This is a genomic window from Granulicella aggregans (genome assembly GCF_025685565.1).
GTDB classification, from domain to species: Bacteria; Acidobacteriota; Terriglobia; order Terriglobales; family Acidobacteriaceae; genus Edaphobacter; species Edaphobacter aggregans_B.
In genome coordinates, this window is sequence record NZ_JAGSYE010000002.1 from 1,325,991 (window position 1) to 1,382,563 (window position 56,573).

The following is a 56,573-nucleotide window of genomic DNA, read 5'->3' on the forward strand; positions in this document are numbered from 1 at the left end:
TGCCAGGGATGGGACTGACGTCGATGGTGCTGGCGAACTTCGCGCGGCGCAGGATATTCAACTACCGCCTGATGATCACGACGACGCTTCTGATTGGCTTCCTCGGCATTCTAGTCTGGGGACACCACATGTTTGTGGCGGGCTTGAATCCGTTTGCGGGAACGGCGTTCTCGATCTCGACGATGGCGATCGCGGTGCCCTCCTCGGCGAAAGTGCTTAGCTGGCTGGCGACGGTGTGGAGATCGCGACCGGAGTACCGGACAGCGCTGCTCTTCGCATTGGGTTTCGTGTCGCTCTTCGTGACGGGAGGGCTGACAGGCCCGATCCTCGCGCAGCCGATCCTCGATCAATATCTGCACAACACCTTCTTCGTGGTGGCGCACTTTCATCTCATCATGGCGATGGCCGGGGTGTTCGGGCTTTTCTCGGCGACCTACTACTGGTTTCCGCAGATCACAGCGACGGCGACGCGACCGGGGCGGCTGATGTCCGAGCGCTTGGGACAGGTACACTTCTGGGCGACGATCCTCGGGGCCTACGCTACGTTTCTTCCGATGCACATTACCGGGCTCGAAGGCGAGCCGAGGCACTACGCGCAGTTGACCGGGATTCCCGGACAGGCGGGACATCTGCTGGCGAAGACGCTGCCGATGCAGTCACTCATCACCTGGGCGGCAGTGTTTCTGGCGGTAGCGCAGCTTCCCTTCCTCATGAATCTGGTTTGGAGCTTTAGAAGTGGCAAGCTAGCAGGGGAGAATCCGTGGGCCGCGACGACGATGGAGTGGAAGCCAGGGCTCTTCCTGGCGGACGAAACTTCATCAGAGGAAATAATCTCGGCGTACCGGGAACCGTGCGACTACCGCGACGGGAATAATGCAGCGACTTTTCATCCCCAGTGGGTATCTGAGTCTGTAGCGGAGTAATCTCTTCTCAACGCGCTTCCATCGGAGCTTCTGACCATGCCTGGAACCCTTACCCCGATCGAGACAGAACGACGGCCCGAGCGGCGGCCGCAGCGTCGCACGGACGAACCGGACCACGGGGACCATGGCAACGGGCGGCGGCCACCTCCCGATAAGCGGACCGGCGGGGGCGGCGACAATGACGGCTGGAACGAACGTCCGCAGGGCAGCCGAGGGCCGAGGGAGAAGCTGAAGCGATATCGGCTCGGCGTCTTCTTTGCGCTGGCTGGCGATCTGATGTTCTTCGTCGCGATCGTCAGCGCCTTCTTCGTCTCGCAGGCGAGCGGACGATTCGATGCGTATAACAACTTCATCAACCCGTGGCTGCCGACGGCGATTCCGCCCGTACTTTGGCTGAACACCGGCGTGCTGATCATCAGCTCCGTTACGGCGGAGATCGCCCGGCGGAAGATGTTTCACCAGTTCGACGTGATGGAAGAGTGGTTCGGGCTGGGCAAGCCGACCTCCCGGCGAGCGATGCCGTGGCTGGCGGCGACAGCTTTCCTTGGGCTGGTCTTCCTGGCGGGACAGTGGCTGGCGTGGCAGCAGTTGAACCTTCAGGGCGTCTTTATGCGCTCGAATGTGAGCAGCCACTTCTTCTTCCTGATTACAGGGGTTCACGGCATCCACCTGGTGCTGGGAGTGGGAGCGTTGGTGGGAGCGCTTCTTAGCCTCCGGTACTCGCAGCAGGTAGAGAACCGCCAGATCATCGTCGATTGCTCGGTCTGGTACTGGCACTCAATGGGGTTCTTCTGGATCTTCCTGTTCGTGTTGCTGGCGTTCTTCCAGTAGCGATGAGGCGGATTTTTTTACTAGGATTGCTGCTGGCTGGTTCGCTTTGCGCGCATGGGCAGGGATGTAGTCAGTGCCGGGATAACGCTGCAGCAACGCCGCCTCAGACTCAGGCGGCGTATCGTCACGCAATTCTCTTGCTGGTGGTGGCAGCCGGGGGCATCTTCGCCGGGACTGTGGTAATGCTGAGGCGCTCGCGGTGAGCTAGTAACGTTTGTAGGGAAGGAACTTTCCCGACATCGCAATCTTCACTCGATCCCCTCTTGGGTCTGGCTCGCGTTCGATCGACATGTTGAAGTCAATGGCGCTCATGATGCCGTCGCCAAACTCTTCTTGGATGAGCTCTTTCCAGGTTGTGCCGTAGACCTGAATGAGCTCGTAAAAGCGGTAGATCAAGGGGTCTGTGGGCGGAACCGAGGGTAGCGAGCCGCGATAGGGCGGGAAAGTGAGGAGTTTCGCTTCCTCTGCGGAAAGACCGAGAAGCTCAGCGGCCTTGGCTGCTTCATCAGCAGTCAGCGTCATCTGGCCGAGGAGCGCCGCAGTGTAGATGATCTCGGAACTATCGCCCAGAGCCGAGGCTATGGACTTCCAGGTCAGCCCGAGGGCGACCTTCTGGGCGATAATCCGCTCGGTAACTTGCTCTCGTGTCATGGACGTCCTCCTGTAGATCTGCTGCTAGAAGGGTCTCATGCCGGGAACGAAGTTTCAGTAAGGGACGCCTTTTTCCCGCTCCGCTTTCATGGCGCGCATATACCAGTCGAACTCGTCGAAGAACTTGCCGGATTTTTCGGCGAGATCTTGGGTGAGAGCAACTCCTTCCGCGCTTAGCGATTCGCCTATGGACGGGATGGGCTGCAGGGATGGAATGGTGGGCAGCCCCACTTCCGGCAGAAGAGCGCGAAGTTGCATCGCAGCGCGGACGCCACCGTAGCGACCGGCCGAGTAGCAGACGATCGCCGAAGGGCGGAAGGCGTACTCCTCCAGGAAGTAGTCGATGAGATTGGTGAGGGCAGGCGGAATGCTGTGATTGTACTCGCCGCTGACGATCACGTAGCCGTCGGCGCGAGCGTAGAGCTCAGCGATCTGGGCCAGCTTTACGCGGAGCGAAGCTGAGTCCCCTGAGGTTTCGCTCTTGATCTCCTTCCACATCTTGTCCAGGAGTGGGAGGTCGAGCGCGGCGGCATCGATGAGGACGGCCTCATGCCCGCGCGCCTTGAGTTGAGAGAGGACCCACTTTGCGGCACGAGCGCCCATGCGCTCTGTGCGAACCGATCCCTGTAAAACCGCAACGACCATTGAGAAGATCCCCCTTTGGTTGCTAGGATGCGGTTTTCTCACCGACCGAAAGCGTGACCGAGGCGCTTCACAATGCTGCCCTTCAAAGGATGAAAGATCAGCGGCGTTTCTTTGCCGCGGCGGATTTCTTTGCGGGAACGACTGTCTTCTTCGCGACTGGTTTCGCCGTCGTCTTTGCACCCTTCACCGGAGACTTAGCAGCAGGCTTTGGGATCGCTTTAGCCGATGGCTTGGCGGAAGCTTTTACAGGCGCCTTGGCTGCCGCCTTATTGACGGCCGCTTTGCCGACGGGCTTGGGAGCGGGCTTCGCAGCCTGCTTCTTTGCCGACGGCTTCGAGGCTTTCACGGGCGTCTTCGCTGGAGCTGCCTTTTTGGCAACGGGGGCTTTCGCCACTGTCTTCTTCGCAGCTCTGGCCACGGTCTTTGCGGGAACCGTCTTCTTTGCCGGGGCCGCCTTGACAGGCGCAATCTTCTTCGCGGCTGGGGCCGCCGCAGCGGAGGCGGCGATGGCCTTCACAGCTTTGGCGGGAACGGCCTTTGCGGGGGCAGGGGGAACGACCGCAGCCTTGGAAGGAGCGACCTTCGCCGGAGCATTCTTCTTCGGAGTTGGGGCAGCAGGTGTAGCAGACACCTCGGGCGTAGCAGATACCGGCGAAACGACCTCGGTCACAGCCTCTTCTGAGTTCGAAGCAGCTTCGTCGTTGGCATCTTCGTTCCCTTCGACGGCCTGCTTCTTGGCCCTCCCCTTCGGGGATTTGGCGTCTTTTTTCGGCGCGCGCGGTCGGCGAAGATGGACTGGCGGCGGCGGGGCGGGAGGCGAGAACGGTTCCAGAAACGCCTTGAGGTCTTCGGGATCGGTCAACTTCCCGTCCATGAGCTCGAAGACGAGCGACTCGACGAAGGCATCGTAGCCCGGAAGTTCGGGAACGATGCGCATCTCCTGCATGAGCGCGTACGGAACCTTCTGGCGAGCCTGCGGCCACTCGGTAAAGAAGCTCTTGAACTTCGCCTGGATGGCGGCGCTCTTCGAGGAGAAGGCCACCTGGAGGACGGCTTCGGGCTTGGCGGAGTAGAGCAGCTTCCAGGCCTGCGAGGGCAGCGCTGCCGTCTTCGCGGTCAGCTGGGCAGAGAGATCTTTCGCCTCGGCATCGAGCGCCTCAATCTCGCGGACGAAGCCTACCCGAGGGAAGCTCGCCTTGAGGTCAGCAATCTCCGCAGCGGACATCTTGGCTGTGAGCAGAGGGAAGTTGGCAGCCGCGGGCGAGGGGTGGATACCCTGCATCTGGAGCTGGGTCTGGCTCTCGCGCAGACGTTCAAGCTCCGGCTCGTTCGCCTTGGCGGCGGTCCAGGCGGGCGCGATCTCCTTGAGCCAACCTTCGGATTCGAGCCGCTTCAGGACCCGGATCGGGTCTTCCTCGTGGACTACCTCTTCGGCCTCGTATCCTCGGCTGAAGGCGGAAGCGACGGAGATGTATCCCTCCTGCTTGCCGGTCTCATAGCGGGACTGGGTCTTCTCGTCCATGCCCCATCCGAGCCGGGCCATGAGGCGGGTGGCGCGAACCATGCGGATAGGGTCTTCGATGAAGCCGTAGTTGCTGACGAGGCGAAGTTCACGGTTTTCGATGTCGGCGACACCGTTCAACGGGTCCATGAGCAGCCCGAAAGAACCGGCATTGAGCGAGAGCGCCATGGCGTTGGCGGTAAAGTCGCGGCGACGGAGGTCGTCGAGGATGCCAGCGGGCTTCACCACCGGCTTTCCCGGCTTAGGGTAGGAGATGGTGAGAGTGCTGCCAAGCTCTACGCGGACACTTCCGGGGAAGCGGACAAAGAGCGCCTGACCGGCGTCCGACTCACCGGAGATGACGCCGCCGGCCTTCTCGATGTCTTTCCGGAGTTTGAGGGCGTTGCCCTGGACCACTACATCGAGGTCGCGGACGGGCGAACCGCTGGTCAGATCGCGAACCGCGCCTCCGACGAGAAAAATGGTGAGACTGCGTTCACGGGCGATCTCGCGCAGGACATTCAGAGCATGCTGCTGGTCTTTCGAGAGTCTGCTTTCAAGCAGGTAGATGTAGTCGGCCATATCTTCCGGGAACACTCCAGGGTGAGGAAACAGCATTGCGTTGCGAATCGCAGAGAAGCAACGGAGGTCTCCAGGCGATTCCCGGAACGGCTCTAACTCTCTACGAATCAATCTCTTAGCGAGGCTAAAGAGACGGACGCAAAACCCAACTTTACCATAATGACGGCTTATTGGCCACCATTATGCACCTTTTTTGTGGCGATCCACTCCCACGAAGGACTGAGTTGTGCGACAATCCGCCAGTTGCCTGCACGGCGAAGTGACAAGGCAAGGGCGGCGGGGAACTTATGTCGAGCGCGAAGAAGAAGACGATCCTGCGGCGAATGACGGGCGAGATCCTACCTGGATATCTTCCCTTGTCAGGATTTACGCACGGCACGGGCAGCGCCCGCGTGGTCGAGCTTCTCGACCTCTCCGGAAGGCTGATCGAGATCCCTCTAGGCGACGTAAGAATGATCAGCTACGTTCGCGACTTCAACCTTGCGGACACCACCAACCCGGAGCGGCTGACGAGGCGGGCATTCCTGGCGCGGCCTCGCAACGAGGGGGTGTGGGTCCGGATGACTTTCCGGGGGGCAGATAGGTTCCCGGAGCGCGCCGCGGAGACGCTTGAGGGACTGGCGGCAGCAGACCTTTCGCTGCTGGACTCGCTGATGGAGGACGGCGGTCTGCACGTCGCGCCGCCGGACATCCGGTCGAACACGCAGCGAATCTTCGTGCCGCGGGCGGCGATCGATAGCCTACAGATTCTGGCGGTGATCACGACACCGTCGCGGATGAAGCCGGTACCGGAGCGAACGCCGGAGGAGATCCAGAAGAGCCTGTTCGAGGCCCTAACGCCGCGCAATACCAGGCCGAACTGACCGGGCCGAAATGAGTACGGGAGGGCGTGCCGGGCGGCTACAATCGTCGTCATGCCTATCGATTCCCTGCTACCGGATGCGCCCGCAATCACGATCACCCTGTCGGCCCTAGCCGAACGGCTCGGTGCCCATTTGACGGGCGATCCAGAGGCGCTGGTCAAGGGTGTTGCAGGGATCGAAGAGGCGGGTCCGGGTGAGCTGACCTTCGTAGCGAATCCAAAATACGCCGCCCAAGCGCGCTACACGGCGGCGGCGGCGGTGCTGGTGGAGCCGGAGTTTCCCGAGATCCCCGCTCCGACGCTGCGGGTTGCGAATCCTTACCTGGCATTCGCGCGGGCGATCGAGATCTTTTACAGCGCGCCGGCGTATGTGCCGGGCATTCATCCCACGGCGGTGGTCGCTGAGACGGCTCGGATCGGAGCGAATGCGCATATTGGGGCGTACGCCGTGATCGGGGAACACGTCATTCTGGGGGATGACGCGGTCGTCCTCTCCCACGTGGTGCTGTATCCGCATGTGCGAACGGGTGATCGGTTCTTCGCGCATGCGCACGCGGTAGTGAGGGAACACTGCAGGCTGGGCGATGATGTGACGCTCCAGAATGGCGCGATCGTGGGCGCGGACGGCTTTGGATTTGCCCGGCAGCACGGGAAAGAGTTCGCAGGACGAGCGTGGTACAAGATCCGCCAATCGGGAGCGGCGGTACTGGAAGACTCTGTGGAAGTACAGGCGAACGCTTGTATCGACCGGGCTTCCATCGGCGAGACGCGGGTGGGCTCGGGCAGCAAGATCGACAACCTGGTGCAGGTGGGGCATGGGTCGACGGTGGGGAGAGATACGCTGTTGTGCGCACAGGTGGGGCTGGCGGGATCGACGGCTGTGGGGAACAATGTGATCCTGGCCGGGCAGGTTGGGGTTGCGGGGCACTGCACTGTGGGCGATGGAGCGATCGCCACGGCGCAGAGCGGAATACCGGGCGACGTGGCGCCGGGAATCACGGTGAGCGGATATCCGGCGATCGAGAACCGGCAGTGGCTGCGTTCGGTCGCGATCTTTAACCGGCTTCCAGAGATCGTCAGGCAACTGAAAGCGAAGAGTGAATAAACTGAAATCAACTGCAAATGTGCGCAAGGACACACTACGTGCTCTCAGTTCGCATCCAAGTTGATGATGAGTGACTCAATTTCGATCAGTTCCATTGAAGCAGGACGGAGTAACGGTCCATCAGTGAGGGTGCTGCTTCTGGACGACGAGCCCACCACGCTGTTCCTGCGAAGCCTTGCGCTGCGGCAACAGGGGTACGAGTGCGCGGCGGCGAGCACGGTGGAAGAGGCCATGGAGGCCATCGCCGAGATCGACATAGCCGTGCTGGACTACCACCTCGGCGAAGGAAAGTTCGGAACCGAAGTGGCGACGCGGCTCAAGGAGGCGCGTCCGGAGGTGCCAATCATCATCCTCTCGGCGACGCTGGAGTACCGGTTTGGCGGCGTTGAGGATATGCATCTGCTGAAGGGATACAGCTCCAATGAGGACCTGATCAATGCGCTGCGGTCGCTGGAGGCCAAGCGGCGGGGCACGCCGGTGGTGGTGGATGCTCGCGAATTCTTTTACTCGCGGATCGGCCTGGCAATTGGCTCGGATGTGCTGGTGCAGGTGCTGGGTGCGGACGGGCGATGGGTCTACGTGAATGAGGCCGCCGCGGATTACCTGGGACAGCCGCGAGAGTGGTTTCCGGGCCGCAGCCTCTTCGACGAAATGCCGACCATGATGCGCGACTGGCGGCAGATCATCAGTTCGGTTGCGATGCAGCGGGAGACGTATATCGATCGCAGCCGTCGCGGACTGCTTGCGATCGACCCGACGGGCCTTGAGTCGACGGGGGAGACTGGCACGCCCGCATGGAGTGTTCTGGCGTTTCCGATAAGCCTTCACGACGGGCGGAATGGAGTCGTCCTGACGGCCCGACTGCTAGGTGCCAGCTATGTTCTGCCGGAATAGCGCGGCTGGTAGGCTGAGTAGATGAGGAAGAAGATGTGCGACGTCGCAACTGCGGGCGCGGGGCAATGGAAGAGATCGGTGCGCGGACGGAGAGTTGCAGGCGTGGTTGCCGTGCTGGCAGCGGTTTTGATGATCTCGGGCTGCCACTCCGCTTATGTGAGTGCGACGATCAGCAATCACGGCCCAACACCAATCTCGGTGGTGCAGGTGGAGTATCCGAGCGCAAGCTTCGGAACGCAGACCATTGCGCCGGGGCAGGAGTTCAAGTACCGGTTCAAGGTGCTCGGCTCGGGGACGGTGAAGCTCGCTTACACGGACGCTGCGCAGGTAGAGCATAAGTTCACGGGGCCTCCGCTCAAAGAAGGCGATGAAGGAAGTCTCTCCGTCGTGGCGGGAGTGGGCGATCCGCGCTGGAGTCTTTCCTTGCGGTCGCGATGACCGTGCGTACACGGTATGCTTGATGCAATCGAAGTGGCTTCTTCCGCAGGTGTTCGCGCGCGGGTCGCTACGATAGACTTTGCTTATGCCGCATGGCTTTTTTATCACCTTCGAGGGTCTGGACGGCTCGGGCAAGACGACACAGCTTCGCCGACTGGCGGCCTCTTTGACGAGGCTGGGGCATAAGGTGGTCTCGCTGCGGCAGCCGGGTGGGACGGCGCTCGGTGACCGAATCCGCGGTGTGGTGCTTGATTCGCGAAGCGAGAGTTCGCTGGGAGCGATCGCGCCCGTAGCCGAGTTGACGCTGATGTTCGCTGACCGCGCGCAGGCTATCGCCGAGGTAGTTCTTCCCGCGCTTGAGGATGGAGCCATCGTGCTGTGCGACCGGTTTACGGACAGCTCCGAGGCCTACCAGGGCGGCGGACGCGAGCTTGGCAGTGCGCGGGTGCTGGCGCTTCATGCGGCGGTCTGCGACGGCCTGCAGCCAGACCTGACGATCCTGCTGCTGCCACCTCTGGAGCCGTCGCTGGAGCGGGCGCGGAACAGGAACCAGCGGCATGTGGCGAAGCTGGGCACCGATGAAAACCGCTTCGAGCGCGAGGGCGATCCGTTCTACCGCCGCATCTATGCGAAGTATCAGGAGATTGCGGCGAGGGATACGGGACGGGTGGTAACGATTGCGGATGAGGCTTCGATCAACGTGATCGAGGAGAAGATCTACGAGATCGTCAATGCGCGGATCTCGGTGGATTCGCAGGAGGCCAGATGACTCCGCCAGTGCTGCCTTTGAATGGGCCCACTGGATCGCTGAAGGTAGAGTCGGCGCCGCCGGAGTACCGGCTGCCGCCCGGTTTGAAGCGGTCGCTTCCCTTCTATGCATTCAAGCCGTGGGTGAAGCTTGGGCATCCGATTCTGCTGTTCGAGCACCTGCACAAGACTTACGGGAACATCGCCTGCTACAAGTTGTTTGGCACGCCCATCGTCTTCGTGAACGATCCCGACTATATTCGCGAGATCCTGGTGACGCAGGGCGCGGCGTTCGTAAAGGAGCGCACGGTTCGGCGGATGAAGGTGCTGCTGGGTGAGGGCCTGATCACGTCCGACGATCCCATTCATATTCGCCAGCGGCGCATCGCGGCACCGGCGTTTCATCGCCAGCGGATAGCGGCTTATGGCGACCAGATCGTCGCTTGTGCTGCGGCGCAGAACGAGCGCTGGGAGCAGCGTGCGCAGCCTGACGAGCCTATCGACATTGCAGCCGCGAGCATGGAACTTTCGCTCGAGATCGTGGCGCGGACGCTCTTCGATACCGAGGTGACCGAGGACATCCGCCGTATCAACGACGAGGTGAACACGATCATGGGGTTGTACAACTTCATCGTCGCGTTTCCGCGGATTGAGCTGTTTATGAAGCTGCCGATCCCAGGGATTATGAAGTTTCGGCAATCCAAAGCGCGGCTCGACGCGGTCGTCGACAGGCTGATTCGCGAGCACAAGGAAGCGACAGCGGCGGGCAAGCCTGACCCCGGCGACCTGCTCTCGATGCTGCTGCAATCGCGCGACGAGCAGGCCGATGCGCAGGGAAACTTTACCGGCATGTCTGACGAGCAGGTGCGCGACGAGGTGTTAACGATCTTCCTCGCTGGCTATGAGACGGTCGCGAACGGCCTTACCTGGACGTGGTATCTGCTGAGCCAGAACCCTGAAGTTGAGGCGAAGCTTCACGCGGAACTGGATGCGGTGTTGGGTGTAGGAGAAGAGAAGCGTCTCGCTACGCTGGCCGACTATCCGAACCTGAAGTACACCGAGCAGGTCTTTGCCGAGTCGATGCGGCTTTATCCGCCGGCATGGGCGATGGGGCGGATGTCGACGAAGCCGGTGCAGCTTGGCGAGTACCTGATACCGCCGGGAGCGCACTTTTTCTTCAGCCAGTACATGATGGGGCGGACGGAGGAGTATTTTCCTGATCCGCCGCGCTTCGATCCCGACCGCTTCAGTGCGGAGAACAAGGCACGACGTCCGAAGTACACATACTTCCCCTTTGGGGGAGGGTCGCGGCAGTGTATTGGGGAGTCGTTCGCGTGGATGGAGGGCGTGTTCTCGATTGCGACGCTGGCGCAAAGATGGCGTCTCAGCTATGGCGAGAGCGCACCCCCAGAGATTCAGGAAAAGATCACGCTTCGACCCAAAGACCCGCTGATGATGCGGTTGCACCCGCGTTAGATGGCCGGTAGAGCCGGGAGACACAGATCCATTGCGGGAATGGCAAACAAGAAAACGGCGCGGAGATTGTCTCCGCGCCGCTCTGTTTTTTATTGCGATGGGTTTACGGAAGCGTTCCGCCAACATATGAGTTGCCGCCGTTCTTCTGACCCGGGATCCGAATCACGAAGACCACGTCCTCGCCCGGCTTCAGCGCCGATACGATCGCCTTGTAGCTGGCTTCGTCCGTCACCGGCTTTTTGTTGATGGCGACGATCACCGCACCCTTTTCGAGATTGATGTCGTCGGCAAAGGAGTCAGGCCGGACGCCAGTTACGATCACGCCCTTCACTCCGCCGAGCTTGCTTGCAATCGCCGGGGGAATGGTCGAGACGGTGATACCGAGCTTGCCTTCGCCAGCATCGGACTCTGTCGGCGCCGAAGTATCGTCGCTATCCGGAGCTGTAGCTGCGAAGATCTTATTTCGATCCGCGATGCCCACCGATGCTGTCATCTTGTTACCGCCACGCAGGTAACCAAGCTGCACGTTCGAGCCAATCTTGCGGCTTGATATATCAGCCACCAGGTCGTCACCATCCTTAATGGGACGGCCATCGATGGAGACGATTACGTCGTCCGGCTTCAATCCTGCTTTTGCCGCCGGGGCATTCGGGTCGACTGCGGCGATCATCACACCGCCGTTGGTGAAGCCGTATACGCGGGTTACCGCCGAAGAAAGATTCGGCTGGAAGCTGATGCCGATCGATCCGCGCGTCACCTTGTGGTCGGGCCCGATCAGCATGTTGTAGACGCCGATGATGGTGTTCGAAGGCATCGCAAACCCTACGCCTTCGCTGCCCGCGGATTGGGTGTAGATGGCGGTGTTCATGCCGATTACCGAGCCGGTCATATCGACCAGAGGGCCGCCGGAGTTACCGGGATTGATCGCTGCATCGGTCTGGATGAAGCGCTGAAACTGGCTCTGCTGGCCGCCTTCGATGGTGCGGTTCTTTGCCGAGACGATGCCCGCCGTTACCGTCTTTGCCAGGGCAAAGGGGCTGCCTACAGCGAGGACCCAGTCGCCTACCTGCGCGCCGTCGGAGTTGCCGAGCTTGATTGTAGGCAGCGGCTCGGTGGTGTCGATCTTGATCACCGCGATATCGGTGTCCTTGTCGACGCCGATCAGCTTCGCGGGGCGGCCATTATCTCCGGGGCCGCCATCGGGATCGGTCGACAATTTCACGTAGATCTTGTCGGCCTTGTCGACTACGTGGTTGTTGGTGATGATGTATCCGCGCGAGTCCACGATGAAACCGGAGCCCAGTGCGCGACGCGATCCCTGATCGCTACCGTCGTCATCGCCGCCCTGTCCACCCTGGCCGCCGAAGAAATGGTTAAAAAAGTCCTGCATGTTGTCGTTCGGGTTTTGCGAATCGTCGCCACCACTACCGCCCGGAGGCACCACCAACGGACCGCGCTGCAGGCCACGCTTGCCCTTTTTAGGGGATACAGGCTTCGCCAGCTCTTCCGTGTTGATGTTCACGACTGCGGGGCCGACTGCCTTTGCGATCTTCGAAAAGCCGTTCGACAAGATCACCGGGTCGGGCACGGTCAGAGGTCGCGCGTCTGAGGAGTCCACTGCCTGTTCCTTGCCGCTGACGCCATGGGTAAGCACCGACCCCGCAAGGATGCCTACAGAGAGAGTTCCAAGCAAAACAAACGTAGTGGTAAGGCGATGGCCACGAAGGCGCTCGACCAGTCCGGGCTTTTGTGTCGGAGTTTCCATTGTTGAGTCTGACCTCATTTCGTACTGTTCAGGTGCGCGGAACACAGCGCGACGATACCAAAATCCAAGTATAGTCGCGAATTCGCGGGGAATAGGTCACTTCGCAATTAGACGCCTTCCGCGCCGTAGAAGTGACGGATACTTCGTCGCATATTCGTCGCGCGCAGAACTTCGAGCCGCAGTTCCGAGTGGCCAAATGTCTAGGTCTGAGCCAGCTGTGTCGCAAAGGCGTCGAGCGACAGGTTTCGCAGCAGGTTTCGGCGCATTCCGGACTGGACCTGGTCGAGGCCCCGGCTCGCCTGTTCGATCCAGCGAAAGGACAGCGTCGCCGCAAGCCGCTCCAACTCCGGCCGAAGGTCCGTGTTGCGCACCAGTTCCGGAGTTCCCGCGCTCAGCAACAGCAGATCTTCCAACAGCAAAGAGAGCGATCGCAACAGGGCAGTCGTCTTCTGCTGACCTTCAGCCCCGGCGCGATAGGTCTCGGTCATGCGGAAGAGGACGGTGTGGTCGGCATCTGCGCTGCCGGAGGCGCTCGCGGCGGCGTCGCGGATGAAGATCAAGGCGTCTGCACGGGCTGCGGTATACGCGGCGAGATCGAAGCCGAGCGCCTTGCCTGCTGCGCCCTGGGCGAGCCGCGCGACGAGGAGGCGCTGAGCCGGTTGAATCTCGGGGCGCCGGTCGGCCAGCAGCATCTCGATCTCTTCCACAGGCAGTGCTCCCAGCCGCACGGTCCCGCAGCGGGAGCGGATCGTCGGAAGCAGCTCTCCCGGATTTTCCGCGAGGATGATGATGTGGACCGTGTCCGGCGGCTCCTCAAGAACTTTCAGCAGTGAGTTTGCCGCCTCCTTCATGAAGTTTGCCGCCGTAAGGATGAAGATCTTTCGCGGAGCCTCGCTCGGCAGGTAGTGCGATCGCTGGATCAGCGTCCGCACCTGCCCCAGCTTGATGAGAAGCTGCGGAGGATCGGGGGGGATGATGAGCACGTCGGGATGCGGCTGAACTAGAACCCGTGTCTCTTTCTTGTCGGTCTCGCGCAGCTCTTCACGGGCAGCGACCGCTGCCTCCACCTGCTCTTCAAGACCTGCGGCCGATGCAATGCGGGTGCAGTTCGCGCAGACTCCGCAGAAGCTGGCCAGCGATTGGCCGTTCGACCAGAGATCGCGGGGCTGGCGATCGCACTCTACCGCCATGGCCAGCATCAGGGCCAGCGTGTACTTGCCCGCGCCGCTCGGTCCGGAGAGAATCAGCGAGTGAGGCAGCCGCCCCGCCGCGATGGCTGTACGCAGGTGTTCCACAGCAAGCGCGTTGCCGATAAAGTCGTTGAATGTAGAAGGCAAAGCCACTGCATCAAGGGTATCGCAATCGTCGACGGATCGTGCGGCAGGAGACGCTCGCTATTCGCCGGGGACGAACGCCTCGCGGCTGATCAGAATCTGCCAATCCATGTCCGAGCGTCGCCGCTTCGGCCCGTCCTCGAACGTAATCTCATTGGCGCGGCGTTCAGGAAATGCGAAGGCGCAGATGTGATCATGCTCCTCCACGCTGGCCGAACGGGCAGAGCCTTCAAACTCGTCACGGGAGATCGTCTTGAAGCAGGCAAGACACATGGTGTCGTCCGAGCCGTCCTGCTTCACTCTGTGGGGGAAACGCGCTTTATTTTTCATGGGACACCGCCGTTAGACACCGTAACCGGCCCCGAAAGTTGTCTCAATCCAACGTTGGTGTCATGGAGAAAGGCCCTCGACTGTAGAGAGGCTTATGGCGTTCAAATCTCGACCTCGCCCTCAATCTCTACCGGAATATTGAAGGGTAGTTCGGCCATACCTACAGCGCTGCGGCTATGGGCACCGATCTCCGGACCAAAGACCTCCAGGATGAGGTCAGAGAATCCGTTGATGACGCCCGGTTGCTGATTGAAGCCGGGGGCGGAGTTGACCATCCCGAAGACGCGCGTCCACCCCTTGATTCTGTCCAGGTCTCCGAGCGCACGGCTCAGACTGCCGAGAATTGCCAGGCCGGTTAGCCGAGCCGCAACGTATCCCTCTTCCGGCGTTAGCTCGCGGCCAACTTTGCCGACAGGCTGCGCGATTGCTCCATCGGCGGCTTGCGGTCCGTGGCCGGAGAAGAGAGCTCGAGTACCCACCACGTGGACGAAGTTGAAGGGAAGCTTAACGCCGCTGGGAATCCGGAGGGGTGGCGGCAGCGTAAGACCCAGTTCGCGAAGCCGGTCGTCGATTCGAGACATTTCGTTGTCCTTTAGGAGATGGTTGGAAGGGTTGGATAGAACGAAGCGTACCCCAGCGGCTAAAGCCGCATTGCATATAGGGCCATTACGGCACGGCTGAAGCCGTGCCCTTAAGCAAAACCGGCCCTTTCAATTGTTTTTTGTAATGAAATTGGAGCGTGGCAGGCCATTCTTACACGACATGCTTCACGCCGCCAGGTTGTATCGGTCTAGAGGCGATAGACACGCTGCGCGGTCTGACCGAGGATCGCTTCCTGATGCTGCACGTCGAAGTCTTTCATCCATCCTCGGAGTGTCTCCCACCAGCGCGTGTATCCGCTGGCGAGGAGGCATACGGGCCAGTCGGACCCGGCCATGAGTCGTTCGGGGCCAAAGGCCACTATTGCGGCGTCGAGGTAGGGCCGCAGGTCTGCTAAGGTCCATCTCTCCCAATCGGCTTCGGTGACCAGGCCGGAGAGTTTGCAGAAGACATTGGGGTGAGCGGCGAGGGCAAAGAGATTGCTGCGCCATGGCTCGATCTCCGCTGCGGCGATCTTCGGCTTGGCGAGGTGGTCGAGGACGAAGGCCTGCTTCGGATGCTGTGACACGAAGATAGCTGCCTGAGGCAGGTGGCGCTCGTGGATCAGGATGTCGTAGACGAGACCGGTGCCGAGCAGCGATGCGATGCCGACGTTGAAGTCGTCGCGCAGAATGAAGTTCTCATCGGGCTCGTCCTGAATGACGTGCCGTAGTCCCTTCAAGTTTGCGATATCGCCGAGATCGGAGAGCTGTAAAGGGAGGTCACCGTGAACGATGGGCAGCCAGCCGACGACGCCCCGGAGGGCGGGGTTCTGTGCGGCGAGATCAAGAAGCCAGCGGGTCTCTTCGATGGTCTGACGAGCCTGGACGGCGACCGAGCCGTGAACCTGCGCTGCGGCCATCTCGCGCGAGAGATCTTCGGGCAGGAAGTCGCGCTTCAGCACCTGCATTTGAGGGCCGATCCAGCCGTAGTCTTCAGTGGTGTAACGCCATAGATGGTGGTGAGAGTCGATGATCTCTACCATGTCGCGGATAGCCTCCTGCGTTCTTATAAAACGGTGGATGCAATTCTGCTTGCACAATCGCCCTACGGGTGTATTATTCGCTCAAGTTAGTTTCTGTCCCATTTTGGCACTCTGCTTGTCCTTGATCTCTCCTTATCCCAACACAATTGAAAAAGAGTTCTTCCTGTAATCCGGGCTTGCCGCAGATGAGCTTCATGCCAAGCGAAGGAGTTACACATGTCCTGCTTAAGACCGCCCCTGGCGGCCCTTTTCATTGCCTGCCTGTCAGTTGTCGAACCAGGTAAAAGTATTCGAGGTGCTGGAAGATGCGGCGCCTGACGGCAACGCCCCGGCGAAGGATTGCTACGATGGCGCTGCTACTCGCGTCGTTCCTGGAGATCTGCGGATGCAACCCGGTTCGAAGTTGCGAGCAACTCCGCGCGACACGACTCTCCGCGATCCCATGGGAGACGCTCCTCGAACAGTGTGCGCGATGTTTGTCCGCCCGGGAGTTGCTGATTCTGCGACAGGCTCAGGAGACGAGCGTTGTTTACGGCGTTGCGAACACGCTGCTCCATGACGCGACGGTCGAGGAGAGCCTTGGCGAAGTGCATGGGCCTTCGTTCGACGGCCCTCCTGCGGGGGATCTCGATGCCCGGGTGATCCATCGCGACGCGGGCGAGGACACCTCTGAGTCCATCACGGATGCGAAGCCCATCGCGTGGCCGATCTCCGAGTCCGTGCTCTTTCTCTATGCGTCAGCACCTGTTCCTGGCGAAACCGCACAGCGGATCGGAACTGGCTTTATTCTGAAGCTTCCCCAGGAGAGCACCGGCAATGCAAGGTTTCTGGTCACAGCGCGGCACGTGGTCGACCCCGAGTGGGCGAGGTGCGGGCGGCCGAACCCGCAGAGCATCACCGTCCGTTTGACTCGGAGGGCAGGCGGCATCAGCTATCGGACTCTGCTGCTGGAGCGAGACCAGGTCCGTCAGTTCCTGACCAGCCCCGACCCGGCGACCGATCTGGCTTTGATTCCACTGAGTCACAAAGAAGTGGCCGACCTGGATGACTTCAAGCTGGCCGACACAGCGATCGATACCCTTCCCACGGAGAGCGAGTTGAGCACGCTGCACGAAGCTCAGGAGATCGCCACCGTGGGCGTGGCGCCGCCAGAGTTCTTTAGGCTGATGGACTTTCCGATCTCGGAGTCCGGCATGATCACCTCCCTGGATGAGGGTGCGCACGTGCCGGTGAGATGCGCACTTGAGTCCCCTGCGAAGTCGATTCGGATCTGGCTCATCAATGCGAATGTAGAAGGCGGTTTGAGCGGGGCACCGGTCTATGCTGCATTCGCAAGAGGTCCGCATCACGTCTCGACTCCCTTGCTGGTAGGGATCCAGGCGGTCGTTTGGCACGACCGAGGCGAGGCGGGTATCACACCGGTGGCCGCGCTCATCGAGATCCTCAAAATGCGGCGTGCCGGGGTCCAATTGGCTGTGAGTGATCGAGAAGCACCGCCGGGATGAACCATGCCGGAGATCGCTATACTGGCTGCATATGGGGCAGTTCCAGCTGATTACCGTGGTGGCTTTGCTTTGTGGACAGATGGTTTGGGCCCAGGAGACTTCGGCAACCGACGCTGCGGCGCAGTCAGGCGCAGAGCCGCCACAAGCCGTGACGACAATCAATGTGCGGTCCACGCTGGTGGTGGTTCCGGCTTTGGTGAGGACGAAGTCAGGAGCGCTTGTCTATACGCTGAAGGCGAAGGACTTCACGCTGACCGACAACGGAGTAGAACAGAAGCTGACGCTCGAAGACGATGCCGGGGCGCAGCCGCTCGCACTGCTGGTGGTCGTCGAGACCGGTGGTGCCGGTGGGCGGCAGCTCGACAACTATCGAACGCTACCTACGATGCTCGACGGGCTGATTGGCGGGGTGCCGCACAAGGTCGGGGTGGTCGCGTTCGACAGCCATCCCGAGCTGGTGCAAAAGTTCACGCCGCACATGGACCGTGTCGAAGTTGCGTTGAATAATCTGGAAGCTGGAGATCCAAAGGCGGCCACCCTGGACGCGCTGGCGTTCGCAGTGAAGATCTTGAGTGTGCAGCCGCCGGAGTATCGGCGGGCGATTCTGCTGCTTAGCGAGACCGTGGATCATGGCAGCTCGACAACTCTTGCCGAGGCGCTGCGCGCGGTGAGCGATACGAATACCGTGATCTATAGCGCGGCGTTTTCGAGTACACGTTCGGACGCGAAGAATGAAGCGAAGAAGTTCAGCCAGCCGGATACTCCGGGACCGCCAGGCGGATGCATGGCGAAGGACCCCGAGGCTGACCCCGATATCCCGGAGAATGAAGTCGCGAAGGCGTTTGAGTGTCTGAACGTCCTGATCCCACCGATACGGGTTGCGAAGTTGGCCATCCTGGCGGGTATTCACGGCCTCAGCCGCAACACACCGGAGACGGTGGCCCATCTGACCGGCGGAGAGTACTACAAGTTCGACAACGTGAAGTCGCTGGAGAAGGACCTGGGGACGATCTCGAATCACCTTCCAAACCGGTATATGTTGAGCTTTCATCCGCAGTCGCCGGAGCCCGGGATTCACGCGCTGGAGCTGAGTCTGAAGGACTATCCGGATTTGAAGGTAACGGCGCGATCGAGTTACTGGCTTGAGCGGGAGAACGAGAGCAAGCCATAGAATCGGGCTTTGAGCGAGGGCCGCATGAGAGACGCATCCCGACGAAGGTTTTGCGCGGCCGGTCTTGCCACAGCCACGAGCTTCGCGCTGATGGACGGCCGGATGTATGGGCAGACGGGCTCATCGGGTGGCATCCGCCCCGACGTCGCGGCGATCGATCATGACCGCATTCTGGCCATGGCTGACGCTGCGATGGGGCAGCCGGTTCAGCCGATCACTTCGATCCCGGCAAAGCGTTCGCCTAGGACGGCAAATGATTACTACTCCGAACCGGAGGACTACTTCCCTGCCGACGGGGCCGATGCTGCATCTTCAGCGCTGTGGGCGCACCGAGCGAATACCGTCAACCCCGATGCGTTCGCCGCACATCGGGAACTAGTGTACAAACTGGGCCATGTTGTCGCGGCGCTGACTGCAGCCTTCGTGATCACTCGAGAGGGGCGGTATGCGTCGCGGGCGGCAGAGCATCTTCGAGCTTGGTTCGTTACCCCCGGCACGCGCATGACACCGAGCCTCCAGTTTGCACAACGGATCCCTGGCGCGGCATCGGGGAGGCCAGAGGGCGTCATCGAGACGGTGCCCCTGGCGGAGGTGGCACGGTCGGTGCGATTCCTCGCCGCCAGCGACGCTCTGACTACCGCGGACCTGACGGCGATCCGCAAATGGTTCGCGGAGTATGCGACATGGATGAACGAGTCCCGGACGGCGGGCCTGGCGCGCGACATGAAGGACCAGCATGGAAGTTCGTGGCTCTTCCAGAGTGCGGCTTACGCGGATGCGAATGTGCAGGGGCTGACCTCCGATGATGCCACCCTGGGCGCGCTGCGCCACCGCTTCCGCACGATGACTTTGAGGGCCGAGATCACCGGCATCGGGATCTTTCCTCATGTTGTCTCGTCGCCGAACCCGTTCCGCGACTGCCTCTTCAATCTTGACCTGCTATGCCTGGCTTGCGAGCTAATGACGACGCGCTTCGACAATCCATGGGAGTTTGAGCTGCAGGATGGTCCGGGACTTCGAGCGGCGGTCGCGTTCCACTATCCGGCGATCGCGAACCGAGCGGTGTGGCCTTACCCAGCGGATTTGGCACACTTCAAAGAACTGCCGGGGAAGCGGATCAGTCTTTTGCTGGCTGGGCGGGCGTATCGCCATCCGGAGTATGTCGACCTGTGGCGGACACTACAACCGCTGCCCGAGAGCGCCGCGCCAGAGCTGCTGAGCACCTTAGCCGTGACCCAGCCGTTGCTATGGTTCACTCAGCCGAAACCGCCAGCTGCTCCGGCCTAACTGAGGCATGGCCTTGGTTTGCGTACACTGGCACGGTGTAGTCAGCGAGGTTTCTCTGGGCCCCGATTCTGCATCCAACCCGAATGGAGAGAAAGGCCGCGAACGGTAGCGACAGGTGACTGAGATATGAATATGACTCTGACGGAAAAATCTGCACTCCTCGACAGGACCCTTAGCCAGCTTGGAAGTGTGCTGGTCGCGTACTCCGGCGGCACTGATTCGGCGTATCTGGCATGGAGCGCGCACCGCGTGCTCGGCGACAACATGCTGGCGGTGATTGCAGACTCGGCTTCTCTTCCCCGCGCAGAGCTCTCTGCAGCCGTGGATTTCACAAAGACGCACAAGATTCCGACCTACATCCTGCACACTGAAGAACTGGATAACGCGGATTATCAGCGCAACGATAGCCGCCGGTGCTTTCACTGCAAGGATGAGCTGTTTACGCGCATGGAGAAGGAACGTAAGCGGCTGGGGTATCGACATATCGCCTACGGGATGAACCTTGACGACAAGGGTGAGTTCCGCCCCGGCCAGATGGCCGCAGAGCAGCATCATGCGGTTGCTCCGTTGTTCACGGCGCAGCTTCGCAAATTTGAGATACGCACGCTGGCGCGGGCGGCTGAGTTGTCGATCGCGGAGAAGCCTGCATCGGCCTGCCTCGCTTCGCGCATCGAATACGGCAGGACGGTGACGAAGGAGAATCTTTCGCAGGTGGAGCTTGCGGAGGAGATCCTCCATGCGCTTGGATTTATGCAGGTTCGGGTCCGGCACCATGGCGACCTGGCGCGGATTGAGATCGACCGGGCGGACCTGCCACGTGCCCTGTCGATTCATGTGCTCGACCAGATCACTCCGGCGATCAAGGATCTCGGATTTCAATATGTCACCCTGGACGCGCAGGGATATCGATCTGGATCGATGAACGATATGCTATCGGCGTCGGATATCCTCTCCGCTATTCGATAATGGTGCGGGATGCACACTCCAAGATTTCGGGATGACGACGATGAAGATGGCTTATCTGGATTGCTTTGCTGGACTCTCCGGCGATATGTTTCTTGGCGCGCTGATCGGTGCCGGAGTGGAACGCAAAACGCTGGATGAGGCAGTCGCGTTGCTCCGGTTGGGAGCGTCGCTGAAGATCGGCACGGTCGACCGAAGCGGGATCTCAAGCGTGAAGGTGGATGTCTTCGAAGGAGATCATCTGGCTGAGGCTGTGCCCTCGTCCGCCGAGAGATTTCAGGATCAGGCTGCGAACCAGCCGGTGTACTCGAGGCATCCTGAGACACAGCATCAACACAAGACTGGCGTTCCTCATACTCACGAACATGAGCATTCCCATCCGCATGTGCACGGGCATGGGCGGTCGCTTACGGCGATCCGTGAGTTGATCCAGGCTTCGACGCTCTCTGCGCCTGTCATCCGCACAGCAGTACGGGCGTTTGAGCTGCTGGGCAACTCCGAAGCGCGAATACATAACGTTCCCGTTGAGGAGATTCACTTCCACGAGGTGGGAGCGGTGGACGCAATCGTGGACATTGTCGCCGCGTCTGCGGGGATCCATGCTCTCGGGGCGGATGGGTGGATGGCGTCGCCGGTGAATGTTGGCGGCGGAATGGTGGATTGCGCGCATGGGCGCTTCCCCGTTCCCGCACCGGCTACGGCAGACCTGCTGCGCGGCGTACCTACCTATTCTGCGAACGTGCAGATGGAGTTGGTGACGCCCACTGGTGCCGCTTTGCTACGGGTCTTGATGGAAGAGAAGGGTCTCACCTTCGGCTCGCAGCCGGCGATGACGGTGCACAAGATCGGCTACGGTGCGGGATCGCGCGATCCCAGGGGCTTCCCGAACGTGCTGCGTCTTTCTATCGGTGAGACCGCTGCGACGTCGCATCCTGATCATGGAAAGCATCATGAAGCGGAGACGGTGACGGTGCTCGAGACGGCGCTCGATGATCTGTCGCCGCAGGTGCTGGCGCATGTGGCGGAGATGGCGCTGCAACGAGGCGCTCTGGACGTGATGCTCACCCCGGTGATCATGAAGAAGGGACGCCCTGGAACCTTGCTGACAGTGCTCTGCAATCCTGGCGAAAGCGCCGTGCTCGAGCGTCTTCTGCTGACCGAGACAAGCACCCTGGGCATTCGTGTCCGCGAAGACAAGCGTTCCTGCCTCGACCGGACGTTTACGACGGTTGAGACGGCCTATGGTCCGGTGAAGGTGAAAGTGGGCAGTCTGCAAGGTGAAGCGTTGAACGCCAATCCGGAGTTTGAAGACTGTCGCGCCGCGGCGGCGGCACATGCAGTGCCGGTCAAGCAGGTTCAGCAGGCGGCGATCGCCGCGTATGTGCAGGGACGGAATGGATAAGTCAGCGCTGCTCGCGTTGCTCTCATCGGTCGAACGCGGGGAAATCACGCCGGCAGCCGGAGCGGAGCGGCTCGCCAATCTGCCGTTCGAAGACATTGGGCACGCGCGGATCGATCACCACAGGAGTCTGCGAACGGGACTGCCCGAAGTTATCTACGCCGCCGGAAAGACACCGGCGCAGGTAGCCGAGATTTTCTCGCGAATGGCGGAGGCGGGCAGCGACGTCCTGGCCACCCGGGTCTCGCCGGAGGCCGTCACCGCCATCCAACTAGCGGTTGCGGGTACGGTTCACTATGAGACCGCACGGATCGTCGCCCTTCGCCAGAAACCAGCAGCGAAGGTGGTTGAACGGCCCTGTATCGCGGTGCTCTGCGCTGGAACCAGCGATCTGCCAGTAGCCGAAGAGGCCGCAGTCACGGCAGAGCACTTCGGGGTGAATGCCCTGCGACTCTATGACGTGGGCGTGGCCGGAGTTCATCGGCTGCTCGCCGTGCGTGAGCAACTGGCACAGGCCGATGCTGTGATCGTCTGTGCGGGGATGGAGGGGGCCCTGCCCTCGGTGGTCGGAGGACTGGTCGGCGTACCGGTAATCGCGGTGCCAACGTCGGTCGGATACGGGGCGAGCTTCGGCGGCGTAACAGCGCTGCTCGGAATGTTGAACTCGTGCTCGCCAAATGTTTCGGTGGTGAATATAGACAATGGGTTTGGCGCGGCATACTCCGCGACTCTGATTGCGCGGACAGCCCGGAGATAGTTCCGCGCGTTTTCGTAGCGCGAAACTCCACCCCGGCGGCACACAACTGTAGATGCCGGTCTGCATCCAAGTTCCTGAACCATTCCGTCAAGCTCAGGAGATTCCGTCATGGAGCGTCGTGATTTTTTGAAGTCTGCGACCGTAGCAGGCCTTGGTGCTGCCGCCACAGGAAGCGTTCCCGCTAACGCACAGGCAAAGACTGGCGCAACACGGCCGCAATCGCCGGACATGATCTACCGCCAGCTTGGGACGACGGGCGAGATGGTCTCTGCGATTGGGCTGGGAGGATTTCATATCGGCAAGCAGGCTGATCCTGAGGAGAGCATCTCGCTGATCCGGAAGGCGATCGACAGCGGCATTACCTTCCTAGACAACTGCTGGGACTACAACAACGGCACCAGTGAGGTCCGCATGGGGAACGCCCTGCGCGATGGCTATCGCGAGAAGGTCTTCCTGATGACAAAGATGGATGGCAGGACGAAGTCCGAGTACAACAAGCAGCTCGAGGAGTCGCTGAGCCGCCTGCGGACGGACACAATTGACCTGGTTCAGTTCCACGAGATCATACGGTTTGAAGATCCAGACCGCATCTTCGCTCCCGGCGGGGCGATCGAAGCCGCGGTCGCCGCACGCGAGGCGGGAAAGATCCGTTACATCGGCTTCACCGGCCATAAGGACCCGCAGATTCATTTGAGAATGTTGGAGATCGCCGACCAGCACAACTTCCACTTCGATACGGTTCAGATGCCGATTAACGTGATGGACGCACACTTCCGGTCGTTCGAGAAGGAAGTCCTGCCCGTCGCTCAAAAGAAGGGCATCGGCGTCCTGGCGATGAAGACCTTCGGCGACAACTTCATCCTCGGAAGCAAGACGGTGGAGGCTATCCCGGCGCTGCACTACAGCCTGACACAACCGGTGTCCGTGGTAATCACGGGAATCGACAAGCCTGAGATCCTGGCGCAAGCGTTGCAGGCGGCGAAGACCTTCAAGCCGCTCTCGCAGACCGAGATGGCAGCGATGCTGGCCAAGACAAAAGATGCTGCAATGACGGGCAGGTACGAACTCTTCAAGACAACCCCGCACTTTGACGGGACGGCGAACAATCCTAAGTGGCTTGGAAACTCTTCCCTGGCTTAGAACTGGTAATTAACCCATGGGAATTGCCGCCACCCAAAATTGATAAGGAAAAACTTCACGAATCCATTCCACGCCAAGCGTCAGAGCTCCGAATGTTCGAATCGTATAAGAGTTTTTACCTCGGTGTGACTTATCCGTCGAAGCGGACTATTTCTATCTCTTCGCCCAGGCGAGTAAAGACTATTCAAAATTAACTGGAAATTTCTGCCACTAATGGGGTTTACTTATCGCGTTTCGCTACACGGTTCTTCGTAGACGACTCCAAGATCAGCCTCCCCTGCGAGACCTCTCGCGTACGTTCTCCTCCGCACAGGTTCCCATCCCCTGGAGTCCAGCCATGCGTCTGCGCCGTCTCGTAATTCTAGGCTTCTCCGTTGTCTCGGCTTTATTCTTCATATCCTTTGCGGTTCCAGCCGTGGCGAGCGGGCAGACCTCCACCTCTACGACGCTCCAGGTAACTTCCGCCTGCCCACAGTCGGGATGCGTGATCACCCTCACCGCGACCGTGACATCGGGAGGAACGCCAGTCCATCCCGGCCTGGTAGTGTTTTGCGATAAGGGCCTGACCGACTGCCAGAATGAAGCTCCCATTGGGAGAGCGCAACTCACTTCGAACGGCACAGCGACTATTCGGCTGGGATTATCCGACGGTCCGCACACGCTACGGGCGATCTTTCATGGGACGAAGACGTATAGAGCAAGCGCTTCACCGACGCAGAACCTGACCGAATCCACAAATGCCTTTGAACGCGCCAGCACGTTTCAACCATTGAACCCTAATCTTGTGAGTGGCGGGATCACCATCGGCACCTATCTAACGGGCTCTGGGCCGATAGAACCTACGGGGACGGTGTCGCTTGTCGATACGTCGCGAAATAATGCGGCAATCGACACATCTCCTCTTGTTGTCTACAACTCAACCTTTGGCTATGTCCTCACGAATCCAACTGGCTTTTCGCAGATCCCTTTAGCGACACTGACCTCCATCGTTGCGACGGCAACCGGCGATTTCAATAATGACGGCTTTCAGGATGTCGCCGAGCTTACATCGAATACCAACCTCCTTGTCTTTCTTGGGGACGGAAAAGGAAACTTCACGCAAAGTCCCGCCTACAGTTCAATGACCGGGGCGCATGGCCCGCTGCTGGCGGGAGACTTCAACAGCGATGGGAAGCTGGACATCGCCATCTCCGATTCCGCTACAGACAAGATCTACGTCAGCCTGGGTAACGGCGATGGCACCTTCACACCCGCTGCGCCTTCGGCGGTGCAGGACAGTTCGAAGACCCTCTATGCAGGCGATTTCAACCACGACGGTGTCCCCGATCTGGTCTCCATCAGCAACCGAACCGCGAGTGGAAGCTCCGCTCAGGTGCTGCTTGGCAACGGCGACGGCACGTTCACCGCCAAGACACCGCTGACGTTTTCGGGCGACACGATTACGTCGGGGGCGGTCGCAGACTTCAACGGGGACGGCTTCCCTGACCTTGCGGTGGCATACTTCACCGCTCCTGTCGGGCAGACGGTTCTGGCGAAGCAGTTGATGGTCTTCCGCGGCATCGGGGATGGCACCTTCAACTCGACGCCGGCGGCCTCTTTGCCCTCCTATACGGGAATTCTCTTAGCCGGAGATTTTGATGACGACGGCATCCCTGATCTTCTCTCTGGAGGAGATCAGATGTTGACCTTCTTCAAGGGTCACGGCAACCTGACATTCACACAGTCCCAGCCCGGTTATTCGAGGGACAGCCTCGATGACATGGTCGCAGGCGATTACACGGGAAGTGGAAAGCTTCAGTTTGCGATTGTAAGCACACTGAACATCATCATCTATGAAGTCGATGTAATTCCCGGGATCGGAGAGGAGGTCGATTATGTCACGGCAGCAAACCACCAGACAAGAAAGGGTGGCGATCCAGCTGTGGGCAACGCCATTGCAGATTTTAACGGGGACGGTTTGCCAGACTTCTTCATCTTCAACCCCTACACCGCGCCGCCTGAATTCCAGGACTTTATCTCCTGGTCTGCGCAATCCACAAGCGGCACAATCCCTCTCGACTCGGGTGTTCACAACATTGTCGCCACCTACTCGGGCGACGCATTGCACGACCCCAATAGCACTACGGGAACTGTACGCGCCTCCGGAATCGCGTACTTATATCCCGCTGGATTCACGGGAGACACTTCGGGGCTGGCGCTCAACGGATCGGCGACGCTTAAGGGCACCACGATCCAATTGACCGATGGCGGACAGCAGGAGGCGGGTTCCTTCTTCTCGAAGAAACGACTTGATCTGAGCGGCACCTTCTTCACCGAATTCGACTTTCAACTCACCAACGCAACCGGCGACGGGTTCGCTTTCGTCCTGCAGTCCAATGGCCCGAACGCCATCGGATCAGCGGGCGCGGGCATCGGATACGGCAATCCTCCGGGGGCCAGCGGGCCGAGCATCACCAATAGCCTCGCTGTCGTATTTGACCTTCACAATAACCAGGGAGAAGGGAGTAACTCCATACGTCTCGAACGGAATGGAGTGACGTCCCCTGATGGAGCTGTCGATCTAACGCCGAGCGGCATCGATCTCCACAGCGGCCATGAGTTTGACGGGAGAGTCAGTTCCGACGGCCTTGGACACATCACGGTCTCCCTACAGGACTTCGTGACCAACCAACATTTCTCGACGACTTTCGGCGTCGCTGACGATTCTATAAATGGAGAGCTGCTGCATGGCAGCATGGGCTATGCGGGCTTCACCGGCTCGACGGGTGCGAACACTGCTGTCCAGGTCATCGAAAACTGGACCGTTACTCTGGGTCAGTTTGTGAAGTCCGATCCGGTCTATCCCCCGTACCCCAAGCCTACATTTCCGGATGGATTCACCGGAAGCACGGGGATCTTTTATAGCGGAGGCGCAGCTGTCTCTGGCTCCGCGGTCCAGTTGACCAACGGCACGCCGTTCAAGGCCACCAGCGCCTTTGTCGTTGATAAGGTGCTGCCGCAGGGGTTCTTCACCACCGACTTCGACTTCCAGATTGCGAATGGGGTAGGCGACGGATTTGCGTTCGTTCTCCAGAATGAACGGCTGGCCTCTGTCGGGATGGAGGGTGGCGGACTGGGATATGGCCCGGACAAGCCCGGAGGAACCGGGCCCAGCATTCCCAACAGTCTGGCGATCAAGTTCGATATCCATAACAACGCGGGCGAGGTCCCGAACTCCACAGGTCTCTATCTCAATGGTGCATCGCCGACCACGCCCTTCATCGATCTCACGCCTTACCGGATCAATCTGCAAAGTGGGCACACGTTCCATGCGCGGATTGAGTCGAATGGCACGCAGCTAACGCTTTCGGTCACCGATCTGAACCAGTATGCGAACTTCACCACCGTCCTGGCTTCGGGCAGCACTGTCGAATCCATCATTCCGCAGCTGGCGTTTGCGGGCTTTACCGGTGGGACTGGCGCAACGGCGAGTTCCATCAAGATTCTGAATTGGACCTGGAGTACACACTAGGAGAACGAGAGGTAAGTCAACGGGCGAAGCAGGTTAGCCGACGCTGGCTTGCTTCGCCGTTTCCCGTTCGCGGCAGAGTCCCCCGAACCACCCGTGCGCTTTTTCTTGACAATTCAAACTGGCTGCGCCTACTGTCTAGCTCTGAGCGATGGAGCCAGACGCCCGTCGCCGTAACTCGACCGGCGAATCTACCGATCTGAAGAATCAATCGCTCAGAGAAGAGTGGCCCTATGCTTCCCTTTGATCGGCGCCCGTGGGCAAAGACCCTTGCAACCGTAGTGATCGCCTGCTCCCTGACGGCTGCCGTTACGGCAACCTACTTCCTTTACATCTTTCAGGAGCTGCATATTCCTGAGATCACGATCATTCTGCTACTACTTCTCACGATCGTTCCACCCAACGTGGAGATCGTACTGCGCAAGAAAAAGAAGGCCGAAGAGGATCCCGCGGGTCTTCCAGTCCACCACCTGGGAACCCGATAGACGCATCTACTGGTTGACGCCGCTGGCCAGAAAGCCGCCGTCGACAACCAGGATCTCGCCGGTGATGAAGGCTGCGGCTTCGCTCGCCAGGAATATCGCGGAGCCCACAAGCTCTTCTGTCTTTCCGAATCGCCCCATCGGCGTGCGCAACTTCAGTTCTTTGCCCCGCTCACTTTTGTCGAGTAACTCTGCGTTGAGCGCTGTGCGAAAGACTCCCGGCGCGATGGCGTTGACCGTCACTCCCTGCGAACTCCACTCGACGGCAAGCGATTTCGTCAGCGCTCCTACAGCGGCCTTCGAGGCGGCGTAAGCGGTGACCTCCTTCAGGCTGACGAAGGTATTCAGAGACGCAATGTTGATGATGCGACCGTAGCCGCGTTCCAGCATTTGACGGCCAAAGATCTGGCAGGCGCGCAGCGTACCGGTCACGTTCGTGTCCATGATGTCGTTCCATAGCTCTTCGGGGAAGTCGACAGTCGGAGCGCGCTTGATCTTGCCGGCACAGTTGATGAGGATGTCGACCTTGCCGAAGGCCTCGAGCGAGGCTGTGAGCAGATGCTCCAGGGAGCCGCGGTCGCTGACGTCGGAGGGTACTCGCAGCGACTTCACACCGTGGGCTTCGATTGCATCCGCCGCTTCATCCACCTGCTCCTGCCGCCGCGAGGTGGCGGCAACGTCAGCCCCGGCTTCCGCAAGACCAACAGCCATGGCGAGGCCGATGCCTGACGTTCCGCCGATGACGACCGCCGACTTACCCGTGAGATCGAACAAGGTACTTCCCATTTGCTGACTTGCCTTTCTACTTCGTTGACTGAATTCGTTGGATGATCTCTGCGACTACTGCTTCGGGGTCGCGATCGTTCTTCACGACAAGCGCGTCGTTCGGCGATTCAAGCGTGGCAAGTTGGCTATCGAGCAGCGCGGGTGTCATGAACTCATGATGGCGAGCGGCGAGGCGCTGCTGAAGCAGTTCGCGGGGAAGATCGAGCAGGCAGAAGGTCACCGTCCCTGGAGGCATGCCAGCGGCGAGCGTGTGACGATACGTATCCTTCAGCGCGGAACACGCGAGCACGCCGCTGGTGCCGCCGCCGTGCCATTCGCGCAACAGCGCGTTGAGCGTTTCGAGCCACGGTTGGCGGTCGGCATCGTTCAGCGGATGTCCAGCGGCCATCTTGGCCTTGTTCGCAGCAGGATGATAGTCGTCGGCATCGGCAAAGATCGCGCCGGTGCGCTCGGCGAGCAGATTGCCGATCGTTGACTTGCCCGAACCGCTTACTCCCATAACGACAACAATCATCTTCAGTCCTTAGAACCCAGAAAGACTGGCTTGATATGCCGGTCGAAGAGGTTGGTGGTGACGTTCTTCGCCACGATCTCCTCGTTTGCCTCAAGCGTCTTCAGATAGCGGTCGCCCATCTTCGCAGCGACCTTGAATCCGACGTGGAGAAGCTGCCGGAAGCTCTGATTGTAAGCCGGGTTGGACTGGTCGTGGCGGAGCGCGGAGGTGAACTGCTCGCTGGTCCAAGTCTCGACGTTAGAAGGAAGCGGTAAGGCAGCAGGATCGATGTCGATGACAGTGGCGTAAGGAGCGCAGAGTTCGGCGCTGTGTGCGTGGGCTTCGGCGTAGACCTCCTTTGCGAGGGCGAGACCGTCACCGCCGGACTCCGCGAGGCCGATGATCTCTTCGAGCCACGTGGTTCCTGCGGTCTTAAGGTGAACACCTGCGCCGGTCTTGGTCACGGCGGCGTGGATGGATTTGTAGATGGAGAATTTGTCCGACCCGGAGTGGACGCTGAGCTTCAGGTTCGAGGGCAGGCCGTAGGTCTTGATCGCGAAGGCGATAGCGGCAAGATCTTCCTCGAACTCCTTGGCGAACTGCGCTACATCGCCGACGTAGTCGACACCCTTGTTGAAACGTCCGGTGAACTTAGGCGCGATCGTCTGGATGGCGATTTTCTCGTCGGCGATCGCGGCCAGGATGATGAGCAGTTCGACAGGCGTCTGCGGTGAGTCGGTCTCGTCCATCGAGATCTCCGGCACGAAACGACCGATTCCCTTGTTCTCCAGCAGTGAGCGATAGATCAGGCCAGCGTGCTGGACCGCGGCGAGAAACTTGTTGGCTACGCCGGAGACGAAAGCGGCGTCGGTATGGAAGGGCGCGGCGATGCCGGGGATCGCGACTTCGCCGATGAGTTCCGGGTGGCGGGCAAGGAAGGCAGCGACATCGGCCTCCTTCGCAGGCTTGCCGATCAGGTCGGCGACATCGATGGTGAAAAAGTCACAGGGCGCAAGGAAGCGCGGCACCGTCGTGAGATTGATGTGATCGGCGTCGAGGAAGTAGGGCTTCGTCCAGCCCAGCGCTGCGACGGCGGCATCGGCGGCGGCCCGGGTCTGCCCTGGCTCGGAGCCAATGATGGTGTGCTCACGGTTGGACTTGTTCCAGACCGGAACGACCTCAACCCCGGCCCGAAGCGCGAGGATGCAGGCAGCCAGTTGTGCTTTTGCCTGATGGGCGAAACGGTCGCCAACGCCAATGGAGAAGCGGGGTAACTCGAGAGCTTCGGACATGCGTGATTCCTTCCGCGAAAGTGGGCTAATTGGTCGTACCACTTCCACGTCGATCAGCATACACGCTTCCCTGCCGGTTCGTCGCGAGCCGGGTAGACATGCCGTAGACTCATGGCATCTTGCCTAACATCTTTCATCCGGAGCTGCACCCGTTGTTCGAGACGCTGGGCTACGTGGGCGGATATGCGCTCTACCGCCGAGAGCGCCACCAGCAGGGCGATGCGCTCACCGAAGACAAGCGCTGGGTGGTGATCGCCGCAGCGGCGATTGGCGCGCTGGTCGGCAGCAGGGCGCTGGGGCTGCTGGAGCAGGCTCCACGGATGGGGCTGCACTGGGCGGACGTGCTGCGGCCGGGCGGCAAGACGATCGTCGGCGGTCTGCTGGGCGGGTGGATCGCGGTCGAGGTCGCAAAGCGTTTTTCGGGCATTCGGTCGCGCACGGGTGACCTGTTTGCGATCCCGTTATGCGTAGGCATCGCGATTGGGCGAATCGGCTGCTTTCTTGCCGGGCTGGCGGATGACACTTACGGGAAAGCCACAACGCTGCCATGGGGCGTGGACTTTGGCGATGGAGTGCGCAGGCATCCGACGCAGCTTTATGAGCTTCTGTTTCTGGTGGCGCTAGGGTGGTTGCTTTGGCGTTGGAACGCGAAGCCGCATGTAAATGGGAGGATCTTTCGCGCCTTCATGGCGGCGTATCTCACGTGGCGATTGGCGATTGATTTTCTGAAGCCGCAACCACTGGTGCACGGAATGAACTGGATTCAATGGGCTTGCGTGGCTGGCCTTGTCATACTCGTTGTCGGAGAGATGTATCCAACACGCGAGGTGGTCGATGCCTGAACCGAAGTTCTTCAAGAACATTGGCTTGAAGATAATAGCCTGCTGCGCGGCAGCAGCCGTGCTGTGCCTCGGTTTGTGCCAAGTAGGTTTCTATCTTGAGCGCAATATCCACGACGGCGCTCCCGGCACTCTCGACACCATAGGAGGAATTGGCTTCGTACTGTCGATAATTGGCTTGTTCGTTGGCATAGTTGCAGCCATCGCAGAAGCCGCCAACTCGGCGTCGAAGGGAGATAGACCATGAAGACGCCGTGGACGGACAAGACAGGACTCGCGAAACTCGTCGCGATCTTAGCAACAATTCTTCTGATCTCACTCGGCCTCTGCGGAGCAAACTTCTTTGCTGTTTTGAGTTTCATGGGAAGCCCCGAAGCACCTCGCGGAGTAACACCCTGGCCGATGAAGCTTCTCGAAGCTACTGGTAGGGCTGAACTGATTGCAATCTTCGGCAGCACCTTCGCTCTGCTGCTGGTTCTAGTCATCTCCTCAGGCAGAGCGGTGATACAGCGGCTGAACCTCAGCGAAAAGCAAAAGAGCCAGGGGGTGTCGAGCGATGAAGATGCCATGGGCTGATAGAACGGGACCCGCGAAAACGGCCGCGATCTTCGCTGTTTTATTTCTCGTCTCAGCGGGGCTATGCGGAGCGAACCTTGTTTTATTCTCTCGATTCGCAACGATCAGCGGTGGAACTCCGCCGCCGGATCGACCTGTATGGGCTTCCATGACCCTCATCAGCACCGCCTTCCTCGAGTTGCTCGGGATGGGTACTGGCGCACTCGGTCTGATCGTTCTTGGCATAACCGCAGGAGTATCTGCAATCTATAAGAAGTTGATCGCACATAAAAAGGAAGAACAGTAATGGCCCAAACCCGCGATTACCTCTTTTACGACACCGCCGTCTCCATCTGCACGACCTGCTATCGCCGCATCGACGCCAAGATCGTCTTCGAAGACAACAAGGTCTTCATGCTCAAACGATGCCCGGAGCACGGCTTCGAGCGCGTGCTGATGGCCGACGATATCGACTACTATCGACGCTGCCGCGAGGTCTTCATCAAGCCGCCCGAGATGCCCGCGCACTACAACACGCCGGTGAAGTACGGTTGCCCCTACGACTGCGGCCTATGCCCCGACCACGAGCAGCATTCGTGCCTGTCGCTGATCGAGATTTGCGACGCCTGCAACCTGAGTTGCCCCATCTGCTATGCGGAGAGCGGACCGCACCGCACGACCTATCGTTCCATGGAAGAGATTGATGCGATGCTCGACGCCGTCGTATCGAACGAGCTCCAGCCCGACATCGTGCAGATCTCAGGCGGCGAGCCGACGATTCATCCGGACTTCTTTGCTGTCCTCGACGCGGCCAAGCGACGCCCGATCAAGCACCTGATGGTCAACACGAACGGAATCCGCATCGCGCAGGAAGAGGGCTTCGCCGAGCGACTGGCAACCTACATGCCGGAGTTTGAGCTTTATCTGCAGTTCGACTCGCTGCGGCGCGATCCGCTGATGCAGTTGCGCGGAGCAGACCTGCGTTTAATCCGCGAGAAGGCGCTGGAGAAGCTGAACCGCCTAAATGTGTCGACCACGCTCGTCGTCACCGTCGAACGCGGCTTGAACGACGAAGAGATGGGCAGCATCATTGAGTTTGCTCTGCAGCAGCCATGTGTTCGCGGGGTCACCTTCCAACCCGTACAGCAGGCTGGACGACTACAGGGGTACGATCCGGCGGTGCATCGGTTGACGCTGAGCGAGGTCCGTCGACGCATCCTCGAACAGACGAGCGTCTTCAAGCCCGAGGACCTGATCCCTGTGCCCTGCCATCCGGACTCGCTGGCGATGGCGTATGCGATGAAGCTCGAAGGCAAGGTAGTGCCGCTTACCGGCATGATCGAGCCCGATGTACTGATCAATGGCGGCCGAAACACCATCATCTACGAGCGCGATGAGGCGGTTCGCGGCCAGATCTTCAAGCTCTTCTCCACGAACCATTCGCCACAGTCGCAGGCCAACACGCTGCGCGAGCTGCTCTGCTGCCTGCCGCAGGTGCAGGCACCGCAGCTTGGCTACAACAACCTCTTCCGCATCCTGATCGTCGCATTCATCGATGCGCAGAGCTTCGATCTGCGCTCGATCAAGAAGACCTGCGTCCACATCGCCCACCCCGATGGCAAGCGGCTGATTCCGTTCGACACGTACAACATGTTCTATCGGGATGGGCTTGAACAGACGCGGCTCGAACCGCTGCGGGAGCGGGCACTTGCTTCGATGTAGAGACGGTTTGATCCTTCGATCAACCGGCTACACCTTACGCACCACGCCCGAATATCCTTCCAGTGCCTTGTCTGAAGTCAACAAGACGAGCCCCTCACTCATCGCCTGAGCCATCAGCGCGCGGTCGAACGGGTCCTTGTGCAAAAGGGGCAAGGAGCTGACCGCGAAGGCATGATCGCTCGTAAATGCCAGTTCGCCATAGCCATGAGCCAGGAGTCCCCGCCGCAACACTCTTGGTTCGACATCAAAGTCCGGGCGCTCAAGCCCGCGCTTGATGGCGACCTCCCAGATGCTGATCGAGCTGAAGATCACCTCGTTCGCAGGGTCAGTGATCAATTCACTCGCCGATTTCGACAAAAGCTTGGACCGGGACGAAGCCCAGATCAGAAGGTGTGTGTCCAGGAGCAGCTTCAATCTTGTTTCCCATAGAACATCTCTTCAATCTCTGCCTGGCCCATCGTGTCGAAGTCGTCCGGCACCTTGCATTGGCCATCGAGAAATCCAATCCGCTTTATCGCCTTTGCCTTTGGATCTTCGTCGATCGCCGTCACCTTCACCAGCGGCTTGCCCGCGCGCGCGATGATGAACGGCTCACCCTTCACGGCCTTCTCCACCAGCCTCGAAAGGTGCGTCTTCGCCTCATGCATATTCACGGTTTCCATCTTTCAAGCTTAGCTTAGTCCGCTAGACTTAGTCCACTTGCAGGCATAAGCCTTTGCCTTCTCCATGTTCAAATAGAACTCAAAGGAATCGAGCAAAAAAATGCCTCTGAACTGTGGAATTGTAGGTCTGCCGAACGTCGGCAAGAGCACCATCTTCAACGCACTCACCAGCGCCAAGGCCCAGGCCGCGAACTACCCCTTCTGCACGATCGACCCCAACACCGGCGTCGTCACGGTCCCGGATGAGCGGCTCGCGAAGATCGCCGCGCTGATCCAGCCTAAGAGCCTTGTTCCCACCACAATGGAGTTCATCGACATCGCCGGCCTGGTCGAAGGCGCGTCGAAGGGCGAAGGCCTCGGCAACCAGTTCCTCGGCCATATCCGCGCCACCGATGCGGTCTGCCACGTCGTCCGCTGCTTTGATGACGCCGAGGTGATCCACGTCGCCGGCGGCGTCAACCCGCTGCACGACATCGACATCATCAACACCGAACTCCTGCTGGCCGATCTCGACACCGTCGAGAAGCGTTTCACCAAGGTAGAGCGCTCCGCCAAGGCCACCGCCGACCAGAAGATCAAGGCTGAGCACGCGACGCTACAGAAGCTGCTTGCGGTGCTGAACGCGGGCAAACCAGCGCGCACTGCTGACCTCACCGACGAAGAACGCCTCATCGCTCGCGATCTATTCCTGATCACCATGAAGCCGCAGCTCTACGTCGCCAACGTTGACGAGGCCGGTCTCAATGACGGCAACGCCTACACGAAGCTCGTCGAGGAACGTGCCCAGGAAGAAGGCGCGCAGGTCGTCAGCATCTGCGGAGCGCTCGAGAGCGAGATTGCGCTGTTGGAGCCGGAGGAGCGGGCGGAGTTTCTTGATGCCGCCGGATTGAAGGAGCCGGGATTGAATCGGCTGATCCACTCGGCGTACCGGTTGCTGGATCTGATCACGTACTTCACGGCTGGCGTGCAGGAGGTTCGGGCGTGGACCATCAAACGCGGCACCAAGGCTCCGGGAGCGGCGGGCGTGATCCACTCGGACTTCGAGAAGGGCTTCATCAAGGCGGACTGCTATGCGTCGGATGATCTCTTCCTCTACGGCAGCGAGCAAGCCGTGAAAGAAAAGGGTCTACTGCGGTCGGAAGGTAAGGAGTACATCGTCAAGGACGGCGACATCCTCTTCTTCAAATTCAACGTGTAACTCTTCAAGCATCCCCTGTGCGGGAAAAGGAACATGATGGTTGCGATTCAAGTCGAATATCAGGGAGACCTGCACTGTAAGGCAGTGCATGGTCCGTCTCATACAGAACTCACCACCGACGCTCCTAAAGACAATCAGGGGCGCGGCGAAAGCTTTTCTCCCACCGACCTTGTCGCGACTGCGCTCGGCAGTTGCATCCTCAGCGTGATGGGCATACTTGCGCGCACGCTGGAGGTTGACATTACCGGGGCGACCGCAACGGTCGAAAAGGAGATGACGACCACTGCGCCGAGGATGATCGCGAGCCTGACGGTCCGGGTTCATATCCCCCACGAGATCAGCCCCGAGAATCAGGCCAAGTTCGAGCGAGCAGCTCATACCTGCCCCGTCCACAAGAGTCTTCACCCGGACGTCAAGGCCCCCATCGAATTTGTCTGGGGTTAGAGCCGACGAGATGGTTAGAAGCGCAGACGGGCTTGATGTCTACCTCTGCGCTTCCAACTCATCCAACTCCGCAAACACCTCTGCCACCGTCACCCGAATCTCCGTTCCCGGGACCGTAAGCTCTTCTGCCACCTGCCGCTGCCCACTCTCGTCGGAGACGAAGGCGGTCCGCCGCAGGGGATCGACGATCCACACCATCGGCACGCCCATCGCGAGGTAGTCCTTCGCGCGCTCCTCGATCTCGCTCATCCGCTGATCGCGCGAAAGGATTTCGATGCACAGCATGGGCGGACCCGAACGATCGCCTCGAACGGCCCGGATGCGCTAAGAACAGCTACATCCGGAATGCGAAACCGCGTCGGAGCCACCTGTACCCGCTGCTCCGACACAACACGAATCCCCCACTCCCGTTTGTGCTGAAGAAAAAGGCCGATGAAGAAGACCTGTATGTTCGAGTGCTGCCCTTCGCCCGCGTTGCGCTCCTTCACCTCACCGTCGATCCAGTCACAATCGGGCCGATAGTCAGCTTCGAGATACACCTGTAACGGAACCAGCGTAGAAGTCGCCATAGAAGTAGCCCGCCTCTCCCCGCCTAGACAAGACGGATTGCTCAGCGATAGTATCGCGGCTTCCTGAGTGATCCAGTATAGGGAATCGACAGGGCAATCGGGGCAGATCCCACGACTGTACCGGTTCCTGGAGATCGCTGAGGAACGGAAACCGTACCTCAGCGGCTAAAGCCGCAATGCACATGCAGCGCTTACGGCACGGCTGAAGCCGTGCCCTTATGCAATAACGTCTTTCAATAGGCTCCCAGGGCTCCTGCGCTTCCTTCTTCTATGGTTCCCGGGCTTCCTTGACGATCATCTCGTCTTCCATCAAAGGGACCGGGATCATGCCTTCGTTGTTGAAGCGGTCCATGAAGTCGCGCATGACGAAGGGCTTGCCGGCGATCTCCTGCTGGCGCGAGTACTCGGTCATCAGGCGATCGAAGAGGATCTTGCCCGTCACGTAACTGGCGCCGTATCCGGGCTGGCGGAGATAGAGCAGCTGTTCGAAGGTCGTCAGTGAATCGCCCGCGACCGCCCATCCCCTGGGTGTCCACGCAGAGTGGAACTTGCCTGCCTGCTCGAGGGTGAAGTCATTCGATTGGACGTAGAGCGCGGCGAGGCCACGGGCAGCGCGGTTCGCCAGCATCATCCAGACGAGCTCCTTGGCGCGCGGATTGTCGTCATAGAGACCGGCGTGCATGACGATCTCCTCGAAGGCGGTGGCAAAGCCCTCGGCGCGGGTGTCCCAGATGTTCGAGAGCGGAGCGACGCGCCGGATTGGATCAGGATTGGGCTCGTCGCGCATGCGGGCGAGGTCGATCCAGTGGTACTCGTGCGACATGAGGAGCATGGGCTCGCGGTGCGTGACGCGGGTGAAGAAGATGCGCTTGTCTTCGGGAACATAGTGGCCGAGTTGCGGTTCGAGCGCGCCTCGGATGTAGGGCTTGTCCGGAATGATGGGCTTCGTGGTGATGAACTTGATGAACTTGTCGAGCCGGGCCCGGCTCATCTTGTCGTAGCTGGCAGCGTCGGTGACGGGATCGAGAGGAGGAAGGTTCTGGTTGTTCAGCTCTTCGAGGCGAAGGGCGGCCTGGGCCCGCTCCAGTTCGTGGTGCAGAAGGACGACCTGGTCCTCCCAGGTGAAGGGTATGAGGTGGACGTTCTTCTCGTACCAGTTGTAGTTCTCCTTGCCTACGCCAGAGGGGCCAGCCTTCTGCGGGGCCAGCTTGGCCAGCCATTCGATAAAGTCATCTGTAGCCTTATGGGCGCTGACAACTGCGGCCTGAAGCTCGGGCGAGGTGCCGTTCAGGTCGGCATGTTGACTGCCTTCAAGCGTGGTCACGGTCAATGTTCCCGCTTCAAGCGATGTAAGCGTGGCGGCCTGGTCGCGCAGTTCCTGCTCTCCCCACACCCAGAGGTCGCGTGCGTTGCTGTCCTTCAGATTTGTCTTCGCCTCGGAGAGCAGCGCAGGGATGGCTTCCATGCGCGTGGTCAGGGTCTTCTGGTCTGCTTGTGACAGCGGGAACTTGTAGGTGTAGAGGTCGATCGCATCATACGCAAGCGGCCCTTCGCGCAGAGGGCAATCACTGCGGACGGCCCACACACTGACGTAGAACGCGGGGTCGCGGGCCCAGGGGCGGAGAACGCGCAGATTGAAGTCGAAGCCGTTCATCTCCGCTTGGACGAGCTTGTAGTCGTTGATCTTCTCGATGGGCCAGCCGGTCACGTCGACTGCCGCAAGCCGCTTCTGCCACTCTGGCAGGGCATCCGCCTTCGCGGCCATCGCTCTTGCGCTGTAGTCCGGAAGCATGCTGTTCATCGCGGGGCGCTCAAACGAGCGCCAGCCTTCAAACAACTTCACCAGCTCCGCGTATCCAGCTGGCTGCGCATCTGCTCTAGCGGAAGGCGCGTTCAAGATCGACGTAAAGAAGACGAGGACGAGAAGGGCTACAGAGCGGCGTGAAAGAGGCACGAGCGTTCTCCGTGGAATGCAAAGATAGGCGAAAGGGTGATGTCGCTATTCTTGCAGACTGCGGGGCGCTTGCGAGATTCTTTCGTACCGGGGAGCGTTGGACTTACTCTTCGAGCCCGGCCTTCTTCAGCCCGACCATTAACTGTTCGACCAGGTCAGGCTGCCACCAGACCGCCAGCTCTTGATGCGGTGCCCTGGCGAAGTCCGGGCGCCGGACTAAGAGCATGTTCAGCGCACGTTCCGCAGCAGGCTTGTCGCCCATCTGTCCACGCGCAGCGGCGATAAGAAGGCTGGTGCGCCAGTATTCGGGCATATTGGTGCGGTCGGCGAACTCGAGCGCGGCGCGGTACTCGCCGTTGCGATACGCGTCCATTCCGGGAACGAACCAGTACCAGCCGGGATGGTGAGGATTCAGCCGGCGGGCACTTGCGGAGAGCACGCCGCCACGTTTCCAATCGCCTGCGTATGCGATCAAGAAGCCGAGATAGGCGAGCGTGAAGCCATCCATCGGATTCAGCTCCAGAGCTCGCGCTGCCGAGAGACGGAAGCGTTGAAACTCCTTACGGAAAAACTCCGAGGCTGCCAGAGCGTGATGCGCAAGATGGTTCGAAGGCGCAAGTTCGACAGCCCGCCGCGCAGCGGCGAGTGCTCGATCCAACGGGTCAGGCCCGAGGTTGAAGCCGTGCGTGAACTCTTCCTTATAGATGAGCGAGAGCATCGCCCATGCGTCGGCGTATGCGGGCGCATGCTCCACAGCCCGCTCGAGCGCCATGCGCACGGGAAGATGCTCCTCCGCGCTGAGGCGCTGAAAGTAGGCGAAGCATCGCAGGACAGCCTCATACGGAGTCAGGCGTGCAGGATCGACGCTACGCAGGGTCTCGCCCATGTTGCGCGGAAGCACGCCGTAGGAGTCCGCGATGGTGGAGACGATCTGCGGCACGATGTCGTCGAGCAGATCGAACTCCGCATGCGGCGTGAAGTCGCGGTCGTAAGTCGCCGCCCAGAGGTGCGCTCCGGTCTCGCGATCGACAAGCTGTGCGGAGAGGCGAAGCCTTGGGCCAGCTTGGCGAAGGCTCCCTTCGAGGATGTAGCGCGGGCCAGAATGCTCAGCGTCCGCCGACTTTCCGTGGTGGGCGTGCGCAGACGCGGCCACTACACGCAGATAAGAGAAGCGAGAGAGTCCGGTGAGAATGTCTTCGGTCGCTCCGTCGGCGTAGCCGGCCAGACTCGGATCGGGGCCGCTCCACTTGAAGGGCCGCACCGCTATCCAGAGACACTCTTCGATCGCAGCCTTGGCGGAGTCCGGAACGGCTGCGCTCGCCGGGGTTGCGCCGGTCCTGGAAGTGTCTTCAGAAGAACTTTCGCTATCGAGCTGTGAGGGAGACGTTGCCGGATGCGTGACAGGCGCGATGAAGCGATATCCGCGCTTGGGAACGGTTTCGATGTACATCGGAGCATCGACTGAATCGCCGAGCGTCTCGCGCAGCTTCATCATCGCGGCGTTCATGCTGTGTTCGAAGTCGACGAAGGTGTCTGCGGGCCATAACTGGCGGCGGAGTTCATCACGGGTGACCAGTTCGCCCGCGTGCTCGAGCAGGTAAACGAGGATGCGGAAGCATTGCTCCCTGATCTTGAGTGGGATGCCGCTCCGTCGCAGTTCAGCGTTCTGCAGGTCGACCTGGTAGACACCAAATCGCCAGCTCTGTATCCCGTTGGCCATCTGTGGCACGATCTTCAGCTTCTCACTCGTTTCGATCAGCATACTTTGGACACCCTGCGGTTGAAAGCGGTTCGGAGACCAGTCCAGCACCTCCGTAATGGTAGTGGCGCAAGAACCGAATGCGTATCGTCGCCGCTAAGTCCTCTGCAATCATACGCCCGCTAGATGATCGCAATTTCACCTCGGAATCATCGCGAGAGCATGGCACAAACCGGGACGAACGAGCAAAGTACAAAACATCGACAGCGGCCAACCAAGATGTTGATCGCGGAAATCGAAAGGAGCCACACCATGACACGCATCCTCCCCAAGCTCGCTCTCAGCCTCTCACTCGCCACTGGCCTTGTCGCCGGAACCTCGACGGCGTTCGCCGAGTCTCCATCCAGCACCATGACCGTCAATGTACCCTTTGCCTTCTCTGCCAACCGTATCTCTCTTCCTGCCGGCGCGTATACCGTGCAGGCCTCTGAGCACTTCCTCAAGTTCACCAACGCGGCAACCAATAAGACCTTGGTTGTCGTCATCCGCCGCGATGACGGAACGGCGAACAACGGGCCTGCGCGCCTTACCTTCCACCGTGTCAACGGACAGACTTACCTCTCCCAGGTCTGGACCGACGGAACCGCCTTGCACAGCGAGCTGCTATCGCACCCCAAGATCAACCGCGAGATCGGACAGCTCGCCCAATCCGACACCACCTTTGAGATCGCTACGAAGTAGCCACGATGTTGGAGCCCTCCCCCCAATAGATTGCGGGCCGCATAGTCCATGCGGCCCGCAATCTTATTTATGCAGGCTGAGTCTTCTCCTGGCAGCCTTGATATCTCAAGTCCACTAAGCTGTAAGCAGTGGCTTCCGGCGCAGCAGTTCCCCGCGCCCATACTCACCAACAAAGCTGCCGTCCTTCACCTGCACCTTGCCGCGCACCGTGACCACATCCGGACGGCCATCGATCTCGACGCCCTCGAAGCCGCTGTAGTCGCAGTTCATGTGCTGCGTCTTCACGGAGATCGTGCTGCGATAGGCAGGATCGTAGATCACGAGGTCCGCGTCACTGCCCACCGCGATCTCTCCCTTGCGCGGATAAAGGCCGAAGAGCTTTGCGGCCTTCGTGCTCAGCGCATCGACGAAGCGGTTCAGGCTCAGAGTGCCTCGGCTGACGCCGTACGTGTACATCAGGTTCACGCGGTCTTCGAGGCCGGGGATGCCGTTTGGGATGAGGGTGAAGTTATCTTTGCCCAGCAGCTTTTGCTCTAGGTCGAAGGGACAATGGTCTGTGCCCACGGTATCGATGCCGCCGTCTTCGAGCGCCTGCCACAACGTTGCCTGGTTGCGCTGGTCGCGCAGCGGCGGCGACATGACGTACTTCAGCCCCTCAACGCCCTCGCGCGCGGCATAGGTCTTATCGAGCAGAAAGTGCGGCAGCACCGATTCCACGCTAATCTTCACGCCGCGAGCTTTGGCATCAAGTGCCGCCCTCAACGCAGGCCCGCAGGAGAGATGCACGACATAGCCGGTGGCTCCGGTGGTCTCAAGGAAAGTAGCGAAGCGGATCGTCCCTTCGGCTTCAACGGTCTCCGGACGGCTGGGTTCATGCCACTCCGCGCCGGTCTTCCCGGCGGCGATCAACTCCTGCTGCAGGCGGCTTACCAGCTCCGCGTTCTCGCAGTGTGCGGTGACGATGACACCGAGTTCGTGAGCCAGTTTGAGCGTCTGGTACATCTCGCCGTCATCGACGCCGAAGAAGTTCTTGTAACTCAAAAATATCTTGAAGGAAGTCGTGCCATCGGCGACGATCTCGCGGAGCTGCGCCTCGGTCTTCTCGTCGTAGCGCGTCACAGCCATGTGGAAGGCGTAGTCGCAGGCGCTCAGGCCGGCGGCCTTGCGCTTCCAAGTGTTGTAGCCCTCCATGGCGTCTTCGTTGCGCGAGGGACAACACATCTCGATGAGTGTGGTGGTGCCGCCTACAAGAGCCGCAGTGCTGGCAGTCTTGTAGTCGTCCTTCGCGAAGGTGCCCATGAAGGGCAGATGGATGTGAACGTGGGGATCGATGAAGCCAGGGAAGATGTACTTGCCGGTGGCGTCGATGATCTTGGTTCCGGGGAGCACTTCAATGTGCCTGCCGATCGCCGAGATGGTCTCGTCTTCTATGTAGATGTCGGCAAAATAACGCTCTTTGCTGGTTACAATCTCTCCGTTGCGAATCAGCAGACACATTCGAATCATTCCTCCCACAAGCGCGTGCGGATGCTTCTACTGTACTTTGCCGAGCGGTCGCATCTGCGCCAGTTCGCGGGCGCAGGCGATGGCATGAATCGCGGCGAGCTTGAGATTGTCTGCTGCGACCAGCAGCTTGAAGCGAGTGTTCTCCGCCTTGCTCGCGTCGGCCGCTTCGACCGTCACCATGATCTCTTCCTGGCCGGTCGCGCTAAGGTTGCTGGGCGGCTCGGACTCCCTGGAGAGCAGATCGATGTGCTCGCCGACGAGGCTCAGCTCGAAGGCCTCGGTCGTTGTGGGTTCGGCGAGCTCGATAAAGATGGAGACGACGTAACCATGGAAGACGGGAGCATGGATGAGCTGCAGAGCCAGCGGTGGAGCGCCCCCCATGAGCGTGTTGAAGTGAGCCTGGATGCGCGACTGCGTTGCGGCAAGGCGAATCTTCGCCTCCTCGCCCATGGTCTGCAACAGGTTGAAGGCTACCTGCGCGTCGTAGAGGTCTCGCGGCAGCTTCTGAAAGGAGAGCAGGCTCACGGTCTGCTGATGGAGCTCGTCCATTGCGGCACGGCCATACTGCGATGCCGGCTCAAGTACGGTCGCTGAAAGGCTCGTCACCTGAAACTTCTGCGAGGCGCGGGCGGTGATGAGAGCGAGGATGGTCGCGGCTGGATGCGCGGGAACTACCGCCGTTGTCTCGAGGTCGAGTTCGGCGGCTGCATCGTGCGCCTGCGCGGCCGCTACCCATGGAGAACGCACGAAGACGCCCGGCTCCTCTTCAAGCGCGAAGGTCATATCGATGGTACCTGCTCCGGCCTTGCGAGCGGTCTTGCAATACTTTGAGGCGACCTCGGCCTCTCCGGAAAAGAAGACGAAGTCCATCGCGTCGAAGGAGTTTGCGTCGATGGGCTGGATGAAGGAGATCTCGTCGCCAGCCGAAGCGATCTGCCCGGTAGCCCGGTCTTCGTCGAGCAGGGTGAAGCTGGAGGCGGCGAAGCTTGAATCGCTGAGCGCGTCGCCCAGCTCCTTACCGGCAAGAGACGCGGCTCCTACAATCGCGATGCGATAGATTTTGATACTCATCTTCAACCTGCTTCCTGCACGTACCAGATCGCGGCACAAACAGCCTACTCTAAGCGCTGCCACCCTGTGCCGACCGGCGGCGTTCCCTGCTCCATGAATAAGCCAGACGCGCCAGCACGCCCGAGACAAGATAACCCAGCGCGATGATGATCAGGGCCCACTCCGACTCCATCACCAGCACGGCCACCAGAATGGCCAGCATGAGCAACTGGCGCACCGGATGCCGGTCGCCGAGATTGATCTCCTTGCCACTCCAGAACCGCCAACTGCTGACCATCAGGAATCCCGTGCCCGCGATCAATGCGAGCCAGAGAATCGACATGCGCGCGTCGACGATGGGCGAGCCGTGGAAGAAATGAACCACCGCCGCGAGCACTCCGGCACCTGCCGGGATCGGCATACCGACGAAGTACTTGCGGCCCGGCCGTCCGGGATTCCGCGGCTGAGGATTAATGGTCACATTGAATCGCGCCAGCCGGCTTGCTCCGCAGATGAGGAACAGGAAGCAGACGAAGACGCCGATGTGAAGGATGCGCTCGCGAAGCATGGGATAAGCCAGCAGCGGCAACATCCTGAAGCCCCATATGTAGGCGAGCAGGCTGGGTGCGACCCCAAAGGTGATCACGTCGGCCAGCGAGTCCAGCTCCTTGCCAAAATCGCTCGTCGTATTCGTCATTCGCGCGATACGGCCGTCCAGCCCATCGAAGAGCACGGCAAACCCGATCGCCAGCGCGGCCCGATCGAAGTAGTTCGGGTCGGCAACGCTGCCCTGCACGCTCTGCGTAATCGCATAATACCCAGCGGCAATGTTGCCCGCGGTGAACAGCGAAGGCAGCACATACATGCCGCGTCGTGGTTTACGCACGGGCTTCACCGCTAAATCTGCGGCAGGTGCTGGAGTCGAAGTCGTAGCCACGAAGAACGCCGGAGTCGGCTCCAGCGGCACCTCTGGCAACGGTTCGGTTCCGGGAGAGACGAGTTCGTCTGGCATTAAGCTCCTACTGCCTGGGCCACGGTTCCGTAGGCCTCTGCGTCTGCGGGCAGGACTGCGAGCACGGTCGATCCGCCAACGACACGGTCACCTTTGCTGACGCGAAGATCCACGTCGGCGGGCATGAGGACGTCGACGCGAGAGCCGAACTTGATCAGTCCCATGCGCTCTCCGCGTTCTACCTTGTCGCCCACCTTCAGGTTGCAGACGATGCGGCGGGCGAGCAGACCAGCGATCTGCTTGAAGCTCACCTCGTAGACACCGTTGTCGATGACGATCAAGGTCTGTTCATTCAACATCGCGGAGTCTTTGTTCATCGCGTTGAGGAACTCGCCCTTGCGGTACTCGCAGACGGTGACCGTGCCGCTGATGGGAGAGCGGTTGACGTGAACATCGAAGACGCTGAGGAAGATGCTGATGCGGAGACGGCTTCCGCTCTTGGTCTCGACCCAGTTGGACTCTGTGACCACGCCATCTCCGGGGGAGACGATCAGGTCAGCTCCCTGGGGAATGGTACGGGTGGGGTCACGGAAGAACCAGAGGAAGAAGAGCACGAGAATGACCGGGATTGCGGTGAGAGCGATGGAGCCGGTGAAGTGCCAGAGAATCGCAGCGACGACCCCAAAACCCAGCGCGTAAAAGTAGCCGTCCTTGACCATAGGGTCTGATTATAAATCCACTTAGGCCGGTGGTCCGGCTTGCGCGGCGGGATCTGCCTGACCCGGTTTCAAGTCGAGACGCATCAGGATGGCATCGTCTGCCGGATCGCGGTAGTAGTTGCGGCGCTTTCCCTCGGTAACGAATCCGAGTCCCTCGTAGAGGGCGACCGCTCCCGCGCTTTGGCTCCGCACTTCTAGATCGAGATGCGACGCGCCCTGCGACCGGCACCAGCTGATGACGTTGCTGCAAAGCTCCCGGCCGACTCCCTGCCGCTGCGCTGCCAAGGCGACGCCGACGGATTCGAGCTCTCCGGAGCGCTCCCCGGCGATGTGATCCACTCTTCCAACCGCAAGACCGACGATCCGGCATCCAAATTCGGCGACAAAGACACACCGGAGCGGTGACGCCCCGGGCCCCGCGATAGCGGTACGATATTCGGCGGCAGGCCAGTGTGGCAGCGTGTCGAGGGTGCGATCGAGCAGGACGATCGCGTCCATGTCCTCAAGACCTGCCAAGCGGATGCTGACTTCATAGGGCATCTTCATCCTGCCGCTGGCCGGGGCGGTGAGGAGAAGATTTCGGCGTCGGTGCGACGGAGATAGTTCGCGTCGACGGTGGCCGAGTCCGCGATCGCGCCCTTTTGGAAACGCCGAACCGCAATCGGCAGAGCGTCTCCTGCGTCAGGTTCGGGTATCCGTGTCGTAACCAGTGTTCCTGCGAACGTCCGCTCAACCGCATCTTCGCAAAGAACGACAAGGTCCGCATCACGAGCGGCAGCAAGCGCGCCGTCGGGCGAGAGCAGCGACTCGGCGAGAGGTTCCCCATCGCGGTATTGGCCGCAGTAAAACTCGCCGCGTCCGGCATCGAGCAACGTACACACGGAATGCGGATGTGGCTTTGCGCTCTGGCTCGCTACAGAAGCTAGCAGCTCCAATCGCGAGATCGCGATCAAGGGAGCGCCGGTCGCCTCGCTGAGCCCCTTGGCGACGCTGAGACCAACGCGGACTCCCGTGAAAGATCCGGGACCGGTCACAACGGCGATGGCCTCCACATCGGCCACCTTCCACTCCGCCGTTGTGAGCGCAAGTCGCAGCTCCGCCACCAGCCTCTCAGAGGCTGATCGGCCGGGCATCGTCACCAGGCTTACGATTTTGGACTGCGTGGTGTCCGCAAAGGCAAAGCTGCCCTCTACGCCACAGGTATTGATCAGAAGAAACTTCATCCTATGCGCAACCCTGTGCATCGGCGACGATCTCCACCAGCACGCCAGCAGCACTGGAAGGATGGACAAAGAAGTATCGATGGCCACCGGCTCCGGTACGGATCGAGTCGCTCGCCAGCCCTATGCCAGAATTCCTGCACTGCTCGAACTTCCCGTCTATATCGTCTACCCGGATCGCGGTGTGATGGAGGCCTTCGCCACGCCGTTCGAGGAACCGGCCAATGACGGATTCCGAGGAAAGCGGTTCAAGCAACTCAAGCCGCGTCGAACCTAACTGAAGCATGGCTACACGCACGCCTTCGTGCGCGATCTCCTCGATTGCGCCTATCTGTAGTCCCAAAACCTGATAAAAGCCCAGTGCCGCTTCGATACTGCGTACCGCGATCCCGATGTGGTCCAGGCAAAGCGGTGAATCCTGGCCGCTTAACCGGCCGGATCGAAGCTCTTCGGGGAACAGCGCATGCTTGTCTGCAGTTGCGATCACGAGAGCGATGATACCGCGTGTCGGCCCCGTGGCCTTTCCAGTCACCTTGCCTTGACATGCGAGTGCGGGCAAAGACTATGCTTATTTGCACAAAGAAGTCGCCCTTACGCAGCACACGAGGCCATTGGACATGCCGGTCGAGACCACGCCGCACGCCGCACCCGAGACGCGTTCCCTCATCGGCGGCAGCACAAACCTGCGATGGACCGTCTGCGGCTTACTCTTCCTCGCTACGACCATCAACTACATGGACCGGTCGGTGCTACCGCTGGTTGTGCCGTTGCTGCACAATCTCCCTTTCATGGGTTGGGACTTCACACGAGACGCCTCCCACCAGACCGTATTCAACGACAACTACGGCCACATCATCATCTGCTTCCAGATCGCGTACGGCATCGGCCTGCTCTTCGCCGGAGGCCTGATCGACAAGCTCGGCACCAAGCTTGGCTACGCCATCGCCATCGGCGTCTGGGCCTGCGCGTCGATGGGTCACGCCTTCGTCTTCTCCGTCGCGGGATTCTGCATCGCGCGGTTTCTGCTCGGTATCGGCGAATCCGGCAACTTCCCCGCCGCCATCAAGGCCACCACCGAGTGGTTCCCTTCCGAAGAACGCGCCTTTGCCACCGGCATCTTCAACTCCGGCGCAAACGCCTCATTCTTCATCGCTCCGCCGCTGGTCGCCTTTGTCACCGCCAAGTGGGGATGGCACGCGGCATTCCTGACGACCGGCTCAATGGGTCTGATCTGGCTGGTCATCTGGCTGATCTTTCCCTATAACCGTCTCCGTCGCGGCGCGACCGAGACCCAGCCAGATCTGGATCTCTCGCCGCAGATCAAGACACCGTACAGCAAGCTCTTCGGTCAGCGCGGACTTTACGCCTTCTCCATCGCCAAGGCCTGCACTGACCCGGTCTGGTGGTTCTATCTCTTCTACCTGCCGAAGTTCCTTAATGAGAACTACGGCCTCGATCTCGCGCAAGCGAAGGTTCCAATCATCGTCGTCTATGCGTGTTCGAGCGTAGGCTCAATCGGCGGCGGATGGCTCTCCGGTGCGCGCATTAAGAATGGCCACTCGGTAAACCACGGTCGCAAGTTTGCCCTGTTGCTTTGCGCGATCTGCGTACTTCCAGTGCTGGCGATTCCGCAGCTTGGGCATATGTTCCCGACAAACGCATGGCCCGCGATTGCGGTCTTCTCGCTCGCAGCTGCAGCGCACCAGGGCTGGTCGTGCAACCTCTATTCGACTGTCTCGGACATGTTTCCATCGACCTCCGTCAGCAGCGTCATCGGTATCGGCGGGGCCGCTGGCTCGGCCGGAGGAGCGATCTTCACCTTCCTGGTCAGCAAGTTCTTCTCTCTCCATCCACTGCCCATCTTCATCATGGCCGGCCTCGCCTACGTCGCGGCGCTTGCCATCTTTCAGTGGCTGGTTCCACGGCTGGGCGAGAAGAAGCAGCCCTCCGCCGCAACAATTTAGCTTCACCTCGACCGAACACAGAGAGTAGCCCATGAGTTTCCCCGGCCGCGAGAACAACCGCGCCAGGCATTTGAGGCTCTACACTTATAGATGGCAGGTCGATGACGACAGATATAGCTCTCAAATCCGGCAGGCGGCAGTTGATGATGCGCGACGGGGCCGCCTTCCTCATCCTTACCGCGTTCACCGGCATTCTCTTCGCGGTGACACTGTTTCTCTTCCGTTCGTTCTCCTCGCACCGCGATGATCTCGCCGAGGAGGCAGGCAACGCGGGCAAGGCCGCGCTGGCGCAGCACCGCCCGCACGATGCCATCGCTTCCCTGCGCGAGGCCCTCTCCTACGCTCCGAATGATAGGGAGAACCAGCTGCTCCTCGCACAGGCGCTTGGAGAAGATGGACACATCGAAGAGGCAAACAACTACTTCCTCAATCTGCGTGAGGCTGAGCCTGGTGACGGTTTCATCAACCTGCAACTCGCGCGGCTCGCACGCCAGCGCAGGCAGAAGCAGGAGGCCGTCGACTTCTACCGGGCCTCGATCTTTGGCGACTGGAAGGGCGAGGGCGACGTGCATCGCCGCGCGGTCCGGCTCGAGCTTGCCGATTACCTTATCGATCAGAAAGATATGCAAGAGGCGCAGTCCGAGCTCACCATCGTGGCCAGCAACGCACGGTCGATGGCGGACGCTGGTCTCGACCTGACCCTGGGCGATGCCTTTCTGCGGGTGAGCGATTCCAGCAATGCCCTGAAGCTATATCAGAAGGCGATGACAGACGACCCGCGCGATCCTCTCGCCTATGAGAAGGCTGGTCGAGTCGCTTATCGGCAGGGCGACTATGCCCACGCCCGCGACTGGCTGGAGCACGGACTTCGCGAGAGCGCCGGCAATCCGGGATCGGCTGCCGACCCCGAGGGCGATACCGCGACGCTGCTGAAGAACTCCGAACGCCTGCTTGCACTCAGCCCGTCCCTCGCCGCCAGCCGCGCTGACCGCGTCGGACGGGAACTTCACAACCGCACTCTCGCAAAGCAAAGGCTCGATGCCTGCATCAAGCAGGATGTCTCCACCGAACAGATTCCCGCCGCCATGCAGGCGTTGGTCGCCCGCTGGACCGCGACAACTCGAACAAGCACACGCGACGCTCTGCTGCGCGACGCAACCAACGAAGACGAACTGAACAGCCTGATCGACGACACGGAGATCCTCACGGCACAGATCTGCGGCCCCCCGCTGGGCGACGATGCGATGCTGCTCATTCTCGCCCGCCGCGGCGTCCACCGCTAGAGACAACAGGAGCGCAATGGAAGTAGCACCACAGATCGATCCCAGGTCCACCAAGACCACCGCCGAGCTGGCGGCAGAGATCTCGCCTGCCCGCGAAGAGCGCATCTTCCTGCTGCTCTCCATCTTCATCGGCATCATCTCCGGCCTGCTGGTGGTCAGCTTTCGCATGGCCATCGATTGGCTCCAGGTGTTGCTGCTGGGCAGCGAGCCGGGCACGCACCGGCTCCGGCTGGTCTTCGTTCCTGCGGCGGCAGGTCTTGCGATTGCGCTGCTAACCAAGTATGTCTTTCCCCAGGTTCGCGGCAGCGGCGTCAACCAGACCAAAGCCGCCCTCTACATCTCGAACGGCTACATCTCCATCCGGACGGTAATCGGCAAGTTCCTGCTGTCTTCGCTGGCGATCGGCAGTGGGCACTCGCTCGGGCCCGAAGACCCCTCGCTACAGATCGGGGCGGGCGTGGCGTCGCTGGTCAGCCGCAAGATGGGTCTGTCGCGGGAGAAGCTTCGCATCTTCGCTCCGGTGGGAGCAGCAGCAGGCCTAGCGGCCGCGTTCAATGCGCCTATCTCGGCGATCCTGTTCGTCATCGAAGAGGTGATCGGGCAGTGGAGCGCTGGCGTTCTCGGCTCGATCGTCTTATCCGCAGTGGCCAGCGTCGTGGTGGCGCGCTCGTTCTGGGGATCGGAACCCATGTTCCGCATCCCCGTCGTGACGGAGCTCGATTCACGGGAACTCCTGGCCTACGCAGTGTTGGGATTGGTCGGCGGCGTGGCTTCGCTGGTCTTCGCCAAGGCGCTCGGTTACCTGCGGCCCAGGCTGCGCGCCCAGACTTCCTGGACGATCTTCCAGCCCGCCGTTGCAGGCTTGCTCGTCGGCGGCATCGGCTACTTCGGCCTGCCTCAGGTAATGGGCGCGGGATACGAGGCCATCGACCAGGCGATGCATGCGCAGTTCGCCTTCAAGATCCTCATCCTGCTGGCGATCTTCAAGATCATTGCGACGACGCTCTCATTCTCGAGCGGAACTCCCGGCGGCATGTTCGCCCCAACGCTCTTCATCGGCGCGATGCTCGGCGCAGCCGTCGGATCATTCGAGAAACATTACTTCCCTTACCTCCAGGGATCGACGGGATCGTATGCGCTGGTGGGCATGGGAGTCCTCTTCGCCGCATTCCTTCGTGTGCCGCTGACTTCGGTGTTCATGGTGTTGGAGGTGAGCGGGAACTATTCGGTCATTCTGCCGGTGATTCTCGCGAATACGATTGCGTACCTGATCTCGCGCGCGTTGCAGCCGGTGCCGATCTTCGAGCTGTTCACGCACCAGGATGGACTCTATCTGCCGTCGATGGAAGAGGAACGCGAAGAACGGCATGACCTTCACTTCGAGGATGCGCTTGGTCCAATCAACGTTCCTGTATTCAAGGGGTCGGAGACGCTGGGCGATGCGCGGAAGTCGGTGCTCGACGCGTTTGAGAAGACGCCGGGAGCAACGGCTGCTCTTATTCAATGCAAAGATGGGGCTTGGTATGCGGCTACGCGGCAGGAGTTGGAGACGATCTTCTCGGCGATGAACGAGGAGACGGACACGAAGCAGGCGCTTGAGGAGAGGCTTGGTAAAGAGCGCACGCCGACGATGTATCCGGACCAGGCGCTGGCGACTGCGCTCCCCTTCTTTCGGCGCTGGCCGCTGATTCCCATCTCCAACCGGGCCATGCGGGGGGCGCTTGAAGGCGTGCTGTCGCAGGCGGATGTGATTCGCAGATACCAAGGGAATTGAGGTCTCGCTTTCTTGGGTGGACGAAGCAGATCCCGATTGCGGCAAAAGATGACAACGCTCAGACGACGGCTAAAAGAGAGCGGCAGTAGTGCTTCTGCCCACATCGGGTGATGAGGCCGCCGGATATGGGGCACCCGTCATTACTCTTTTCGTCAAAGGAAAGCCCGGCCATCCAACGCGGATGACCGGGCTGCCTTATGTAACTAACGCAGTTACTTATTTTTCTCGCGATAAAGCTCGATGAGTTTATTGGTTGAGCTATCGTGCTTCAGCTCCGAATCGCTTGAGAGCTCAGGGATGATGCGGTTGGCCAGCACCTTGCCAAGCTCTACACCCCACTGGTCGAACGAATCGATCTGCCAGATACAGCCCTGCACGAAGACGCTGTGCTCATAGAGCGCAACCAGCTTGCCGAGGACTTCCGGCGTGAGCTTGTCGGCAAGGATCACGTTCGAAGGACGATTGCCTTCAAAGGTCTTGTGCGGGATCAATGCTTCGGGGACTTTCTCGGCCTTGAGCTCATCGGGCGTCTTGCCGAAGGCAAGAGCCTCGGCCTGCGCGAAGACATTGGACATGAGGAACTTGTGGTGATCGCCGAGCGGGTTCAGCGTTTCGAAGAAACCGATGAAGTCGCACGGGATCAGCTTGGTTCCCTGGTGGATGAGTTGGTAGAAGGAGTGCTGGCCGTTGGTGCCGGGCTCGCCCCAGAAGATGGGGCCGGTCTCGTAGTCGACGTGATGGCCGGAGAGAGTGACGTGCTTACCGTTCGACTCCATGGTGAGCTGCTGCAGGTAGGCCGGGAAGCGCTTGAGGTACTGCTCGTAGGGCAGGACAGCGACGGTCTGGGCGTTGAAGAAGTCGTTGTACCAGACGGTGAGCAGGCCCAGAATGACGGGCAGGTTCTTCTCGAGCGGCGTCGTCTGGAAGTGGACGTCCATCGAGTGGAAGCCGGCTAGAAGCTGCTTGAAGTTGTCCGGGCCAATCGCCAGCATCGTCGACAGGCCAATGGCGGAGTCCATCGAGTAACGGCCGCCGACCCAGTCCCAGAAGCCGAACATATTCGCGGTGTCGATACCGAACTTCGAAACCGCAGCGGCGTTGGTCGAGAGCGCGACGAAGTGCTTGGCAACGGCTGCCTCGTCCTTCAACTGCGCGAGCGCCCAGGCGCGGGCAGAGTTCGCGTTGGTCATGGTCTCGAGCGTGGTGAAGGTCTTCGAAGCGACGATGAAGAGCGTCTCGTCGGCGGAGAGGTCATGGGTCGCTTCGACGAAATCGGTGCTGTCGACGTTCGAGACGAAGCGGAAGGTGAGATCGCGCTGGGTGTAGTGGCGCAGAGCCTCGTAAGCCATCACCGGGCCGAGGTCCGAGCCGCCGATGCCGATGTTGACGATGTTCTTGATGGGCTTGCCGGTGTGTCCCTTCCACTCGCCGGAGCGGATCTTGTTCGAAAACGCAGTCATCGCGTCGAGAACTTCGTGCACCAGCGGGACCTGGTTCACGCCATCGACATTGATGACCTGATCCGGCGTGGAGCGGAGCGCAACGTGAAGCACTGCCCGGTCTTCCGTGATGTTGATCTTCTCGCCGGAGAACATGGCGTCGCGCTTGGCCGCCAGGCCGGACTCCTCGGCAAGCTGGATGAGAAGCTTAAGGGTCTCGGCGGTGATACGGTTCTTCGAGTAGTCGAAGTAGAGGCCCTCGGCGGCGATGGCGAAGGTCTCGCCACGGGTGGGGTCGGCGGCGAAGAGTTCGCGCAGGTGCGTCTTTTCGATCTTGGAGTAGTGCGCTTCCAGCGCCTTGAACGCGGGCATATCACGGAGCAATGTCTCAGCCATTTGTATCTTCCTCTTTCTCTTCGAAATTCTACCTAACCATGATGCACCACTATTTGGAACGCGAGGAGACATCACGGCCAGCTTTAGAGGAAAAACTTCGCCGCTGTGAGGCACCTGCTTCACCCTCAAGATTGCCGATGGAGTGCCCAACCGCACTCCACCGCTTTCGTCCGCCTCTACTTGCGGGAGAAGAGTTCCGTCAGGTTCGTCATCGTCAGCATCTGCTTTACCTTTGGTGACAGGTTGATCAGCTCCAGAGTGCAGTAGCCTTTGTTGATTGCCGAGACCTTCAGCGTCACCAGCGTTCCCAGACCGGAGCTATCCAGATACAACAGGTCCGTCAGGTCAATGAGAATCTTGCCGCCCTCCTGAATGAGCGGCCGTACCACTGCTTCGATCTCGTGCGAGTTCTGGCTCGTAAGTCTGCCATGGCAGGTAACTGTCGTCGTCTTCCATTTGTCGGCGTCTTCCGAGTGTGTAAGTTCGTACCGAAAGATCTCGTTGCTATCCATAGTTTTCTTCTCCCAAGGCTTTAGCTACAAAGAAGGATGGTACGTTCGCCTATCGTGCTGCTTGATTAAATTCTTGTGACGATTCTTTGCTGCCCTCATACGCAACCGGCCCTTCTCAGCGCAAAGAGAAAGCCCCCGCCTTCGAGGAAGGCGGGGGCTTTGGCCGATCCGATCAATTAACCTGCGTTATTGGGGTGAACGACGCGGTAGCTGGCTCCGCCGCGCGACCAGACGAGCAGGAGGATGTCCTTGCTGGCGGGGTTGGCCCGGACTGCGGAGACGAACTTATCTGCAGAGGAGACGGGCTGGCGGTTGAGCTCCAGGATGACGTCTCCGGGCGCGAGACCGGCCTCGTCTGCCGGGCTCTCCGGACGGACGGACTGGACGGCGACGCCATGGACATCCTCCGGCAGACGGAGCTGCTGGCGAAGGTCCGGGGTGAGATCGCCGACCGAGACTCCGAGCTTCCCGGGCTTCGCATTGGGGGCGGAGGAGTCACCGTCGTTTTCGGCAGTCTCGGCCTTGGCGTGGAACTCGCCAACCTTAACGCTTAGGGTCTGTGGAGCGCCATCACGCAGGATGCCGAGAGAGATGTTCGTTCCCGGCTGGTCCTGACTGACGATGACCTGGAGCGCGCCACCATTGATGATTGGCTGGCCATCGAGCGAACGGATGACGTCTCCGCTCTTCAGGCCAGCCTTGGCTGCGGGCGAGTCGGGCGTTACTCCAGAGACGATTGCGCCATCAGCGTCCTTGAGTTTGAAGAAGCTGGCGTTCTCCGGTGTCACGTCGTTCATCGTGATGCCGAGGTAGCCGTGATGGACGCTGCCGGACTTGATGATCTGGTCGGCGACGTTGCGGACGGTCTGCGATGGGATGGCAAAGCCTGCGCCGGCGAAGGAGCCGGAGCTGGTCATAATGCCGTTGTTGATGCCAATAAGTTCGCCGTGGGCGTTGACGAGCGGGCCGCCCGAATTGCCGGGATTGATCGCGGCGTCGGTCTGGATGAGACCACCGGGAGCTCGGCGGTTATCCGTGAAGTTGTTGGGGCGATTGAGCGCGCTGATGATGCCGCGGGTCACTGAAAACTGGAGAGACCCGAAGGGACTGCCGAAAGCAAGAACGGTTTGACCGGGGCGCAGTTTGGCGGAGTCGCCCCAGGCAATGCTGGGCAGGTCGTGAGCGTCTACCTTGACTACGGCGATGTCGGTCAGCTTGTCCGTGCCGACGAGTTTGCCGGTGAGGACGCGACGGTCGTTGAGCGTGACCTTGATCTGGGTTGCACCGTCGATCACGTGGTTGTTGGTGACGATGTAACCGTCGGGCGAGATGATGACGCCGGAGCCGATGCCGTGCTCAATCTGCGGCTGCTGGGGCTGACCCTGCATCTGGCCGAAGGGACTGCCGGGGCCAAAGAACTGCTCGAAGCCGGGGGGAAGGGCCTGCTGGCCGCGCTGCTGGTGGCGATGCTGTTGGGGCTGGTCGTCGCCATCATTGTCATCGTCGGAGTCGGCGTCGCCGCCGGACTTAGAAGTAACGGCGATGTTGACGACAGCGGGGGTGACGCGGGCGGCGACGGCTTCCACGGCATTGTCGAGCGCGGTCAACGAGGAGACGCTGTTGTCATCAAGCGGAGACGCAGAGAAGCTGGCCGCGTGGACGCCGTTGTGGTTGAGGAAGAGGGTTGCGCCGCCGACGATGGCCGCGCCGAGAATGACGGGAGTGGCGTACTTGCGGGCTCCCAGCTTTACTTTGGTAACTAATGAATTAGTTGTTACGGACATACGTTTCTCTCCAGAGAGGCAATGGTTGACGACTAAAGTTGGACGATGAGCCAGCCGGCCTGGGTGGGCACAGCGGCGTACGGAGTTGCAAAAAATCGGCCATCTGGCGTTCGAACGACGACTCGCGAGACGGGAACTACAACATCACCGTCCTGAGCGTCATCTTCCGGGACGTTCGCGTTGATCTCACGAGCATTGCGGGCAGAGGTCTTTTCCCACGAGGTTACGAGGAGCCACTGCGGTTTTGCCTGACGCGCTTGAGAGTTGCGCTTCTTCGGAGATGCCTGCGAAGAAGCGTCTGAGGTTTCCTTCACAGAAATCGCCGAGACAGCATTCGGCTGCACGGTTTGAACGGCGACTGCAGGGCGTTCCTGCGGAGTTACGGTGCGGTTTCGCTGGCTGGCGTGAAGATGAAAGCTGGCGTTCTCGAAGTGTGGCGCAGATAAATTCAGGTGTGCTGCAAGAGTGGGTTCGGAGTGAACGTGGGCAGAGCTTGCGACTTCGTTCGGACCCTCTACCGCGCGGAAAGAGATGAGTTCGGGAGTATGAGCTATGGCCGCTGAGCCGCCGACGATCGCGGCGATCAGGACAGCAGCGATCGCCGGACGGCCTGTGGTGCGCTGGCCCCCGACCGAGTTCAAGATGCTTTCGATGCGGTGGGCGAACTCGGAACGGCGGGCGAACAATTTGCCGGTGCCGAACGCTCCGAGAGCGAGGGCGACCATGCGACGGCGGGCGCTGAGGTTGAGGCGGCGCTCGGCGATGGAGGTGAGGCTGGCGGCGTAGGCGCGGGGGGTTTTAGTGCGGGCGAGGACACCGTCGTCGCAGGCGATCTCACGCTCGGTCGAGAGGCGGCGGTCGATCCAGAACATCGCCGGATTGAGCGGGAAGAGGACAAGGCCGATCTTCTGGAGGAGGTTCAGCCAGTCGTCGCGACGGCGGAGGTGCTCCATCTCGTGGAGGACGATGTGGCGGAGCTCGGTAGGCGACAGTTGCGCGCAGAGCCAGTCTGGGATGAGGATCTTGGGGGCGAAAAAGCCGATGACGCTGGGGCGGTCGACGTCCGGGGTGGTGCAGACCTGAACTTTGCGGGTAAAAGA

Annotated in this window: 55 protein-coding genes (2 of these 55 cut by a window edge); 27 read left to right on the plus strand and 28 right to left on the minus strand. The window is 60.4% G+C overall.

The genetic code is table 11. The annotated features are described in order from the left end of the window. A protein-coding gene (locus OHL18_RS14980; protein WP_263375651.1) for a cytochrome c oxidase subunit I crosses the window boundary here: on the plus strand, window positions 1–923 show its 3' portion. The gene continues 871 nt to the left of window position 1, outside the view; 923 of the gene's 1,794 nt are visible here — the last part of the coding sequence; the start codon falls outside the window, past its left edge; it ends in the stop codon at window positions 921–923. A gap of 36 nt (window positions 924–959) precedes the next feature. Then, window positions 960–1,754 carry a cytochrome c oxidase subunit 3 gene (locus tag OHL18_RS14985; protein WP_263375652.1) on the plus strand — a complete coding sequence of 265 codons (795 nt, stop codon included), beginning with the start codon at window positions 960–962 and terminating at the stop codon, window positions 1,752–1,754. A gap of 204 nt (window positions 1,755–1,958) precedes the next feature. On the opposite strand, the gene cynS is transcribed toward OHL18_RS14985, so the two are convergent. From cynS to OHL18_RS15000, 3 genes are all read right to left on the minus strand, one after another. After that, window positions 1,959–2,405, minus strand: a complete 447-nt coding sequence (gene cynS / locus OHL18_RS14990) for a cyanase (protein WP_263375653.1) — start codon at window positions 2,403–2,405, stop codon at window positions 1,959–1,961. A gap of 54 nt (window positions 2,406–2,459) precedes the next feature. Then, entirely contained in the window at window positions 2,460–3,050 is a 591-nt protein-coding gene (locus OHL18_RS14995) for an NADPH-dependent FMN reductase (protein WP_263375654.1), read from the minus strand. Window positions 3,051–3,147: 97 nt separating this feature from the next. After that, window positions 3,148–5,133, minus strand: a complete 1,986-nt coding sequence (locus OHL18_RS15000; RefSeq protein WP_263375655.1) for a CCA tRNA nucleotidyltransferase — start codon at window positions 5,131–5,133, stop codon at window positions 3,148–3,150. A 287-nt stretch (window positions 5,134–5,420) separates the two neighbouring features. Between OHL18_RS15000 and OHL18_RS15005 the strand changes: the two genes are divergently transcribed. From OHL18_RS15005 to OHL18_RS15030, 6 genes are all read left to right on the plus strand, one after another. After that, window positions 5,421–5,996: a DUF6982 domain-containing protein gene (locus tag OHL18_RS15005; protein WP_263375656.1), complete on the plus strand. Its 576-nt coding sequence runs from the start codon at window positions 5,421–5,423 to the stop codon at window positions 5,994–5,996. A gap of 93 nt (window positions 5,997–6,089) precedes the next feature. Next, window positions 6,090–7,100: a UDP-3-O-(3-hydroxymyristoyl)glucosamine N-acyltransferase gene (lpxD, locus tag OHL18_RS15010; RefSeq protein WP_263375768.1), complete on the plus strand. Its 1,011-nt coding sequence runs from the start codon at window positions 6,090–6,092 to the stop codon at window positions 7,098–7,100. A 123-nt stretch (window positions 7,101–7,223) separates the two neighbouring features. Then, window positions 7,224–7,994: a response regulator gene (locus OHL18_RS15015; protein ID WP_317890501.1), complete on the plus strand. Its 771-nt coding sequence runs from the start codon at window positions 7,224–7,226 to the stop codon at window positions 7,992–7,994. Between the two features lie 21 nt (window positions 7,995–8,015). After that, on the plus strand, window positions 8,016–8,432 hold the full coding sequence (locus OHL18_RS15020) for a hypothetical protein (protein WP_263375658.1): 417 nt from the start codon (window positions 8,016–8,018) through the stop codon (window positions 8,430–8,432). 85 nt (window positions 8,433–8,517) lie between these two features. Continuing rightward, entirely contained in the window at window positions 8,518–9,201 is a 684-nt protein-coding gene (gene tmk, locus OHL18_RS15025) for a dTMP kinase (RefSeq protein WP_263375659.1), read from the plus strand. Beyond that, window positions 9,198–10,655, plus strand: a complete 1,458-nt coding sequence (locus OHL18_RS15030) for a cytochrome P450 (protein WP_263375660.1) — start codon at window positions 9,198–9,200, stop codon at window positions 10,653–10,655. The genes tmk and OHL18_RS15030 overlap by 4 nt, the downstream gene beginning before the upstream one ends. Window positions 10,656–10,758: 103 nt before the next feature. Here the strand turns inward: OHL18_RS15030 and OHL18_RS15035 are convergent, their stop codons facing one another. The 5 genes from OHL18_RS15035 to OHL18_RS15055 all read right to left on the minus strand — a co-directional run bounded on the left by OHL18_RS15035 (window position 10,759) and on the right by OHL18_RS15055 (window position 15,708). Next, complete coding sequence (locus tag OHL18_RS15035) at window positions 10,759–12,420, minus strand: trypsin-like peptidase domain-containing protein (protein WP_263375661.1); 1,662 nt, start codon at window positions 12,418–12,420, stop codon at window positions 10,759–10,761. A 200-nt stretch (window positions 12,421–12,620) separates the two neighbouring features. Continuing rightward, complete coding sequence (locus OHL18_RS15040) at window positions 12,621–13,763, minus strand: DNA polymerase III subunit (protein WP_263375662.1); 1,143 nt, start codon at window positions 13,761–13,763, stop codon at window positions 12,621–12,623. A gap of 51 nt (window positions 13,764–13,814) precedes the next feature. Further along, the gene (locus OHL18_RS15045) at window positions 13,815–14,084 is read right to left on the minus strand and encodes a hypothetical protein (protein ID WP_263375663.1); all 270 of its coding nucleotides are present in this window, start codon (window positions 14,082–14,084) and stop codon (window positions 13,815–13,817) included. Between the two features lie 101 nt (window positions 14,085–14,185). Next, a complete protein-coding gene (locus tag OHL18_RS15050; protein WP_263375664.1) occupies window positions 14,186–14,665 on the minus strand; it encodes a RidA family protein in 480 nt (159 codons plus the stop codon). 209 nt (window positions 14,666–14,874) lie between these two features. Then, a complete protein-coding gene (locus OHL18_RS15055; RefSeq protein ID WP_263375665.1) occupies window positions 14,875–15,708 on the minus strand; it encodes an amidohydrolase family protein in 834 nt (277 codons plus the stop codon). 347 nt (window positions 15,709–16,055) lie between these two features. Between OHL18_RS15055 and OHL18_RS15060 the strand changes: the two genes are divergently transcribed. The 9 genes from OHL18_RS15060 (at window position 16,056) to OHL18_RS15100 (ending at window position 27,923) form a co-directional block, all read left to right on the plus strand. Then, window positions 16,056–17,213 (plus strand): serine protease, encoded by a 1,158-nt coding sequence (locus tag OHL18_RS15060; protein ID WP_263375666.1) that lies wholly within the window; start codon window positions 16,056–16,058, stop codon window positions 17,211–17,213. Between the two features lie 31 nt (window positions 17,214–17,244). Then, complete coding sequence (locus tag OHL18_RS15065; RefSeq protein WP_263375667.1) at window positions 17,245–18,384, plus strand: VWA domain-containing protein; 1,140 nt, start codon at window positions 17,245–17,247, stop codon at window positions 18,382–18,384. A gap of 24 nt (window positions 18,385–18,408) precedes the next feature. Further along, window positions 18,409–19,671: an alginate lyase family protein gene (locus tag OHL18_RS15070; protein ID WP_263375668.1), complete on the plus strand. Its 1,263-nt coding sequence runs from the start codon at window positions 18,409–18,411 to the stop codon at window positions 19,669–19,671. Between the two features lie 132 nt (window positions 19,672–19,803). Next, a complete protein-coding gene (gene larE, locus OHL18_RS15075) occupies window positions 19,804–20,637 on the plus strand; it encodes an ATP-dependent sacrificial sulfur transferase LarE (RefSeq protein WP_263375669.1) in 834 nt (277 codons plus the stop codon). A 31-nt stretch (window positions 20,638–20,668) separates the two neighbouring features. Then, window positions 20,669–22,036, plus strand: coding sequence for a nickel pincer cofactor biosynthesis protein LarC (larC, locus tag OHL18_RS15080; protein ID WP_263375670.1), 1,368 nt, complete (start codon window positions 20,669–20,671; stop codon window positions 22,034–22,036). Further along, window positions 22,029–22,790, plus strand: coding sequence for a nickel pincer cofactor biosynthesis protein LarB (gene larB, locus OHL18_RS15085; protein WP_263375671.1), 762 nt, complete (start codon window positions 22,029–22,031; stop codon window positions 22,788–22,790). The genes larC and larB overlap by 8 nt, the downstream gene beginning before the upstream one ends. A 108-nt stretch (window positions 22,791–22,898) precedes the next feature. Next, on the plus strand, window positions 22,899–23,930 hold the full coding sequence (locus OHL18_RS15090) for an aldo/keto reductase (protein WP_263375672.1): 1,032 nt from the start codon (window positions 22,899–22,901) through the stop codon (window positions 23,928–23,930). 337 nt (window positions 23,931–24,267) lie between these two features. Then, window positions 24,268–27,441 carry an FG-GAP-like repeat-containing protein gene (locus OHL18_RS15095; protein ID WP_263375673.1) on the plus strand — a complete coding sequence of 1,058 codons (3,174 nt, stop codon included), beginning with the start codon at window positions 24,268–24,270 and terminating at the stop codon, window positions 27,439–27,441. A 230-nt stretch (window positions 27,442–27,671) separates the two neighbouring features. Then, window positions 27,672–27,923: a hypothetical protein gene (locus OHL18_RS15100; protein WP_263375674.1), complete on the plus strand. Its 252-nt coding sequence runs from the start codon at window positions 27,672–27,674 to the stop codon at window positions 27,921–27,923. A 6-nt stretch (window positions 27,924–27,929) separates the two neighbouring features. Here OHL18_RS15100 and OHL18_RS15105 read toward each other — a convergent pair whose 3' ends face one another. The 3 genes from OHL18_RS15105 to OHL18_RS15115 are packed head-to-tail and all read right to left on the minus strand — an operon-like array spanning window position 27,930 to window position 30,491. Beyond that, entirely contained in the window at window positions 27,930–28,706 is a 777-nt protein-coding gene (locus OHL18_RS15105) for an SDR family NAD(P)-dependent oxidoreductase (protein WP_263375675.1), read from the minus strand. Window positions 28,707–28,722: 16 nt separating this feature from the next. Next, window positions 28,723–29,220, minus strand: a complete 498-nt coding sequence (locus OHL18_RS15110; RefSeq protein WP_263375676.1) for a gluconokinase — start codon at window positions 29,218–29,220, stop codon at window positions 28,723–28,725. A gap of 2 nt (window positions 29,221–29,222) precedes the next feature. Continuing rightward, on the minus strand, window positions 29,223–30,491 hold the full coding sequence (locus tag OHL18_RS15115; protein WP_263375677.1) for a tagaturonate epimerase family protein: 1,269 nt from the start codon (window positions 30,489–30,491) through the stop codon (window positions 29,223–29,225). Between the two features lie 119 nt (window positions 30,492–30,610). Between OHL18_RS15115 and OHL18_RS15120 the strand changes: the two genes are divergently transcribed. The 4 genes from OHL18_RS15120 to OHL18_RS15135 all read left to right on the plus strand — a co-directional run bounded on the left by OHL18_RS15120 (window position 30,611) and on the right by OHL18_RS15135 (window position 33,607). After that, window positions 30,611–31,333 carry a prolipoprotein diacylglyceryl transferase gene (locus OHL18_RS15120; RefSeq protein WP_263375678.1) on the plus strand — a complete coding sequence of 241 codons (723 nt, stop codon included), beginning with the start codon at window positions 30,611–30,613 and terminating at the stop codon, window positions 31,331–31,333. Continuing rightward, a complete protein-coding gene (locus tag OHL18_RS15125; RefSeq protein ID WP_263375679.1) occupies window positions 31,326–31,577 on the plus strand; it encodes a DUF2975 domain-containing protein in 252 nt (83 codons plus the stop codon). The genes OHL18_RS15120 and OHL18_RS15125 overlap by 8 nt, the downstream gene beginning before the upstream one ends. Then, window positions 31,574–31,906 carry a hypothetical protein gene (locus OHL18_RS15130; protein ID WP_263375680.1) on the plus strand — a complete coding sequence of 111 codons (333 nt, stop codon included), beginning with the start codon at window positions 31,574–31,576 and terminating at the stop codon, window positions 31,904–31,906. Before OHL18_RS15125 ends, OHL18_RS15130 begins: the two co-directional genes overlap by 4 nt. Before the next feature lie 285 nt (window positions 31,907–32,191). Beyond that, on the plus strand, window positions 32,192–33,607 hold the full coding sequence (locus OHL18_RS15135) for a radical SAM protein (protein ID WP_263375681.1): 1,416 nt from the start codon (window positions 32,192–32,194) through the stop codon (window positions 33,605–33,607). A 27-nt stretch (window positions 33,608–33,634) separates the two neighbouring features. On the opposite strand, the gene OHL18_RS15140 is transcribed toward OHL18_RS15135, so the two are convergent. Next, window positions 33,635–34,021, minus strand: a complete 387-nt coding sequence (locus OHL18_RS15140; RefSeq protein WP_263375682.1) for a type II toxin-antitoxin system VapC family toxin — start codon at window positions 34,019–34,021, stop codon at window positions 33,635–33,637. Next, the gene (locus tag OHL18_RS15145; RefSeq protein WP_263375683.1) at window positions 34,018–34,269 is read right to left on the minus strand and encodes a type II toxin-antitoxin system Phd/YefM family antitoxin; all 252 of its coding nucleotides are present in this window, start codon (window positions 34,267–34,269) and stop codon (window positions 34,018–34,020) included. Before OHL18_RS15145 ends, OHL18_RS15140 begins: the two co-directional genes overlap by 4 nt. 100 nt (window positions 34,270–34,369) lie before the next feature. Between OHL18_RS15145 and ychF the strand changes: the two genes are divergently transcribed. Beyond that, window positions 34,370–35,467, plus strand: coding sequence for a redox-regulated ATPase YchF (ychF, locus tag OHL18_RS15150; RefSeq protein WP_263375684.1), 1,098 nt, complete (start codon window positions 34,370–34,372; stop codon window positions 35,465–35,467). Between the two features lie 33 nt (window positions 35,468–35,500). After that, on the plus strand, window positions 35,501–35,911 hold the full coding sequence (locus tag OHL18_RS15155; RefSeq protein WP_263375685.1) for an OsmC family protein: 411 nt from the start codon (window positions 35,501–35,503) through the stop codon (window positions 35,909–35,911). A gap of 39 nt (window positions 35,912–35,950) precedes the next feature. Here the strand turns inward: OHL18_RS15155 and OHL18_RS15160 are convergent, their stop codons facing one another. From OHL18_RS15160 to OHL18_RS15175, 4 genes are all read right to left on the minus strand, one after another. Then, complete coding sequence (locus tag OHL18_RS15160) at window positions 35,951–36,160, minus strand: Uma2 family endonuclease (protein ID WP_263375686.1); 210 nt, start codon at window positions 36,158–36,160, stop codon at window positions 35,951–35,953. Further along, window positions 36,157–36,480 (minus strand): Uma2 family endonuclease, encoded by a 324-nt coding sequence (locus tag OHL18_RS15165; RefSeq protein ID WP_263375687.1) that lies wholly within the window; start codon window positions 36,478–36,480, stop codon window positions 36,157–36,159. The genes OHL18_RS15160 and OHL18_RS15165 overlap by 4 nt, the downstream gene beginning before the upstream one ends. 268 nt (window positions 36,481–36,748) lie before the next feature. Then, window positions 36,749–38,434 carry a DUF885 family protein gene (locus OHL18_RS15170; protein ID WP_263375688.1) on the minus strand — a complete coding sequence of 562 codons (1,686 nt, stop codon included), beginning with the start codon at window positions 38,432–38,434 and terminating at the stop codon, window positions 36,749–36,751. Window positions 38,435–38,537: 103 nt separating this feature from the next. Further along, complete coding sequence (locus OHL18_RS15175; RefSeq protein WP_263375689.1) at window positions 38,538–40,196, minus strand: winged helix-turn-helix domain-containing protein; 1,659 nt, start codon at window positions 40,194–40,196, stop codon at window positions 38,538–38,540. A 249-nt stretch (window positions 40,197–40,445) separates the two neighbouring features. Here OHL18_RS15175 and OHL18_RS15180 point away from each other — a divergent pair, with 249 nt between their 5' ends. Next, entirely contained in the window at window positions 40,446–40,874 is a 429-nt protein-coding gene (locus OHL18_RS15180; RefSeq protein ID WP_263375690.1) for a hypothetical protein, read from the plus strand. Between the two features lie 114 nt (window positions 40,875–40,988). Here OHL18_RS15180 and hydA read toward each other — a convergent pair whose 3' ends face one another. The 7 genes from hydA to mce form a co-directional block, all read right to left on the minus strand. Further along, window positions 40,989–42,380: a dihydropyrimidinase gene (gene hydA / locus OHL18_RS15185; protein WP_263375691.1), complete on the minus strand. Its 1,392-nt coding sequence runs from the start codon at window positions 42,378–42,380 to the stop codon at window positions 40,989–40,991. A gap of 27 nt (window positions 42,381–42,407) precedes the next feature. Then, complete coding sequence (locus OHL18_RS15190; protein WP_263375692.1) at window positions 42,408–43,451, minus strand: Asd/ArgC dimerization domain-containing protein; 1,044 nt, start codon at window positions 43,449–43,451, stop codon at window positions 42,408–42,410. A 49-nt stretch (window positions 43,452–43,500) separates the two neighbouring features. Then, entirely contained in the window at window positions 43,501–44,295 is a 795-nt protein-coding gene (gene pssA / locus OHL18_RS15195) for a CDP-diacylglycerol--serine O-phosphatidyltransferase (RefSeq protein WP_263375769.1), read from the minus strand. Window positions 44,296–44,441: 146 nt separating this feature from the next. After that, a complete protein-coding gene (locus OHL18_RS15200) occupies window positions 44,442–45,101 on the minus strand; it encodes a phosphatidylserine decarboxylase family protein (protein ID WP_263375693.1) in 660 nt (219 codons plus the stop codon). A gap of 21 nt (window positions 45,102–45,122) precedes the next feature. Next, complete coding sequence (locus OHL18_RS15205) at window positions 45,123–45,641, minus strand: GNAT family N-acetyltransferase (RefSeq protein ID WP_263375694.1); 519 nt, start codon at window positions 45,639–45,641, stop codon at window positions 45,123–45,125. Between the two features lie 2 nt (window positions 45,642–45,643). Then, window positions 45,644–46,324 carry a tRNA (adenosine(37)-N6)-threonylcarbamoyltransferase complex dimerization subunit type 1 TsaB gene (gene tsaB, locus OHL18_RS15210; RefSeq protein ID WP_263375695.1) on the minus strand — a complete coding sequence of 227 codons (681 nt, stop codon included), beginning with the start codon at window positions 46,322–46,324 and terminating at the stop codon, window positions 45,644–45,646. Window position 46,325: 1 nt separating this feature from the next. After that, window positions 46,326–46,880 (minus strand): methylmalonyl-CoA epimerase, encoded by a 555-nt coding sequence (gene mce, locus OHL18_RS15215; RefSeq protein WP_263375696.1) that lies wholly within the window; start codon window positions 46,878–46,880, stop codon window positions 46,326–46,328. Between the two features lie 58 nt (window positions 46,881–46,938). On the opposite strand from mce, the gene OHL18_RS15220 reads away from it, so the two are divergent. The 3 genes from OHL18_RS15220 (at window position 46,939) to OHL18_RS15230 (ending at window position 51,342) form a co-directional block, all read left to right on the plus strand. After that, complete coding sequence (locus tag OHL18_RS15220) at window positions 46,939–48,285, plus strand: MFS transporter (protein WP_263375697.1); 1,347 nt, start codon at window positions 46,939–46,941, stop codon at window positions 48,283–48,285. A 101-nt stretch (window positions 48,286–48,386) separates the two neighbouring features. Continuing rightward, window positions 48,387–49,568 (plus strand): tetratricopeptide repeat protein, encoded by a 1,182-nt coding sequence (locus OHL18_RS15225; protein ID WP_263375698.1) that lies wholly within the window; start codon window positions 48,387–48,389, stop codon window positions 49,566–49,568. 16 nt (window positions 49,569–49,584) lie between these two features. Further along, window positions 49,585–51,342, plus strand: coding sequence for a chloride channel protein (locus OHL18_RS15230; RefSeq protein ID WP_263375699.1), 1,758 nt, complete (start codon window positions 49,585–49,587; stop codon window positions 51,340–51,342). Between the two features lie 212 nt (window positions 51,343–51,554). On the opposite strand, the gene pgi is transcribed toward OHL18_RS15230, so the two are convergent. The 4 genes from pgi to OHL18_RS15250 form a co-directional block, all read right to left on the minus strand. Continuing rightward, window positions 51,555–53,177, minus strand: coding sequence for a glucose-6-phosphate isomerase (gene pgi / locus OHL18_RS15235; protein WP_263375700.1), 1,623 nt, complete (start codon window positions 53,175–53,177; stop codon window positions 51,555–51,557). A 176-nt stretch (window positions 53,178–53,353) separates the two neighbouring features. Next, a complete protein-coding gene (locus tag OHL18_RS15240) occupies window positions 53,354–53,689 on the minus strand; it encodes an STAS domain-containing protein (RefSeq protein ID WP_263375701.1) in 336 nt (111 codons plus the stop codon). A gap of 176 nt (window positions 53,690–53,865) precedes the next feature. Next, window positions 53,866–55,473: a Do family serine endopeptidase gene (locus OHL18_RS15245; protein WP_263375702.1), complete on the minus strand. Its 1,608-nt coding sequence runs from the start codon at window positions 55,471–55,473 to the stop codon at window positions 53,866–53,868. Between the two features lie 32 nt (window positions 55,474–55,505). Continuing rightward, window positions 55,506–56,573: the 3' portion of a M56 family metallopeptidase gene (locus tag OHL18_RS15250; protein WP_263375703.1), read on the minus strand. The gene runs 474 nt beyond the window's last position; the window shows 1,068 of its 1,542 coding nt (coding positions 475–1,542); its start codon lies beyond the right edge, outside the window — the gene reads right to left on this strand; the stop codon is at window positions 55,506–55,508.

Coding starts and splice junctions, on each gene's coding strand:
- OHL18_RS15135 (WP_263375681.1), top strand. CDS start 32,192: ATGGCCCAAACCCGCGATTACCTCTTTTACGACACCGCCGTCTCCATC.
- OHL18_RS15005 (WP_263375656.1), top strand. CDS start 5,421: ATGTCGAGCGCGAAGAAGAAGACGATCCTGCGGCGAATGACGGGCGAG.
- OHL18_RS15165 (WP_263375687.1), bottom strand. CDS start 36,480: ATGGCGACTTCTACGCTGGTTCCGTTACAGGTGTATCTCGAAGCTGAC.
- OHL18_RS15145 (WP_263375683.1), bottom strand. CDS start 34,269: ATGGAAACCGTGAATATGCATGAGGCGAAGACGCACCTTTCGAGGCTG.
- OHL18_RS15090 (WP_263375672.1), top strand. CDS start 22,899: ATGGAGCGTCGTGATTTTTTGAAGTCTGCGACCGTAGCAGGCCTTGGT.
- OHL18_RS14995 (WP_263375654.1), bottom strand. CDS start 3,050: ATGGTCGTTGCGGTTTTACAGGGATCGGTTCGCACAGAGCGCATGGGC.
- tsaB (WP_263375695.1), bottom strand. CDS start 46,324: ATGAAGTTTCTTCTGATCAATACCTGTGGCGTAGAGGGCAGCTTTGCC.
- OHL18_RS15035 (WP_263375661.1), bottom strand. CDS start 12,420: ATGGAAACTCCGACACAAAAGCCCGGACTGGTCGAGCGCCTTCGTGGC.
- OHL18_RS15245 (WP_263375702.1), bottom strand. CDS start 55,473: ATGTCCGTAACAACTAATTCATTAGTTACCAAAGTAAAGCTGGGAGCC.
- OHL18_RS15200 (WP_263375693.1), bottom strand. CDS start 45,101: ATGGTCAAGGACGGCTACTTTTACGCGCTGGGTTTTGGGGTCGTCGCT.
- OHL18_RS15115 (WP_263375677.1), bottom strand. CDS start 30,491: ATGTCCGAAGCTCTCGAGTTACCCCGCTTCTCCATTGGCGTTGGCGAC.
- pssA (WP_263375769.1), bottom strand. CDS start 44,295: ATGTATGTGCTGCCTTCGCTGTTCACCGCGGGCAACATTGCCGCTGGG.
- OHL18_RS15030 (WP_263375660.1), top strand. CDS start 9,198: ATGACTCCGCCAGTGCTGCCTTTGAATGGGCCCACTGGATCGCTGAAG.
- OHL18_RS15125 (WP_263375679.1), top strand. CDS start 31,326: ATGCCTGAACCGAAGTTCTTCAAGAACATTGGCTTGAAGATAATAGCC.
- OHL18_RS15000 (WP_263375655.1), bottom strand. CDS start 5,133: ATGGCCGACTACATCTACCTGCTTGAAAGCAGACTCTCGAAAGACCAG.
- OHL18_RS15175 (WP_263375689.1), bottom strand. CDS start 40,196: ATGCTGATCGAAACGAGTGAGAAGCTGAAGATCGTGCCACAGATGGCC.
- pgi (WP_263375700.1), bottom strand. CDS start 53,177: ATGGCTGAGACATTGCTCCGTGATATGCCCGCGTTCAAGGCGCTGGAA.
- OHL18_RS15050 (WP_263375664.1), bottom strand. CDS start 14,665: ATGTCTCGAATCGACGACCGGCTTCGCGAACTGGGTCTTACGCTGCCG.
- OHL18_RS15060 (WP_263375666.1), top strand. CDS start 16,056: ATGGCGCTGCTACTCGCGTCGTTCCTGGAGATCTGCGGATGCAACCCG.
- OHL18_RS15220 (WP_263375697.1), top strand. CDS start 46,939: ATGCCGGTCGAGACCACGCCGCACGCCGCACCCGAGACGCGTTCCCTC.
- OHL18_RS15020 (WP_263375658.1), top strand. CDS start 8,016: ATGAGGAAGAAGATGTGCGACGTCGCAACTGCGGGCGCGGGGCAATGG.
- OHL18_RS15190 (WP_263375692.1), bottom strand. CDS start 43,451: ATGAGTATCAAAATCTATCGCATCGCGATTGTAGGAGCCGCGTCTCTT.
- tmk (WP_263375659.1), top strand. CDS start 8,518: ATGCCGCATGGCTTTTTTATCACCTTCGAGGGTCTGGACGGCTCGGGC.
- larE (WP_263375669.1), top strand. CDS start 19,804: ATGACTCTGACGGAAAAATCTGCACTCCTCGACAGGACCCTTAGCCAG.
- larC (WP_263375670.1), top strand. CDS start 20,669: ATGACGACGATGAAGATGGCTTATCTGGATTGCTTTGCTGGACTCTCC.
- OHL18_RS15205 (WP_263375694.1), bottom strand. CDS start 45,641: ATGCCCTATGAAGTCAGCATCCGCTTGGCAGGTCTTGAGGACATGGAC.
- OHL18_RS15155 (WP_263375685.1), top strand. CDS start 35,501: ATGATGGTTGCGATTCAAGTCGAATATCAGGGAGACCTGCACTGTAAG.
- OHL18_RS15095 (WP_263375673.1), top strand. CDS start 24,268: ATGCGTCTGCGCCGTCTCGTAATTCTAGGCTTCTCCGTTGTCTCGGCT.
- hydA (WP_263375691.1), bottom strand. CDS start 42,380: ATGATTCGAATGTGTCTGCTGATTCGCAACGGAGAGATTGTAACCAGC.
- OHL18_RS15180 (WP_263375690.1), top strand. CDS start 40,446: ATGACACGCATCCTCCCCAAGCTCGCTCTCAGCCTCTCACTCGCCACT.
- OHL18_RS15055 (WP_263375665.1), bottom strand. CDS start 15,708: ATGGTAGAGATCATCGACTCTCACCACCATCTATGGCGTTACACCACT.
- OHL18_RS15110 (WP_263375676.1), bottom strand. CDS start 29,220: ATGATTGTTGTCGTTATGGGAGTAAGCGGTTCGGGCAAGTCAACGATC.
- OHL18_RS15130 (WP_263375680.1), top strand. CDS start 31,574: ATGAAGACGCCGTGGACGGACAAGACAGGACTCGCGAAACTCGTCGCG.
- ychF (WP_263375684.1), top strand. CDS start 34,370: ATGCCTCTGAACTGTGGAATTGTAGGTCTGCCGAACGTCGGCAAGAGC.
- larB (WP_263375671.1), top strand. CDS start 22,029: ATGGATAAGTCAGCGCTGCTCGCGTTGCTCTCATCGGTCGAACGCGGG.
- OHL18_RS15100 (WP_263375674.1), top strand. CDS start 27,672: ATGCTTCCCTTTGATCGGCGCCCGTGGGCAAAGACCCTTGCAACCGTA.
- OHL18_RS15225 (WP_263375698.1), top strand. CDS start 48,387: ATGACGACAGATATAGCTCTCAAATCCGGCAGGCGGCAGTTGATGATG.
- OHL18_RS15105 (WP_263375675.1), bottom strand. CDS start 28,706: ATGGGAAGTACCTTGTTCGATCTCACGGGTAAGTCGGCGGTCGTCATC.
- OHL18_RS15160 (WP_263375686.1), bottom strand. CDS start 36,160: ATGAGCGAGATCGAGGAGCGCGCGAAGGACTACCTCGCGATGGGCGTG.
- OHL18_RS15070 (WP_263375668.1), top strand. CDS start 18,409: ATGAGAGACGCATCCCGACGAAGGTTTTGCGCGGCCGGTCTTGCCACA.
- OHL18_RS15240 (WP_263375701.1), bottom strand. CDS start 53,689: ATGGATAGCAACGAGATCTTTCGGTACGAACTTACACACTCGGAAGAC.
- OHL18_RS15065 (WP_263375667.1), top strand. CDS start 17,245: ATGGGGCAGTTCCAGCTGATTACCGTGGTGGCTTTGCTTTGTGGACAG.
- OHL18_RS14985 (WP_263375652.1), top strand. CDS start 960: ATGCCTGGAACCCTTACCCCGATCGAGACAGAACGACGGCCCGAGCGG.
- OHL18_RS15045 (WP_263375663.1), bottom strand. CDS start 14,084: ATGAAAAATAAAGCGCGTTTCCCCCACAGAGTGAAGCAGGACGGCTCG.
- OHL18_RS15230 (WP_263375699.1), top strand. CDS start 49,585: ATGGAAGTAGCACCACAGATCGATCCCAGGTCCACCAAGACCACCGCC.
- cynS (WP_263375653.1), bottom strand. CDS start 2,405: ATGACACGAGAGCAAGTTACCGAGCGGATTATCGCCCAGAAGGTCGCC.